Raw genomic sequence first — 57,671 nt, 5'->3', positions numbered from 1 at the left:
TAGGATGAGCCTGCTCTGGCGAACCGGACGTCCATCTCCTCGCTCAATGCACGCCGGGTTCGCGGATCCTCGATCGAGTAGCCACCGGCCTCGAGCGGGGTCGGTGGATCTGGTGTTTCACAGTGGTCGATGAACTGGCTACGACGATTTCGCTCCTGGCCGCAGTTCCGGCAGCGCCAGTACCGCGTGCGGTACTCACAACCATCGGTGAGGTCGATCTCGTACGGTGTTGGTTCCGTGTCTGGCAGCCACTCGTCGATGGCGACGAGTTCGTGTCCGTTCAGTCGGGCAACGTCGCCAGAATAGTATCGTTCTCGGTCACTGGTGTCGTTGCAGTCATGGTGTCCCTTGTGTTGCTCGCGATGGATCGGTCGATCTGTACTCATGGTACTCTCGAGGCACACATCGTCGCGCCTCACCCATCAGGCGCGAAAAAACAGCTTCGAGAGCGGGTTGTCGGTGGAGGAGAGCAGCTTCTGACTAGAACGAGCGGTCTCCGTTCCGTTAAATTCGCTCTTGAGCGATCCGGTCCAGACGGGAAGCCCTTTGTCGAGGACTCGAGTGGGGGTACCCCAGGTGGTAACGATCGACGCGACGGAAGCGGCCGGCCTCGAATCGAGGACGTATCTCATCCAGAATTGGCAGCTGTCGTTCGCCGGCTCCTAGGACGATCGCTGGCGTATCGAACTTGCAGAAGAGTAGCTACCCGATCTTAGAGGGATATGAATGGGTCAGTAGGGCGATTCCAACACACTTGGAATCGGAGCGGGGTTGATATAGGACAGGACGAACATATTCACTGTCGCGTTCCCACCGCGCGACACGATCCAATCAGCACCCAACCCCACTGGACCTGGTCCCTATTCCGCTCGGCGGCCATCCCCCTGTGCCTATCCGGGCGGCATTTTGAGGTCTTCTCGAGGCGATCAAACACCGAGCGGTAGCTATCCAATCTCAAGTGCGTTGACGACCTCGGCTGGCTCAACATCATAGTCGACGAAGCGATCGGTGCTAGGGGTGCTCCGCGAGTTCGGGACCAGCTTGCTCGTAGTGGACGCTAAATTCGGTCAGTGCAATGGCGATCAAGAGATCATTGCGTCTATCGGTGAGAATATATCGCGGCATTGACCGCGGCTTCCCGTATAAACTCCTGCATCGCAGAAACGCCGGCCAGAGGCCAGCATTGATCCCATCCGATGTCAATGGATATCGACTTGGGTGGGTTCGAAATTGGATTTGACAATATGGCTATTGACTTCACGTCCGAACGTGATTTGATCTCGGAAGACGAGAGACCGTATGTCTCGTGTCGGACGAATCCTGTCTGGCAACGACTGAACCCATTCTCCCTCGTCATCATCATCTCGAGTCCGTTTTCGAATAACCTTCTCGGCTGGATAAGTTAGTGTAGTTTCGTGTGGCGGAGGAAGCAGTAATACCATTACGATTGAATGGGTGGTGCCTGATCGTAAATTGTGGAAAATAAGTCGATAAGGGTGCGTTCTCTGAGGGATGCTTCAGGAACAAATCGATAGAGGTCCGTCTTCTCGTCTCCCTCCAATGGTTCATATTGTGTATCAGGTGTATTCAATCGAGGTAATTAACCAACATACGCTGAGAAAAACATCTCGTGTTGGTTAACAATAGCTGGTAATTCTATGGATTCGTTTATAATTAGCGGCTGAAACCAGTGCAGACAAACGATAGGATTCCAGTGGAGACAATCACAGTGTGGGTTACCCCACAAAATGCAATTCTATGTAAGGTAACTCAGAACTCACCAAGAGACACCACTGTTTCCAGTATTTCTACTGTTAGCACCTCGAGACAAATTCACTTCTACCGAGTAGTTCAAATAGGTGTTAGCTTCGATCACCGACGTTGTGATTTTGCATCTCGAATCTCTGCTCCGTCTCGAAGCTTATCGGGACACTGTGGACAGACTCGAGGTTCATCAACGCCATCTGGCGTGAACACACGAGTATATTGTTCAGTGACATGCGACCCACAATTCTGACATTCAGGCATTTCCTTTCATTACCAGCTTTCGTGGTCTGTCGGTTGTATCGATTAATAGTGTTTGTTGCATAATGGTGTTTCTTAGATATAATATTATTTGAATATCTATTGGAGTCCTATCTTATAGGTATTTTTCTTTCCATGAGTTACTGGGGAATCGATCTGAACGCTAATTCGATAGAGAGTACTATTCTACGAGACCCTCAGCACAGCCACATCGGATGGTGAAACCAGTACACGGAACTCTCCAACCGAGAATTGAACCTCGAGATCGGTGTGTGGACTCGTCGAGTCCACGAGTTGTTCGAGTGCCTCAACATCGATCACCTGCTGTAGTTGGTACTCGTCACGAGGGAGTCCCTTCTCTTCGAGCGCGTTAACGATCTCGAGCAGAATCTCACTGTCACTCATTGTTTCTCACCTCGTTGACGGCGTCGATAATCTCCTGAGCGGCCAAACTGATCCGCTCGAGACGTTCGAAGATTGCTTCTGGCTCATCGCCTTGCCAGGCAGCCAGATAAAACGCTGAACCGCTTGTCTCCAGTCCGAAGTATCGCCCGACGATGTAACCGACTGCTTCAGCCTCGAGTTCGCGTTTCGAGCGTTCAGTCTCGTCGTTGACGTCATCGTGCAAGCGTGCGTGGGCGTATTCGTGGACGACCGTCACAGCGAGACCGGCGGTGTTCTCACGATCCCGGACCTCAATTAGTGGTTGTTCCACAGGAGTGCGATACTGACAGACACCTTTGGCGTCGCCGTGAGGCCACTCCAGTTGGGAAACGACTTCCACATCCACCTCGAGCGATGAAGCCGCCTCGAGAAGTGCTGGCAGGAGTTCGTCAGCGTCCCCCGTCGCTTCGGTCTCAAGTTCGGGCAGTGGTTTCCCCTCGGTTTGTGAAATATCGAAGACTGGCGCTGGTTGAAAGCCAATAAGTCCTTTCGACCAGTCTTCGGGTGATGTCTCGTCGTACTCACAGTCGCTTCGATCGTGGTACGATGGTGAGTTCTCACACTCGGGGCACTGCTTTGCGATAATCGGCGCCCAGATCCAGATCGCGCTCTCGCCTTCCGTCACGTGCCGATCGAACTCGGTTTGCCAAGTCCGATAGCCGGCAACGCGAGTTGCGTGCGGACACTGGCGTGTGATCAGCAGCGTGTTTCGGTAGGAGTAATCGTGAAAGCAGCTCTGGACATCGAGCCACTCCTGAAATTTCTCACTCGAGACTGCGTCATCAACTTCGTTGACGAGGTCGTCGACCCAGGTTTCCATCGTACTGTGCATCTCGTCACGTCTAGTGTCCGAATCATCGAAGGACACCTGCGAACAGTCGCTCGTAGTCATCGTTCTTGATGACGGACGCTCTCCTTTCTGGAACGCCCCTCACCCCTTTGGGGGAAGAAAAACACTCACTCGAGGGAGCGCTCGAGCGGCTCCACTACACCCGTCTCATCTGGTTTGCGACGATCAGGCTCAGGTATCGATCTCGAGTAATTCGTCTCGCCGACTACGGAGCGTATTCGGTGATGTTCCTGCGATATCGGCGATTCGCTGCTGGGAGAAACAGAATCCGGCTCGCTGGGCAGCGAGATAGAGACAGCCCGCTGCGACGCCACTCGGTCGGCAGCCGATCGTCATTCCGCGTTCGCGTGCCGTCTGTGCGAGCTCGAGCGCTCGTCGACGCACGTGGTCCGGAACCTCGAGTTCTGTCGCAAGTCTCGGAATGCGATCTACTGCTGCAATCGGCTGTGTCGGTAACTCGAGTTCGACGTTCATCGCGTTGTAGGCGTTTGTGAGTCTCTGCTGATCACAGCGCGCACAGGCTGTGACTTCTGCCCGTGATCGTCCGAGTCCGTTACACCGAGCTATTGCGTAGACACTGGCTGCAGCCACCGCCTCGAGCGATCGGCCGCGACAGAGCTGTTCGGACTGTGCAGTTCGGAACAGCGAACACGCCTGATCCCGGATACTCTGTGCGAGGTCGAGGCTTGCGACGATCCGCCGGATTTCACCAAGTCCATAGGCGAGGTTCCGTTCAGCTTTCGACTGCCACTGGGCACGGGACTGTTCGCGACGCAACCGGTTCAATTGTCGACGCTTCGTACTTGAGAGGGCGTTTCTATGTCCGTCTTGCTTATACCCGATCTCGGTGGAGAGGCCTCGATCGTGGCGTGTCGGTGTCAGCGGGGCTCCGGTCCGTCTCTTGGATCCCTGCTCGTCATGTTGACCCCAGTCTGGCCCTCGGTCTAGTTTGGTGTCCTCGAGGATACGTCCACAGTTCTCACAGACCGTCTCGTGGTCAATCGTTCGAACGCTGCCGCCACAGTCTGGACAGGTAGTTGTAGTCGTCTGAACGCCTTCGTCAAACGTCGTCGTGTAGATGTCTCTCGTTGCCATCGGTAACTCCGAAGAGGACAACTGATCAGCCCCTTCATCGCTTCTGGGGCGATAAACAGCGCTAGTCGATCAGATAGATCCCTCTCACAGCGAAGTTAGAGCGGCTTGCTTGAGCTCAGAACTTAGTAAAAAAGCTCTGAGATATTGATCGGAAGCAAACCCGTTAACGTTGAGTCGGCGAATTGTGACTCATGGCGCCAAGAAACTCGCTGCTGGAAGTACGGTAAGAGGGGCCGTATCAGAAGCAGAAGGTGCATACAGATATTAGGCAACCATTCGATTGGGAGTAACCGAGTTCACTCTGGAATCGTTTCCTCGAGTTTTGGAGGAAGTCGCTGAAGACAGGTTTCCAGAAAGCTTAGCGGCGCTTCTGCCTCGAGATGCCCTGGTTCGTGGGTTAATCCCTCATTGGTCTCGATCTGGAAATGGGTTATCCCAAGTTCTTCATGGTCATCGTCTTTGTGCCATCCCAAGCTGACTACGTCATCAGCCCACTGAACACGCTGAACATCAATGTCGGCACGTGGCCGCCATGTGACCTCGAAGGTGGCCTGCTGCCGTGGGAATTCTTCGCCTAAGAATATCTCAGTCTCGACGTCAGCAACGACAGATCGAGGGCGAAGTCGAGATGGTCGATACCGAACATCAGAAAACCCCGGTTCTTTTTCGAGTCGTTCTTTGAGGCGACGAAGTCCTTCGCGCCGAGTGAATCCTCGGCCTCCAGCAAGAAAGAGTACCATCGTCTCCTCTTAGCCCTCTTGGGGAAGCGTGTCTGAACCACGAATTGCGAGACGCGGATCTGCATCGAGTCGCGTTAGTGAACTCTGAAGGCTGATCGCAAGCTGAAGAGCTTCACGCACCTGAATGTTGTATTCCCATTCTTCGATCACTTCGAGGCGTTCGCGTCGATCGTCAGCTGATAGATCCTCACGTCCAATGCTCTGTCGAAGTTTTTCGAGAGATTCAACATTATACGTTGACTTCCACGAGTCGATTTCCTCACCAATCGCACGCAGTTCATTAGTGAGTTCGTCTACTGACTGCTCTTCAGCAAGGGACCGAACTTCACGGAGGAATTGCGTGATTTCGTCGGGCTTGTAGCATGTGCCGTCGGCTGTTTCAATGGCCTCGAGCTCTCCTTGATCAGCCATTCGATCAAGGTATTTAACAGCCGTATCTCTCGAGACATCCGCCTCTTCGGCGATCCAGCCAGCATTCCGTGGTGTCGTTCGCGTTAAGGCGACATGCCTGATACGGTCTGCACTATCCATCTCTTCCGGCCATACCTGTGATCGGTCGCTCATTGCTCGCTTTATGATCTCTGTGAACTAATAGTTTAGTATCGGTCAGAATTATTTTGTATCCTAATGCCGGAAGCACAGTCAAGTCGAAGATACTAGGTGATGCGTACTGGAGTCAGTGACCTACGTCCAACAACAGGCTGGAGTACCGACGGCTGGTGACTACCTCTTGCTGGTCCGTCGACCTGTTCGTAGTTCCCGCGTTGGCTTCACCCTGAACGTATCGAGTTTCTCAATAGGAACAGCATAACTCTGATTCGTCGTCAGTGACGCAGGTCGTGCGAGCCGGTTGATCAGTTCATCACGGACGTCCTGCCGAGATATCGTCTGTTCGTGCCAGCCGAGCCGTTCGTCGTAATGGCGCTTCTTGAATCTCTCGCCAACCGTATTGGCAGCGATGTACTGTGTCAGTTTAATTCCCCAGACGTTCGACGACCGATACTCAGCACCGACGTCTGCATGCGTGAGTTCGACGAGAACACACTCGACGAATGAAATGAGTGACTCTCGACTCCGATCGTTCGGAACGCGCAACTCGAGGCCGGACCAGGGTGGTTCAATGGGCTGTCGGTGGGCTGGTGCTCGATCGATACCACGGTCTCGTGGGTGCTTTCGCTCAGAAGTCATTCGCTATCTCGAGGCAGTTCGATCGCCCCGCACTCATCCGGGGCGAGAAAACACTCCGATGAGACGGTTTAGGATGTGTGCAACCCTGACTGTACCGAACGCTACGAATCTCTCTGAGAGCCGTCCCTGCACTAGTCAGTCAGCGTTCCGGCTCCAGTCGCTCAATATGTGTAATTCGGTCGTCTATCGGGGGATGTGTAGACAATATGCGTGTCCAGCAATGGCGGATTCGGTGTATAGCTCTCTCGTATAGCCTTCCTGGGGATTGTTCATCAGCCATCTCTGTCATCCGAATGTCTCTGAGTGCGCGTAACCCATTGGCAACTTGGTGTGGATCCTCGAGAAGCTTGGCTGCGTATCTGTCTGCCCGATACTCTAACTGTCGACGAGCTCGCGCAAAGACAACTCGTCCAATGAGCACTGCGCTACCGACAATCAGAAACAGCATCCAGTGGTGCCGCACAAAATACCGAAACGAGAGGAGAGATAGAGCTATCAGCACTACCGTCCCAATCAGGGAGACAACTGCATGGTTTTCGTCGACGTGCCCCAGCTCATGAGCTGCAATCATGGCGATGTATTCGTCGTCAAGTCTCACTTTGCGAGATGGGAGCCAAACAGAGAGAGCATCAGAGCTATTCCTTTCTTCTGCCGATGAACCGTTTTGCACGGATCCAGATCGAATCGTGATCGGGAGACGAATCAATGTCTGTCTTGCGTTCTGAACGCTGATCGTGCTGCACAAGTCGTTCCCCACAAGTTGCCAGTCGATCGCGAAGCGTTCGATTGGTCGCTTCGAGTTCATCGATACGCTTGTTCTTTTGCTCGAGCGTCGCCTCGAGTTCAGACACACGCTCACTCAATAACTGGTTTTTCTCGGCTAGATACGCTGCTCGCGTCCCTTCAGTCCCACCAATGGTCTGCTCAGTTGCCGATGACTGTCCATCTTGAGCGGATCCCTGTATAGTCGTCTGCCCTTGCTTCCCGGTCTGCTTCACACGCGACGCCTCGCTGCTCGATGGATCATAGACATCGTCTGTGTTCGCGATTGCTCGGTCGATGGTCTTCTCGCCGTATGTCGATCCATCCGCGTAATGGACCTCATCCCATTTGTCTCGAAGCAGTCCCGACTGCCGGAAAAGCTGGTCGACTCGAGCAGCGTCACCACCGGTCCAGAACGCCAGCAAACAACACAGCGCCATATCTGCTTCCGACTGACTCTCGTAGCCGGCAGTCGAGCCACGCCATAACCGCTTAAACTTCTCACTGTTCGATGCGCTCCGCGCTCGCTCAAGCAATTCTTCATCCTCAAGCGTCACACTCTGGCTGGTTTCATGCGTAGAATCCTGCTGGGTTCCCATTTCGATCTCGCCGTGAGACGGCTCTGTCTCGGCGATATACTCGGTGTACACGCTCTCGAGTGCAGTATGTCGCTCTGTTACCTGCAGTGGTGTTGTCTCAACATGGTCACCAGTCACAGTGAAGAACCGTGCTGTCTCATACATCTCGACGGATCCACGTCGACTCCGGTCTCCAGGGAGAGACCCCTGGACGATAACGTGATAGCCTGTTCCCGACGGTGACACCTCTGTAAACGACTCGAGTTCGAGGATGATTTCTCGAGCATCTGTCCCCGGTGATCCCGTCTCTGGATCACGACAGTCATCGAGGTCAATTCCGACAAATGGATCATCGTCTGTGAAGACGAATCCGACCCCAGCCGCATCGCCACACTCGAAATACTCGAGTGCCTCATTGAATGGGTGCCATGTTTCTGGGTCAGTTGCTGAGGCATACTCGCCAGTCCCAGGAACAATTGGAACCTTCGTGTCTTTCCCATCACGATCCTTGACACGCCAGCAGATCCACTGGTCGTACTCCTGTAGAGTCTCAGGAATGCCGCTCGTGTCGATTGAATGTGTCTGCTTGTCTTTCATATATTTCAACACCGCCGTAGCGCCGTGCTACTGTGCTGCCAGCACATTATCAGCGGCACGATAGAATCACAATAGCTCTCCCACCCTGCTTTGCCACTGTTTGCGGCGGCAACCCTCTCTATACTAGTTGGTTTTTGACCCTCATTTACCCTGGACAGTAACGCCGTCCTGTGGTTTTTACCTTGGACACCGAGATGAGCACGTATCCTGAACAGAGATTTACCCTGGACAGCTTGATCCAAACTGAAAGGAGAGCGTGTCAAAGGCGGTTTTTTGGAGGTATTCTGATTCGGAAATACCCTGGACACGAGCTGATCCTGAAACACATACCTACCAGTCATCATTCTGATTGGTTCACCTCCTCAAGAAGACGGGCACCAGCATCGGATAGTTCAATTCCAGTATGAACAGTGATACGTTCTCCATCTTTCCGCCGCCGGTCGCTACCGATCTCGAGATGGCCACTCAGTTTTCGTCCAAACCAGACATCGTTGGTGTAGTCGAGGTCATGTCTCTCCGCCCACGCCACATAGGCCTGATAGAGATCTTTCTTCGGGACCGTGCCCTCGGTATCGGCAACAAGGAACTGATCGACGAAGACAGCAACACCATCTCCATCAGGGTCCAACTCAGGAGTGTCATCAGCCGTCTGCTGATCTTGGTCAGTTGCTTGCGTGGTGTCCGTATCCTCTTGTAGAGACTCTTGACCAGCATCCAATAGTCTCTCAATATTGTCTGACAAGGGTGCTGCTTCACCTTCCACATAGAGTTGTGGCGGTGCGTCTTCTGGCAGGATCACCACGCCATAGCTGTCTCGGCCGTATTCTGGATCTGGTAGATCAGTCTCAGGAACAAAGGGTCGCTTGATTGGCGTCCAACCTGCCTCGAACACATCTGACGTGTCATAGACGTGGGTTTCACCCTCCTCATAGACCGTGTACTGGTCAGTCTCACGGTCGTAGCTATAGTATGCTGGAACAGTATCCTTCGAGAGTGCAACCGACGATGCCGTTCGAATGAATTCTGTGTCGCCGTCCGAAAGGACACGCTCACCGCCATCACGTTTCCATACCGTTCGTGCTGACTCACCAATAGCTGGTCGAACAGCCGTCACCCCACCATGGGCTGTCGCTCCACCGCCAAACGTGACGTGTTCGTCCATATTGTAGAGTTTCTTGGTGCCGTCTGCCATTTCCCTGACTGGCGACGCAAGGATACTCTCAAGCCGGACTGCCACGTGGGTAAAGTTCTCTTCTCCCGGCCGCACGGCAAACAAGGGAATCCGGTCGTCGTCTTGAGCACGTTTGAGGTTCTGCAGGACCTTCGCTGGCCGATCCGGTGTCGTTGTTTCAGCTTCGAGAGCAAACTCGCTATCGTACTCAGAATGTATGGCCGTCCCATCAGGCTGTTCACTCCCATCCTGTTCATAGATATCAACAGTGAAGCCGAGCTTCGTCAGCGCTGCCTCGAGATCGAAGAGAAGGGCATCGTGTTTGGAGCCACCTGCAGAGCGTACATCTCCAGTCTCAGGTGTAGCAACGTCTTCGCCCTCGTCAGTCAGCCGAACGACGACCGTCTCATTGTTGACACTGAGATCGACATCAATCAACGGCGACTCCTGACGCACATCAAGGAGCTCCTCGGTTACAGTATCTGGAGTGAGGGTCTCAGTGGTCTCACTCTCGAGACGATCAATCACCTCTGCGTCGACGTCGGTCACGGGAACCCAGCCGTTCTGGTCGCGAACATCCTCACGTAACTGGACGGCACGAACTGCCTCGGCCATCAGCCGGTCAACAGTGAGTGCATCAGGACTTGCCGCTTCATTGTACTCGCGATAGATGAGATTGCGGAGGATCTCGCTATCTGTCAGCGGATCAGTCCCATACCGGTCGAGGCTCTGTTCGATGATGTCATCGACATCGTCTGTCCCACGGAGGGGTGGATACGGCGGAAACGTCCGAATCAAGACGGGTTCGGAGTATCGCCCTCCAGAGAGGGGAAGCCGCGTCCACACTTTGAACTGGTCGGTCGTGATGAGATCTTCTGCTGTATAGTCGCGGAACCGTTTCATCAATAACTTGGCGTCATTACTGTCGTTGACCGAGAACGTGAGGAGGTTGTCGCAGTTGTTCTGCATCGCTTTCAACGTATCTTCGTCAAACTGCGAGGGATACTGCGAAGCAAGGGTCACGGAGAGTCGCATCGACCGGGCTCGAGCCAACATTGACTCGATGTCGAGATTATCGCTGGCGATATCATCGAACTCGTCACAGAGGACGAAGTAGGGATCCGGCGTCGTATCTATCTCGTACGACCGCCGCTGGATAGCGCTCCAGAGATTGCGCATCACGCCAAGCGTGACCATCTTCTTGATGTCCGTGTTCTCGACGGGCGTTCGGACGATGACAATCCGGTCGTTGTCGATGATGTCTCGGAAATCGATCGTACTCTCACGATGGGCGATGATCCGACGAATCACCGAATTCTCGACCCACGACTTGATCCGTTTCAGGAGCGGGCGGATCGTCTCCTCTTCCATATTCGCAATCTCGAGGCAGAACTCCCTGATATAGGGGTCCTCCACGTCGAGAGCGAAGTCTTCGCGCCGCTCGGCGTTGAGCAACGTGAAATACATATCGATGATCGAGAACGACTTCTCCGATTTCATCATCGCTCGCGCCATCGATTCGGTGATCGCCTCCATGTTGATGCCCCAGTAGTCGGAGGTATCGAAGACCGCTTTCAGATTTTCGACCCGGTTTTCGATCTCGTTTTCGAGTTCCTCCGTCGTCTCACACTCGGGCACCTCGAGGAAGTTCATCCCGATCGTCTTCTCGTGGGTGGTGGAGCCAGGTTCAATCCAAACCACATCCTTGAGACGATGTTTGGGGAGCATCCGGAGTAGCTCTCGAGAGTCACGACCCTTCGGGTCGAAATACGTGAAGCCGTAGCCGGAGTAGGCCCACTGGACCATCATATTCAGGAGTTCGGTCGTCTTTCCGTAGCCGGTCGTTCCAGCGATCCAGGTGTGGCGAAAGAGCGACTCGAAACGGAGTGGTGCCTCACGGAAGCCAGTCTGAGGATCCTCTGAGTAGCCGATCCAGAGTGGGGCTGGTGCATTGTACATTCCAGCTTCGAACATTTCTCGAACGAACGGGCCTGCAACTGTTCCCTCGTCAACGGTTTCCGTGATGACCGGCTTTCCGCCAATCCGTGTCGTGTTCTGTTCTATGATATCGTATTGTTCACCCTCATCGAGATTGGGTTGCTGATGAGTGGACGATTCTGTGATCGTGTTCTCTTCCGTCTGTTCATCGCCTCCAGCAACTTGCTCATCATGTCGGTCATCGCTGGAAGCCTCGTCACCGGATCGGAAGAAGCGATCAAGCACCATCGAATCCCTCCTGCTCTTGAGTGGACTCTTCAAAGCTGACTGCTGGCTCATTCGGAACGCCGGGGGTCTGCCCATCTACCGGTGATTCATCAGCTGCGTATCGGCTCCCATCTGCTGGTAACCGATCACCACGCTGTGTATACCGCCAGTCAATCTTTGGTGTCTCAATCTCCGCATTAGGGATGTGTGCGACGCCGGCGAGTTCGTCGACGGTCATAATCATGTGCCGATTGATCCACTTGCGGTTACGCATTCGCTTGACAAACTGCCGAAGCCGCGTTGCGCGCTTGCTCTCTCGGCGATGCCAGACTGGGTTGTCGTCGAGGCCCTGTTCAGTGATCGCGTTGTAGTACTTCCTGAACATCCCCGCAACGCCACGGGCACGGGCCTCGGCTTCGTCCTGTTCGCTTGAGGCAGCGAGGACGCGAATGTTCACGTGGAACGCCTGTTGGCCACGTTGCTGTTCGATGGTTTTCGCGGCCTGTTTGTCCTTCTCGCTTGGCGGTCGCGTACGTGGATTGAGCCAGCCGACGGACGTCCCCTGGCGAAGCGCGTGAGCGAGTTCGTCGACGCTATTGTGCTTGAACCGATCGCCGTCGGTCCACGACTGTTTTGTAGGTCGGAAGACGACCTGCGTAACGACGGTACTCTCATCGAGTGACAGCATCTCACTCGTAATCTCGCCGTAGGGATCCGTCTCGAACCCCTCGCTATTGTGATGGCGAATCGGGTAGTAGGGGATCTTCTCCATCTCGAGCCACGCACCAGCGACGTACTCGTCAGCATCGATAATGGGGAACGCATAGCCCTCTTCAACCGGGAAAACCTCGCTGTTGGCGTAGTTGTTCCCGACACGACGACGGAACTTATCGGCAGCTGCCTCAGTGGCAGCGTGCATGTAGAACTTGATCTTCCCTTCGTCGAACCAGACCTCAAACGAGTGGTGGTCGCTCGTATTTTTTCCGCGGAAGTTCGTCGTCACATCGTGGACTGACTGGAGAACCCCAGCCCCGTCCGCTATACCGTTGTTCTCTTTGTAGGGGCGGATCCGCAGCAGGGTACCTGGCGTATCCGCTTGCTGTTGGACGAACGAATCGTGTTCGCCGAAGTCGAGTTGTGTTGCCTCGTACTGTGGCGACGAATCCAAGATCCTCTTGATTCGCTTGAGCCTAGTCATGGTCTTGGGTGTCACACGTAGTTTCAGTCGTCTCCTCTGCAGGAGCTGACTCTCCTGATTCTCCACCATCAGGCCGGACAGCCGACTTCTCATTGTCTGTCCCGAGGGAATGCTCGACGACCGCATCGAGCACCTCCTCTTTCGTCAGATCCACCTCGAGAAGCCGGCTGACCGTATCTGCGCTGAGATCGAGACGCGTTGCAAGCGCGTTACGCTGGGCTTCATTCTCGACGAACTCTTCGAAGGCGAGCAACTCCGCTGGCTCGTCACGAATTGCCTGCTCGATGAAGGCCTGGTCCTCTGGGTCGTAGTTGATGACGCGCTTCTCGAAGTCGCCGGCGACAATATGCAGCGGATACGTTCCGTGTTCTTCGACGCGAACAAGCGATTGACTGTATCCGAGATCCTCCTTGCCTGCATCAGCCCGTCGAACGTACCGACGTTGTTCCTCCGTGAGGCCGATTTTGTCGGCTGTCTCGTCGTCTAGGTCGGGCAGTTTGTGAAAGACCTTGATTGGACACATCCCGATGATCTTCTCGGCCTGCTCGGTCTCATAGAATTCCTGGGCAGTCTGAGAGAGGAGGACCATTCGAAGGCCAGCGTGGCGCTGGTGACGGAACGCCGTCTCGAGAAAGTCGAGGTTGGCCTGATCTTCGAAGAGGTAGTGCGCTTCGTCGATCGCGAGTTCGACGTTCCGTTGGGTGTTCTTCGCCTGCTGGTAGATCGTCGAGAGCAGGAGCTGCATCAGGAACGTCTGGCGGTCGATTCCTGATGCGCTGCCCTCGATCTGACCGAGATCGATGTAGACGACCTTGTTATCGCCCTCGAGGATATTGATCTCCGAGCGGTGTGAGAGATTATCGTAGGCACCGCCCTCTCGGAAGGGCTGAAACGCGATCGCGAGTTCGTCTGCGTATTGTGCGGCACGCTCGCGAGCGGATTCGGATGCCGCAATATTGTGCTCATCTGGATTTTCGGCTATATCACAGAGAATCCGATGGACGTCTTGCATCGTCGGTGAGTTCTTCGGGGTATGCGTCGAGACATCATCCTCGACGATCCCTGCTTGTCGGTAGGCCTCGTCAATGACGTACGAGAGGACACCCGTCTCGGCTCCGAGTTCGATATCACGAGCGTCGAGGAAGTTCTCGAGAATGGCGTAGACCTCGTCTTTCTTCGCCGAAAGGGGAGAGATACCATCGTTGGACTCGAGGGCGTGCTGTGGCGTCTCTCGGATCTCGAGCGGGTTCAGCTTCGTGTCGCCGCCAACGGTGATCGTCTTCGCGTTCAAAGCGTCCGCGATGCCACGGAAGCCGCCGACTGGATCGACGAGAACGAGCATCGTGTCGTTGCGCCGCTTCATCATCCGCAGGTGGCGCATGATATCTCCGAACGTTTTCCCAGCACCCGGCATCCCGACGACGAGTTCGCTATGTCCCGTCTCGAGTTCCCACGGGTTGATTCGGATGGGGGAGCCGTTGTGACCGTGATAGCCGTATTCGATGCCGTCGTCCATCATCTGGTAGTTCGACGAGAACGGGAACATCGCGCCGATCGCCTGATTCGTCAGTGTGGACATCCGATCGCGACCGAGTTCGTTCGTCCCGAGCGGTGACACTGTTGCGAGGCCACGTTCCTGCCACCGGCTCGCAACCTTGAGCGTACAGTTCGCCGGGGCATCCTTGACGATCGACCGCAAGCGAGTCGTCTGATTGTCGAGCGCTTGCTCGCTGTCAGCAGCGAGGCGAATGAACACGCCACCGCGGTAGAACGACGCTTTGTTCGCACGAACGAGCGACCGCATGTATTTCGCCTGATCGATATCGTCCTGAAGATCCTCGGATTGGAGGCTATTCGAGTCGTGCTGATTAATCTTCAAATCCGAGATCCAGTCCGCCATCATGTCTTGGGCCGACTGGCTGTCAAACGGGTCGAGGTTGATGCTGATATCCGTCTGAAGGTCGGTCTCGAGCAACAGGCGCTCGAGGAGGCCATCCGAGGGTTCTTCAGGGAACTGTTCGATCCAGAACGTACGGACGTACGTCTCGTCGTTGATCACGGCGTAGGTCGTCTCCCAATCGACCGTCGTCGGGGCGATAGCCGACTGGTGCATCGTCGACGTATCTGGCAATCGATCGTCGGCGGAAATCGAGAGATCCTCGTCAATATTGTCTTCAATACGATCATCCGAGACCGATTCCGGCGTAGTGGTCTGTTCGTCCATTGCATTGAGGACGTCATCGGGATCGGGCGTTGCTGGAACACCATCACTCATCCCGTGAGAGACGACTGGGAACGTACCGAGTGCATCCGTGATATCAGCGTATTCCTCGGGCTGACACGACCAGTACTCCTTCGTGATCCGAGCGAGATCGTATGCGTCGACCGGACTAACTGAACACCGGTAGAGCGACGAGCCGCCACGTCGGAGCTGTGTGAGTCGTGACTCGAGTTGCTCTTCTTTGAGTCGCTCACGCTCGGGATCGGTCAGCTCATCGGTCTGGAACCGGTCGAAGAATCGACCTAACATAGGCATCTCTGCGAGATAGGCGAGAACGCTGTCACCCGTCTTGTCGAACTGTTCGACATCGTCATCGTTCACTGCAGTGATGAGGTAGTACTCGCGAATCGTTGTCGTCTCTGAGTCGATATCTCCGCTTTCGGTCGTGTTCGCGGTGACGTATTCCTCGAGAAGCCGCTTCAAGACCGGCCGTGACCGAACATCAGCGTCACGGAGTCGATCCTGGTGTGCACGGACGACATCATCATCGTCGACCTCTCGACTAGTGATATAGATCTTCACCGGGAAGTCCACAGTCGAGTTAACGAACTCAGAAAGTGACTGGACAGCCTTCGCCCATGCATCGTCATCCTCGAGGGCCATGTTCGCTGGCTCGACCTTCATCGCTCCGACGAGTGCACCATCCGTTCGTTCGACAGCGTGAGGGTACACCCGTTGTAAGCGAGTCAGATACCGAACCTCGCTGTTGTCCCCACCACCGTGGGTATACTCCTTGTTCTTGAGCGCCCAGCTGAAACGGGCAGCGAGCCACTCGGTGAGCCAGAGGTATCTGGGCTTCACCTTGTGGAGCAAGAACAGGAGGATCGTGAGCATGATTCCGAATCCCAATACCGGAATCGTCAGTGCAGCAGGGACGAACGTCGCTGCAACGACAGTGATGAACGCCACCGCGAGAAATAGCATGAGTTCGCCGATCGTGTACCCTCGGAAGAACGCCGTAGTACCCCCCAATGACTGATGGATCTTTCTCGTACTATACTCGCTATCAGCTGTATTCGTACTCATACGAGATCACCACCGTGAGACCTTCTGTTTCGTGTTCTTGAGCCCGCGCTTTGCTCGAGTCGATGTCTTCTGTGTGGCCTTACGAGCGTCATCGGCGGCTTTGTCTCGCATACGGCCCGTCTTCGACTTCCGCAGATTGTTGTACCGACCAGCGTGAGACTTCGTCGAGCGGGCCGATGCGCCGAGCTGATAGGCTTTCGAGTTGCCCCCTCCAAGCGTCGTCTGGCCACTCTTCGTTACTGCGCCAACCTGATTGTTCGCGTATCCCCGATGGACGTTTCGAGCACCCCGGACAGCCTTTCCAGAGGTGCGTTTTGCCTTCGCAGCTCCAGATGCAGCTGCTGCAGGATTCGTTGCCGAGACGCCCTTCTGTGCAACGGTTCGTATTGCTGGGCTGCTCCAGTACACTGTCATGATCATCGTGATAATCGCTGCAGGAATTAGCGTCAACCCGATGAACAACGAAAAGAGGCCCTTAACAGATGTTTCGAGACCTCCAACCTCCCAGCCAATTCGGAAGAGAATAGCTGGCGGAATCCCAGCGAGCACTAAGCCTGGATAGATCCCTGAAGCTCGGCGTGCCATGTTTGCCGCGGGACTAAACGGCCAGACTTCCATCGACCAGAGGACGCCTAGTAGCGGCATGATCGGCGTCAAGACGCAGAGTGCAATCCATCGGAGAGCGACGACAAACCCTGCGATAACTAAGAAGAAATTGGATATGACGACCATTGCAAGAATGGTGAATACGCCCCCAAGCGAGGATTGGATGAGGCCACCGAGTCCTGCCGACATCTCGTCGATTGGGGCAATCGTCATACCTACTGCGTCGATGAACTGCAACGGAATCGATACAAGTGGAAACCAAACAAAAGTCCCCATAAATACGAGACCAAGTCGTCGCAGGAGCTGTTTTCGTCGGTACTCACTCATCGAACCTGCCCGGAGTCCAACAAACGCAAAGGCGATAACCGACAGCATGATCGCCAGCGGCATGATGTATGAGAGGTATACGTCTTGGTATAGACTCTCCCATGGCGCATTGTCTGGGGTTCCGACAACCATATACCCCGAATCCGATTTGGGGGTTGGAACGCCGACGATCGGAGCTAAGATTGCTTCATAAATGTCATTGACAAGGCCGAGAAGCGCATCGGTGAAATCCTCGATGACGTTCTCAATTGCAGTCTCAACTTCGTTTTGAAGCCATCCCATTCAACTCTCACCCTCGCTAGATGAACCTCCAGTAGAGTTGCTATCGAGGATGGTGAGACTACACGATTGATCGTCTCCATATTCAATATCCTGAGTATATGATGGATCTTGTCCGACTTGAACGACGGCCGTGACAGTCAACGGTTCCGTCTCGAGATCGCTACAGTTCAGCGAGTGAACTGCACCATCTGTAGCATAGACCGACCCCTTAGAATAAACAATAGTCTCCCCCGGCGGTAAGCGTGTCTCGTGGTAGTATGATTGCGATTCCTTCGATTGCAGTCGAGCAACCGGGGCTCCTGCCCACTCGAGTTCAGTGAGCAACGATGGAATCGTCCCCGTGTTCTCAATAACGATTGCCGCGTATGTCTCCCAATTAGGCGAGTTTTTGTCCCATTCCATGTCGGGATTCTCTGCTGCCCACAGGACATCTGTGATCGTACAGTTAGCCTCGAGCGTGAGCGTTGTTGCATCGACCTGATCGTCCCCATCGAGGGCAACTAGCTCGTATTTTCCAGTAGAGAAGTCATCTTCATATCGGCCAAGAATTTCGAACGATGTCTCGGTCTCGCCGTTCTCGAGACGCTGTTGATCGTACAGCTCTCCACTCGGATCAACGAGGTTGATGAACTCAACCGACGTCTCATCGGTAACTTCGATCTCGAGGCTCTCCTTCGCTATCTCGACGGACGTGAAGACATCACTGTCTCCAGCACTGATTCCATTCCCATCTGTACTATTGTTTGAGGGGTCTGACCCTGACGCACATCCAGCAAGAGTGGCTGTACTAACGCCGAGGGTAGCAAGGACTGACCTGCGAGCGATACGACTGCCATCCGTATTGGAATTTTCTGTCATTGTTGATCTGTAAGTCCGAGGAACGTGCCTCCGGACAGGTAGTCGAAACCGTAGACGGCCAGAGCGACCGGCAGAAACCAGAGCAGTGTTACGAGAATCAACTGAACGATCTTCTGGAAACCGGGATATTTCGGTGGTATACTTGCCCGGTCTTCCGCTGTGGAATATAGTTGATTCGCGCGCCACCACTCCGTTGGAATGTACTGCCCATCAACGACTACAGACGGCCGACTCTCGAGTTCGAGAACGGCCATTCCACTAGCGTTGACGGTAGCAGACTGATTCCCAACTTCAACCCGGCCGGTTGTGATCGGATCGCCGGTCGCCTTCTCCGTGACAGTTGCCTGAACGAGAGCTCCTGACAAGCTCGCCTCGAGGACTGTCAACTCAAGGTTCGTTTCGCGAACGGTTCCGTCGTCGTCGATCGAGATGGACTGCGACTGGCCACGGACAATGCCGTGAACGGTCACCTCGTCAAAAGTCGCTGCTGGAAGCGTCTCCGATTGGACGGCGACTGACGTTGCGTTCACATAGCGATCGACAGTCGCAATATCGATCTCGCTCGGGAGGGAGGGACCGTCTTGTTCACTCCCCCAGGCTTCTTCGATAACTAACGGCGGCTCAGCGGTATCCGTCGCCTCGCTTGGCATATCTGGCCGTTTCTGCGACGGTACGGCGTGAATTTGTGCTGGGCGGACGGATGATTTCGTCCGGGTAGTCTCGCTTTCCGTTCGGGATACCATCGTGTGCCAGCCGTCTACTCCGACAGAGTAGAACCGCCAATTTCCACGAAGACGAGCGGTACTGTCAACATCGATTGCTGCCCACGTAGTTCCCGGATGCACGACGACACCGGTGCGATTCTCGTTGCTTTCGAACGTCACGCGCTTCCCGTCACTATTGTCGATCCGAGTAACGGCCGTCTGACGGGATTCGGTTGCTGTTACCCGTTCGCTCACATTCTCCGTTTCAGTCTCCCACGGCTCATCACAGGAATCTGTCTCACTGTCGTAATCATCGCACGTCCGTATTTCATGGCGAAGGCGAACGGAGATGGCAACGTTCACGGAGAGGTTCTGTGTCCCCGATAGCCCACTGTACTCGAGAGAGGAGCGATGATCGTCACCGGAGTCGAGTACTCGACCGTCTATCCGTAGTTCGACACTCTCAATATCTGTCTCAGCAATCGACCACTGATCGCGGACCGAGCCAGTGGTATCGTCATCTGGAACACGGACTCGGTAATCGGATATCGCGAGGACCTCACCGTCTGGAGCGATATACTGTGTCGAGTTGTTTCCTGAATGCAACACCGTCGACGGCTGGACCGCGAAGATGCTCGCGTACGCATCTCTGATGTAGCGTCCGTCCTCGAGTTGTGCTCCCTCAGGATGAACTGACGTCTTCTCATTCCCAGGGGTGAAATCCTGGACGTCACCGCTGTTCCAGGTTTCGACGGCTTCAACTGGTTCTTCGAACGGGACATCCGTCGACCCTGCGAGCCGAGCGGAAAATTCCGCGTCAGAAGAAACGGTATCCGTGAACTCCTCACTTGAGCGGTCCCCCTTATCGATGTCTTCTGACCACAACAGTGGGAACCGCGTTTCGTTTACACCGTAATCAGGTCCGTCCGCAGGAATCGCCGTGCTCGAGTTTGGGTCAGCCGCAGCGACACCTGCAGTCAGACTCGCAACGCCTCCGCTTACGGCGAGGAACGCGACGGCGATGACGATCATACGTGACGTGGTCATTGGATTTCGGTGAACCGGTTTGTCTGCCGTATTAGAACGGTTTCACGCAGTCAGAGAAGCCGAATCCCATCTGACCGCCGACTTTGTCGATAAGTTCCGGTGAAATGAGAGCGAGGACGATAATGCCGAATCCGATACCCGACATTACGAGCTTCTCTTTGGCTTGGTTCTTCTTTTCAGGGTTCCCGCCAGCACGCATATACGAGAGGCCAGCTCGACCGACATAGAAACCAGTTGCAGGGAGCCCGAGACCAGCAACAGCGCCAAAAACAATACCGATACCAGTCTCGACACCGGTGCCGCAGTAAACGTCTCCAACATCGCTTTGAGCCGTAGCTGGACCTACTGCAACAATTAACAAGAGGAGTCCAGTCGCGAGTGAGACAATCTGTGGTGGAACAGAAGTGAAAAGCAACTGCACTCGCAGTCTCGTTTTACGAGACGTAGAGGACTCCTCGTTGGTAGTGGGGTGTTCACTAGACGATTCAGTCGCTGTGGGGGATAAATGATTACTCATGGGAAATTGAGTTGGCGTTTGGTGTGTCGAGGATGTTTTCGAGGTCCGCGAGGCACGACGTCTGGTCGATCAGGTCATCGAGGTCACGATCGTCGTCGCGGAGCGCTTCCTCAATAAGTGCGACGAGCCTATCTCTCTCGATGTCACGGTACGCCATCTGCTCGGCAAGTGCCTCGCGGAATAGCCCCGATGCGTTGATACCGGTCGCCCAGCTGAGGAACAGGGCGTCAGCGGGCATAACCGAAATAGTCGTCGTGGTAGTTCGTTTCACCATTCTTTTACTCACAGATCACTCGCTGACTGCGCAAACTCGAGAGAAGGTACTTCTCGAGCGAGTCGGTTCTGAATTAACTCCATTGGATGTTTCACCACTGGTTCTCACCAGGCGAAATATCGAGGAGAACAACTATATTCTCACTGGCGTTTACACCGTAAATATGTATGTAATCCGTACTGTTATTCAATTCTCAAATGACTCTCTGTCGCCCACGGATAATCAATAGGCAGGCGTTTGATGAATTCTAAGTCTCCTTTGGTTCCAGTTCAGAGGCAGGTCGAGCTTGCGCGCGATAGGACTCGTATAAGTTGATCCCCCATTCGACAAGTCGTTCGTTAGAGGTGACAATCATCACAATATGCTTTCCACTACCGGATTCATTGTATGCTCCAATAGCGACCTTACGAGTATCGTAGATACCGATACCGAGCGTATGCGCACGATCGAGGACCAGGGGCTGGTAGTTGTTATACGTCGAGCTGTGGACCACATACTGGGTTTGAGGGTTTTCAGCGGCTTCGACATAGGTTGGCAAATCAAGGATAGCCTCGCCTTCAATACCGAGTTCAAGCAATCCTCGATAGGCGTGGAACAGAACTGGATTAAAAACCGAGCAAAACCCCCGAAAGCGGCTTGTTTGTCGGTCATAGAGCTTGAGAGCTGTCCAAAGTACTGAAGAGGGGCGAGTAGGGGTGGAAATGATTAATTCAGCGTCGGCCAATTCCGGAATTGGAAAGGTCGCATCTTCTATCGGGAGGCGCTGTAGCCATGGCGCTTTCTCTATGAGTTGCTCAACTGCCGTCGCCAAATCAACATAGGCATTTAGAGCTCGTGTTCCGGCAGGTGTGATCTGCTGTTGTCCCCCGTCATCTTGGCTCCAGCCATACTTTGCGAAGGCCTTGAGGATACGCCCAATTGTAGGCCGTGACGGGGAACTGCTCACTGTTGATTCTAGCTCACTCGGACGGTATGATTGTCCCTCAAGTGTTCTTAATACCCCTATCGGATGGTCGGAGCGAGTCAGGAATGATAGTCCCTCAACTGAGACCGTCTGAAGACAGCTCTCAATAACATCCAGGAGTAAGAGGCCACCAGCAGTTAGCTCAATCCCTGTGTTATGATTGTTGACGAATCCACGGTCTCGGAGAACCGCGAGATGATTAGAGGCAGCCTGCCGGGAGATATCGGCCTGTCGGGCAACATCAGTCTGTGCCACGGGGCTCGAGAGGTCTCCCATAGCTCGTAAAACGTTGAGACGCGCCGAGTCGACTGTCTCATTGATAACGTTCCGGACAACGAGTTTTTCGCCTGTAAGGGGGTTCTTTGCTTGGCGTATATTTCCAGTCACAGTTGTGTCCCCCATATTGGGTTTCCTATCTGTCTCTTTGATCTAATAGTTATTCAATCTTATTGGCTATCGATATCACCAACCACAATACAAAAGTTACATTATACGAATATATTTAACAGTTGTGCGTAGATCTACAGTGGATTTATTTGTGTTCTATATGGATGAATTACTATGGATCCGAACGCTCCTCTCCCTCCCGCGCCCTCAGGGGACCCAGTGATCGGGCATACACTCGACTTTGCTCGAAGTCCGTTTGAGTTTGTTGACCGCGCGACGAACGAGTGTGGAGACCTCTATCGGATGGAACTTCCTAGCGTCGACGTCTACGTCCTCGCACATCCGGAGTATTTCAAACAAGCGCTGGTGACTGACATCGATGCATTCGGAAAGACCGCGGACTTTCAGCGGGTGTTTGGCAATGGATTGCTGTCGACAGAGGGAGAGCAATGGAGTCGCCAACGAGGAATCCTCCAACCTGAACTCGGCTAGGTCGATTCATTATGCATAGTCCTATGTGGAATTTAGATCATCAATTGATTCCGATATCCATCATGCATGAGAAAACCACCTGCCTGCCTTCAGCTCTTCTGGAGTGCGCTCGTATTTTCGCTTTCGATGGGGGTGATCGCAGCGTACCCTGTCAACGTCCTCCTCATCAAGTGAGGTGTGAAAGAAGGGATGGCAAATCCGGCAAGCATGGCGTCATAAGAAGCCGATTTTCGCGCTGTTATAACCTTTAGGGCATATGTCCCGGCTGGGTGACGATCATCGCCCCTGCGACATCGCTTTGGTTCGGGTGGGCAACGATGACACAGCCCGCCCAGTCATCGCTGAGGCTTGACGAGCCACAGACGGGACAGGCTTGCACGCTCGCCTCGTGGAGACTGTGACACTCCCGGCAGGCCAGTCGATCCGTCATTAGACTGCTGCCTCCGTCTCGGTGTATTCTCGCTGTTCAGCCTGCTGACGCTTCCCTTCGACTTCGAGCAGCTCTTGATATCGATTCCGGATCGTGACGGTGCTGACGCCGACCACCTCGCTGACTTCGTCCTGCGTCAGTCCATCGTTCGTCAGGATACCAGCAGCGTACAGCGCAGCGCCGGCGAGGCCGACGGGACTCTTGCCGGAGTGTGCTCCTTCTTCCATCACCGTTTGAATGAGTTCACGAGCACGGCCTTCGGTCTCGTCGTTCACATCGAGGTCGGACGCGAACCGCGGCAGGTACTGGTCGGGAGCCGGCGGCCCGACTTCGAGGCTGAGTTCCTGATTGATGTAGCGGTAGGCGCGCTTGAACTCCATCTCGTCCACGCGCGACACCGCTCCGACCTCCTCGACGCTTCGGGGAAGTCCCATCTGGCGAATCGCGGCGTACAGCGCGGCGGTCGTGACGCCCTCGATGGAGCGCCCTGGCAGGAGATCCTCCGAGAGCGCCCGTCGGTAGATGACGCTCGCGGTCTCGCGGACATCCTCCGGGACGCCGAGCGCGCTCCCCATGCGCTCGATTTCGGCGAGCGCCTGTTTGAGATTGCGTTCCTTCGAGTTGCGAGTGCGAAAGCGCTCGTCCCACGTGCGGAGGCGACTCATCTGCTGGCGCTTGCGCGAACTCAGGGCGTTGCCGTAGGCGTCCTTGTTCTGCCAGCCGATCTGGCTCGACAGCCCCTTGTCGTGCATCAGCTTCGTGGTGGGTGCGCCGGTGCGTTTCTTTCGATCGCGTTCGGCCGAGTCGAACGCGCGCCACTCGGGGCCGTGATCGATCTCGTCCTCCTTGACAACGAGACCACACTCGGCGCAGGTGGTTTCGCCGTGCTCGGCGTCGTTCACGAGTCGGCCACCGCACTCGGGGCAGACGCGTTCGGTTTCGTCAGTGGTTTCTTCGCGTGTGTCTTCAGTGGTTTGTTCGTTCGATTCGTGCGTACGGATGCGGGTTGTGTTGCCTTCCAAGATGACGTACGAGTGAGCGCATGCTCACTGGGTTGATTGCGACGGCGATACAACGAATTGCTACATCAGTAGATAGGAACCGAAGCTATTTAAATCCTCGTCTGAAGTCGACGAAAATTGGCCTATAGATGCGTCATGCTCGTCGATTACGGGCGTTGTGGTGGAGCAGCTCGCGCTCCAGACCCCAATCGAAAGGAACCCATATCTCTAATACTCTGCATTGAGTAGCGGGATCATATGACAAACGAACAGGTGATAGAGCTGCTCCGAAGCGCCTACAACGACGAGATCGAGACCGTAATGAACTACCTGACGAACGCGACCGTCCTCGATGGGGTCAGCGCAGAAGAGGTCAAAGAGAGCCTCCGAGCCGACGCGAAGCAGGAAGAACTCATTCACGCTGAGCGAATCGGGAAGCGACTAAAGGAACTCGATGCCCAGCCCCCGGCTTCATTCGAATTTGAGCCGGAACAAGAGGCACTCCAACCACCGGAAGACACGGCCGACGTACTCTCGGTCATCGACGGGGTGATCGAATACGAAGAAGACGCAATCGATACGTACCGGTCGCTCATGGAAGCTGCCAGAGAGGCGGACGACCCGGTCACCGAAGACCTCGCTATTGATATCCTCAGCGACGAGGAATCCCATCGGAGCGAGTTTCGCAGCTTCCGGAAAGGCTACGATTAAACGACGTCTCTGTCACGCCTTCTGGGTCGTAACTGTGTACTTCTGTGGTCGAGCGGAGACGGTATCTCGGTCTGGTTCACGGGATCGGTCGAGAGCGTTCTATACTGTCGGACAGAGGTGATTGAATATCAGACGCCGGTGAATCACCGGACAGCAGATAGATATTCCATTCTAATCCGTACGCGACTCTGTCCGACAGTATAATCCGGAGAATAGGGCGTTTCAATGTTCTCACAGCAGTATTGCTTCGATGGCCGTCGTCACGCCGTGTTCGGTGAACAGGATTGGTTCGTTTGCAAAACCGAGTCACCTCGCCACCTTCGGCTTTATCCATACTACTGGTCCGTTGGCGACCGCATGTAGTGTCCGCCAAAGATTTCGTCGGCTCTATTTGCCCGCCGATCAACCAGGTGAGATGAAACTTGCTGAGGATGACGCCACCCGGATCTGTAAGCGAGTTGTTGATCACGGCGTGGACACTGCGGTGGTTGCTGAGCAGTTCGAGGTCAGTCGGCGGCGTGTGCAGCAACTCGCCAAAGCTACCGTGAAAGCGGTGAGATTCCACAGCTGGAGACGCCAGGACGCAGACCCTACGCAGAGTATCCCGACGATCTCGAAGACCGCGTACTCGACGTACGTCAGCGCCTCGGCGCTGGCGCAGTCGTCATCGTGCACGTACTCCGCGTCAGAGACGGTCTCTCGGTCGCCAACAAGCGCGTTCACGAGATCCTTCAGGAGCACGACCACGTGACCGAGAATCCTACCAAGCAGGGCCGCAAGCGGCCGTGGGTGCGCTTCGAACGCGAGCATGCGGCGGTGACGGTCCATCTGGACTGGTACCGCAATAACCGTGGCCAGCAGGTGCTGGCGGTCGAAGACGACGCCTCGCGGGGTGTCTTTAATACGATCGCGACCGACAGCAGTTCGGCGAGCCAAACTGTCCCGATCCAGGAGGTCATCACCGACCACGGATCGGAGTTCGTCAATCCTCGTCGAGATGATCGACCGTGTCTCGATCACGAGTTTGAACGCTTTCTCCACGATAATGACATCGACCACACGCTCTGCAAAGTCGGCCGACCGCAGTCGAATGGGAAGATCGAGCGGTTCTTCCAGACCTACGAGAAACACCGCGGACGGTTCGGAACTCTCTCCGAGTTCCTCACCTTCTATAACGAGGAGCGCCCGCACATGAGCCTCGACTGGGACAACTTAGAGACGCCAGCTGAGGCGTTCGAGCGGTTGGTGCCATCGCCAGCGACGGGCGGTGGCGACCTGCTCACGACCGAGGTGACTGTCGATGGATGACCGACGAAATCTTTACCGAACAGCACAACCGTCGATGGGTATGATACAGCCGCAAAACGAGGCATGGTTGAATAGCGAGGTCGGAACGTGCTCAACGGGGAGGAACGTCGACGCTCGAACCGACAGCCATGCCGAGACCGATCGCTCGCCTCGTGCGACAATCCGGACCTGCCTGGAATGTGACTCGACCGACGTTCGTCACGTCCCGACTCGCGGGGAGATCGTCTGTGCGTCCTGTGGGCTCGTCGTCGAAACTGACGAGGATCTCCCGCGCACGCTCGACGAACTCGCCGACGTCTCGCGGGTCGAGAAGAGCGAGATCGGGCATACCCACCAGTACCTCTCGGGAAAACTCGACCTCAATCTGGAACCCGTCGATCCTGCGAAGTACGTTCCGCGCTTTTGTTCGGCGCTTGGTCTCTCGGGGGAGATCCAACACCAGGCGAACAGGATCATCCGGGCGGGCGTCGAGGAGAGAGCGCTCTTGGGGAAGTCCCCCTCGGTGTTCGCTGCCGGTGCGATCTACTTCGTCTCGCGGCTCTGTATCGAAGGCGTGACCCAGCACGACATCGCCAGTGCTGTACAAGTCTCTACGGTCGCGGTTCCCAATCATTACCAGGCCCAGGTCGACGTGTTAGGACGCTTAGACGGGGACGTCTTCCAGGAGCGATGCGTCCCGCTTCGCCGTGAAGACGAGGAGGAGGCCACCTCGTGAGCACGATCGCGGGGATTACGGGACCGCTCGGACACGTCGGGGCAAGAGCGACGCCGTTTCTCCAGCTCGTACACGACGGAAGCGGACTCGGTGCTCTCCAGGAGGTGCTCCGAAGCGCTCTCACGAACCCGGCGTTTCTCGCCGTGTGGGGGGTGCTCGTTTGCGGATCGCTCGCCGTACTCGCCTGGGATCTCCGGACGAATAATTCGATGTTGGGGAGCTTGATGAAGTACGTCTGGGGCTTTACTGTGCTTTACTCCGGGCCGCTCGGGCTACTGGTATACTGGTACTCGGGCCGAGCACAGATCGCCCACGACTCGCTGTGGCGGCGGGGCTTTCGCTCGGTGAGCCACTGTTATTCCGGATGCGGTGCCGGCGAGATAACTGGCGTCGTCATCGCCGTGGGTCTGTTGTCCCTCGGCAAGCTCCCTGTTGCGCTGATAACGTTCACCTTCGCGTTCGTCTTCGGCTACACGATGACCGTCGGCCCGCTGCTCGAAGACGGTGTCGGATTTGGTGAGGCGCTGGCCGACGCCTTCTACTCGGAGACCGCCAGCATCGCGATGATGGAGGTCGTCGCGATCAGCACCGACCTCTGGTTGGCGGGCGAGGCGACGATGGGCGATGTTCTCTTCTGGAGTGTGCTCGTATTCTCGCTCACGATGGGATTGCTCGCGGCGTACCCGGTCAACGTCCTCCTCCTCAAACGGGGTGTCAAAGAGGGGATGATGAACCCCAGGGAGATGGCGTCGTGAGAACCCGAGAGGAGGATCGTGCTACCCGGCCACCGACCGAACGATGTCGTCGAAACGTTCGCCAGTCGGTCGACCAACGAAAAGAACAAGCCGTCGGTCGGAGTACGCCCGTTGATGCGTAACTTCACCGTGAGAACGGCTCTCCATCGACGACGGGAATCGACGCCCCGTCGCGTGCGACGATCGTCGTTGACCATCGGGATCGACGACTCCGTTGGAGGACCGGGATGAGTGACGAAGGGACCGATCAAGAAGGTCAGATCCATGAGCCGGACCGCGCCGCCTCAGGCGTGCCGGTCACCGGCTGGGCGATCGGCGACCGCTTCTCGACGAACGAGATCTTCCAGCGACTCCTTGCAAGCGCCGACGAGGAGGTCGCCACCGGTACGACGGAACTGCTCTTCAGTGGGATCGCTGCGGGCTTCGCGATCGTGTTGACGTTCGTCGGCCACGCGGTGGGCAGTGCAGTCTTCCCGAACAACGGGTTCTTGGCCGCGATTCTTTATCCGCTCGGGTTCGTCTACATCATCGTCGGTCGCTATCAGCTCTATACCGAGAACACCCTTCCTCCAGTAGCGCTTGTGTTGACCAGATTGGCCAGCCTCCCGTTGCTGTTGCGCGTCTGGGGGATCGTGCTGTTCGCGAACGTCGTCGGGGCGGGCCTCGGAGCGTTCATTCTCGCCAATAGCCACGTCCTCTCGACGGCAGCGATGCACGCCGGCGCGGAGTTCACCAGGAGTGGGCTCGAACACGCGTGGTGGGACGTGTTCTTGAAAGCTCTGTTCGCGGGCTGGCTCGTCGCCGGGGTAGTGTGGCTCGGTACTGCTGCGCAGGACACGATCGCCCGCCTGTTGCTCATCTACAGTGTCTTCTACATGATCGCTGCAGCGGAACTCTATCACGTCGTCACGGCGGCGGCGGACGCGCTCTTTTTCGTGTTTCTCGACGTCCCCAGCCCTGGGTTGCTCGTTGTTTTCTACGATTTCTGGCTACCGGTGTTGCTTGGGAACACCGTCGGCGGCGTGTTCTTAGTCGCGCTCGTGAACTACGGTCAGACCGAACAACGGCGCTTCCCGGAGGTCCGCGAGCTCTCCGCGCGCGAGGTGCTCTTCAGCTGGAAGGGCGGCCGATCGCACACCACGCCCCGCCCGTACGTCGAGGAGAACGAGCCCGGAACCGACTGATCGACGACCCGTCGCTCCGCCCTCAACGAACTCGTCGTCTTGGAAACCCCGCAGAGCGAGATTTCCGGTGGGGCCTTGTGGTATTCCTGTAACTGTTTCGGTTTTTGGAGAAATAAGTTACTGAGACCTGTCTCTTCCTGTTTTAGCCGGTAGATTTTGGCTTCGACTTCGAATCAGAATCAACGGCCGATAGCGTGGTGTGTCTCTTCGAAAGCCCATAGACGACACTGGCGCGGACGGCCAACAGGAGCACGAGCGCAACGAGGACAAGTTGGCCGACACCGAGGATTTGCTCGGAGGACACCTGGAGCCCGATGGCGATGAACAACACCGTGTTGAGCAGGAAGACGATCCATAGCTTCCTTCGTCAGTGGCTGGCGAAGTTCAGGGGCGTCTCGAAGCACCACCACCAGAAATACCTCGGATTCCTCGGACTGAAACTCAACTCACCGGACGACTGGTTCGAGAAACTGCTATGTTGCAATGTATCGGGATGAGCGTCTAGCATAAATGTTTATGTGAGTTGCACACACACGTACGGACTGGGTATGACCGACGCAAACGTCGCCCTCCTCGTTCGACTCCAAGCACAGTCCGGCAAAGAATCCGATGTCGAGGAATTCCTCCGTTCGGCACTGCCGATAGCCGAGGAAGAACCGGACACCACCACGTGGTTCGCGCTCCGCATGGACGATTCGACGTTCGGCATCTTCGACACCTTTCCGGATGAATCCGGTCGGGAAGCGCATCTCTCGGGCGAAATCGCTGCTGCCTTGGAGGAAAACGCGGACGAGCTGTTCGCAGAACCGCCGGAGATAGAAGAAATCGACGTACTGGAGGCCAAACTCCCCTAACATCTGAAATTGGACAGACAGAAGCAGCAAAGACGAATCTCACATCTCGTTCACGAACGCCGGACGTTGCGATGGACCCTTTCGTGCTACCGCGCCGTTAGTGGCGACCCTCCTCGAACTCCTCGATGATTTTATCACAGAAGGCATCCAAGTCGTCGGGCTTGCGGCTGGTCACCAGTCCCTCGTCGACGACGACTTCCTCGTTAACCCACTCGCCGCCCGCGTTGCGGATGTCGGTCTGTAAACTGGGGAAGGAAGTCAGCGTCCGACCCTCGACCACGTCGGCCTCGACCAGCATCCACGGGCCGTGGCAGATGACTCCTGCGGGCTTTCCTGCCTCGATGAACTCCCTGACGAGATCCACTGCGTCGCCGTCTGCGCGGAGTTGGTCCGCTCCGACGGAGCCACCCGGAACGACGAGCGCATCGTAATCTTCGGGGGAGACCTCGGAGAAGGTTTTCTCCACCTCGAACGTGTCACCCGGGTCGAGGTCGTTGTTGACGGTTTGGACCTCGCCGGTTTCGTCGAGGACCTCCGCGAGAAGGGCATCGACATCGACCTCGTGAACCAACCTATCGGGACCGTCGGGGAGGACGACTGGATGGCCGAGATGATGCTCAACATGATGATGGTGTTCGCCGATGCCGAGCGCAAGATGATTCGCTCGCGTGTCCAGGAGGGCATCGACGCCGCCATCGCCGACGGCAAGCGCGTTGGTCGCCCACCCTTCGGCTACACCGTCGAGGACGGCTTCCTCCAGCAGATTCCCGCCGAATACGTTCGTGCCCAGACGTTTATCCGCGAGGTGCGCAAGGGCCGCGAGAAACACGCCACCGCCGCCTTTTTCGAAATTCCCGAGTCAGCCGTCCAGAGCGTCCTCGCACGGGCCGAGGCGAACTACGACGTCCCGTTCGACAACGACCAGTGGCGACTCGAACGCGCAAAGGTCAGCGCTGGCGAGAAGGACCTCCCGCCGCTCGATGGCCAGAGCGAACACCCACCCGCACCGACGAGAAGACCAGAACAGTAACTGTTCGTGGGAGAGCAAGCGTTCGGAGTCATCAGTGCGCTTGAGCCAACCGACTCGATCATGAGCAGGTGACAAGGCGGTCGTCGTACTCGGCAGAAACCGATGGGACAACATTCACTGTACTACGGTAGCCGCGTGTACGCAGCGAGCCCTCCGTCCAGTGTTCGTCTGCCGGACGACTTGTGGGTACGGTTAGATATACGATATGGGTACGAAGTCAACGCCAGAGTCGGACTCAGCCGACACAGATGCACGTATCGACGCAAAATCATCCACCACAACCCCGCTGAACGACACGGCGGAGATGGTGGCAGCGGCTCTCGTCGCCGACGCCACCGGCTACAACGACCAGCCCCGGTTTTTCGAGGGCGAACCCGACGGGAGTGGTGATGGTCTCGACGGTTTCGTCGCGGATGTCACGACCATCGCACAGGCACAGTGCGAGCGGTGGAAGAGCTACGCCGATATCGAGACGCTGATCTGCCACCTCCCGATCGATCATCTCACGTTCGCCACACACGATTCGTTAGCGCCGTATTCGGGGCGATATCCGATGGCAGTCCACGTTCGAGCGGCTCTGCTCAAGGAACTCAACGGCTGGGACGAAACCGCACTCCACGACCACCTCCGAGCCCATCCCTCGCTCCGTCAAAAGCTCGGCTTTGAGTCGCTCCCGAATCAATCGACGTTCTGGCGTGCGTGGAACGAACGTTTCAGCGAACAACTTCGTGACGCCGTACAGGAGTGTGCCGATACGATTGTGAGGGCCGCACGCGCCTGTGAGGTGTCGCTTCCCGATCGGATCGAGACTCACGGACCGGCTGACTCCGACCCCGACAGCCGTCCCAAGCACCAGCTTGTCGCCGCAAAGACCGACGAGGTCTGGCAGCAGGCCAAACCGTTCGTGACCGACGCCTTCGCGCTCTCTCGCGGCCAGAACTGGCAGATTCACGAGAACGCCTTCTGGGAGCAACACGCCTACATGGGGATGCGCGAGGACATGTACGCGCGCAGCGGCCCCGCCTCGTTCTCGCTCGATACGACACGAGAGCGGATTCCCACGGGATCGACCCACCGCTATCAGATCGGGAAGCTCTCAGTCGGGGGGATTCGGGAGATGCTGCGCAACACCACGCGGATGTTGATCGCTCGCGCCCGCCAGAACGGCGAGCTCGGCGGGCCGGTCTTTGCGGCTATCGACGTGACCAAGGGATTCCCGTTCACTGGCGACGAAGAGGGCCACGAGGACGACATCCTCGGCTACAAGGACGGCAACGACTACTACCAGTGGGCCGTGCTCAAGATCGTTGGGATGGACGTCCCGCTCGTGCTCGACATTGTCCCGCGCGAACGAGGCCAATCGAAAGACGAGATCGTGGAGAAACTGCTGGAACACACGACCCAGATGGTGGATATCGACCTCGTGATGATGGACCGTGAGTTCGACAGCGACCCAGTGAAAGAGACCTGTGAAGAACACGGCCTCCACTACCTGAATCCGACGCGCATCTTCACGAACAGCGACGAGGCCGAGACCATCGAGTGGATGTACCGCAACGGCAAACGGTTCCACGTCACGGAGGAGAAAGCCGACGAGGGGACGCTCACGCGTAAGCAGGTCTACCTCCCGAAACGGTCGAACTCGGACAACGAGGATGAAGACGACGATCTCTCGGCAGTCTGGACGGAGATATGCGGCGAGTGGGGGTTCGAGGACGTGGAGGGCGAACCGAGCGAAGGGATGTCGTTCTCGCGGCTGCTCGCGGACATCCAACGCGAGGAAGACATCGAAGAGCGCAAGCAGAGAGCACAGAACGGAGACGTCGACACCAGCGAAACCGTCGTCTTCGAGACGAACCACCCCTACGTGACCACCCGCGACGCCGACGGTCAGCAGATGAACGGAAAGGAGTTCATTCACATGATCGAGCGGCTGATCCGGTGGTATCGGCACCGTTGGGGTATTGAGAACGGCTTCAAGAAGCAGAAACACTTCATGGTGCGAACCACCTCGACCGAACGCGACTATCGGTTCTTCAATTTCGCGTTCGCGTGCGTCCTCTATAACGTCTGGCGGCTGGTGGACCTGCTCGTGAAGATCGCCATCGACGGCGAGAACCGCACATACAAGCCCCGAGTGGATGCGAACCAGTTTCTGACCGTGGCGAAGCAGTACCACGGGCTCGATCCGCCTGACTGACGCCCGGCCATCCCTGCGACCGCCCGGTCGTGAGCGTCGGCTCTATCGGACGTTCGTTTGTTTCACGCTTTGAGGAACTGATTCTGAGATTGCGGCCCGATTCCGTCAGTGGGTTCTTTGCTACGGCAAGAAAACACCTGCAACGAATGTCCGTTCCGTGCATTCAGCGGCTACCTAGCCGACATCAGCTCCAACCATTATTTCATCGGGATCGAATCGGGGGATATAGCGAGTATATGGTCAACGCTACGCAACGACGACTCGCTACGTGGAAGCCAGGCGAGACTCGAAATATAGAATCGGAGATGCAGGATCTCACAATAGAGATCCTTTTTGCGACACTCTTTGGGCGCGAATTACCTCCGGGGGAAGGCGACGATCTCCGCGCAGCATCAGAAGGACTCAACAAATGGTTCGCGCCGACGTCCTGGCTCTTACCGAACTGGATTCCGACACCATCACGACGAGAGTTCGGCGACTCAGTAGAGCGTCTCCGAACGGAAGTTCGACAACTGCTTGCGGAGTACAGTGCAGATTCGGAACGAGTGGACAGCCCACAGCCGAACGACCTCCAGCAAGAGACGCTCTTATCGAAGCTCCACGAGGCACGCGGAGCAAGTGGTCAAGACCGTCTGAGCACGGAGGAAGTCGAAGACCAGATGCTCACGATGATCTTTGCTGGGTACGAGACCACTGCCGCGGCACTCGGATTCGCCTGGTACTCGCTGGCGATGAATCCTGAGATTCGGCAAGCGTTCCACGACGAACTCGATACTGTTCTGGGGGATGAACCACCGACACCGAAAGACATTGCAAGCCTCGATCTCACAAACCGAATCGTCACCGAGACCCTCCGACTGTATCCGCCCATCCATACGATCCCCCGGGAGACGACTCGAGATGTCCAGGTCGATGGCTACCAGATCCCGGCCGACGAGGAAGTACATCTGTCAATTATTTCGGCTCATCGTGATGAGCGGTTCTACGACGATCCCCTCTCATTTCGGCCCGACCGGTGGACAGATGATTTCGAAGCGGAACTCGCTGACCACGCGTTCATCCCGTTCGGAGGTGGTCGTCGGACGTGTATCGGTCGTGAGTTTGCTCGCCTCGAGGCGACGCTGGTGCTGGCGACAATCGGTCAACAGTGGACCCTCGAATGGGCTGGTGGGGATCCGACGATCACCATCGAACCAGAGATCACTATGCAGACAAAGAACGGTCTACCGATGCGGCTTCGACAGCGATAGGCAGCTGTGTTCAGATTAGTTGATTCAATGAGGGTGTCATAGAACTCTTGTCACACCGTGATGATCGTGCTTCCCGGATTGTCTCCGCGTTCATAGTTGGTGATTGCAACGACGAGGCGAAGGCACAGCGCGAGGAACACCTGTGCCCGTGCGTGGACGCGCCCTCGGGCGTGCGTTCGCCTGAGGCCGCAGTCCTTGACTGATTCGTTGGTTCGTTCGACGCCTGTCCGGCGGTTGTACGTCTCGTCTAGCATCGATTGCTTCAGTTGAACTTCCTCGCTGTGTTCCTCGATGCGGTCTTCGACCCTGTACTCGATGTCTTTTGGATCGTCGGTGTTTCGCGGGTTGTACGGGACGACTGGCACGACCCCTGCGGCCAGCAGGTGGTCGTGCCAGTCGAGTGTGTCGTACGCGCTGTCACCGAGCATCCACATCGGTTTCCCGACGGCGAGTGCGTCACATGTGACGCGCATCGCCGTCTCCTCTGGTGCTTGTTTGCTTTCAGTAAACTCCGCCGCGATCGGGATCTTTGACCCCGTCGAAATAATCGTGCAGCCGTAGCCGTAGTAGTACTCTTCAGCCGTTGGATCGTAACATTTCGACGCATCTTGGTCGGCGGGCATCGTCCTCACGTCTGTCGAATCAATCGAGTAGGTCAAGTCGAGCAGGCCCCGCAAGGCGGCCTGCTCGACGAATTGGTCGAAGACCCGGTCAACGACGAGTTCGAGGTCAGTGAGGAAGCGATCGACCGCGTCTCTCGACGGCGGTCGATCGAAACCACAGCTGAGCCAGACAACTGTGTTGTTCAGTTCTCGTGCAACCGGACGGATGCCGTAGATGTCCTTGTAATAGCAGTGCAGAAAGCCACACATCATCTCTGGTGGCTCGAAGTCTCGTGTTCGCCCCGTCTTCGCCGGGGCGAACACGTCGAACTCTCCGAGAAACTCGAAGGAGAGATGCTCGGATAACGCCAACGTCTCCGTTTCCACGGCATTCAAGAATGATTCTACCGAAGGATCATCTTGCAGGGTCGCTGAATTCATCCACCTCAGCGTTCACCCTGCTCTTTGGTATGCGAACTGTTCTATGACACCCTCTGATTCAATATGTATGTGTAGGTCTGGAGCTAAGTTTCGGCGATATTCGGTTCAGCGTTTCTGAAGCAATTTCTAAACTAGTAGGTTCATCGATTTACTTCTTGAATATGATGTTCGACAGCGTTTTGACTTTCGTATATCCCGTGTGAGATTGTATAAATTAAGTATAACTTTTAGATAGGGGCCCGAACGACGAGAAACATCGTATCGTCGATGTCACGTTTTTCAGTGGTTTCAGAGGAATAGATCGAAAAAGATCCTCGTTTCGCGTCGAAAACAGACTAAAATGGAGATGTTTGTTCGCTTTGGGGTGACAGAAGTGTACAGCCAGTAGCGCTGGTTGTCGAGGTGGATCATGGTCTCGTCAAGTGCAATGTCATCCAACTGGGCACCGTCTATCGGCTGTAAGTCAGCTTTTTGGATCCTGTTGTAAATGGTCGATCGCGCTTGTTTGACACCAATTGCTCTAAGTTACATACAGTATCTGAGAATGATGATAAATATAACTGGAGCCGGATGCTGAGTTCCATAAGCTTGTGCGCGGTGTTTGCTCGTGCTCCACAAAATCTAACTCAATCCCGATACTAGACCGTCGAGGCGGTCAAATTCTGGCATAGAACAACGAATTCCACCGCCTCACTCATTCAAACTCTAATGAACAACGCCCTGAATAGACTGAAGTTTTATGTGAACGATCGTGATAGAGTACGTGTATGCAAGAGATTGGAGGCGGTAATGTACTGCTAGGTATCGAAGACCACCGTGCAGATGTCGTTCTAAACCGACCGGAGCAACGCAACGCGATGAATCAGGCACTACTGCGCGACCTGCGCACGGCACTTGAGGAAGTCGAGGCACGCGACAACGTTCGGGCCATGGTGCTTCTCGGCGAGGGAGATGTCTTCTGTGCCGGGATGGACCTCGAGATGATGAAACAGCGTGGCGAGGACGACGCACCGAACCTCGAGATAGGTCTTGACGACATCACACACTTCATCGACAACATGAGCGTTCCTACCGTCGCGAGCATCAAGGGAGCCGCTATCGCTGGCGCGTTCGAACTCGTATTGCCGGTCGACTTCAGAATTATCAGCGAAGACGCCAAGTATGGCGTTATCGAGGTCAAGCTTGGGCTATTCCCCTCCGGCGGCGCGACGCAGCGTCTCCCACGACTAGTGGGCCTCTCGAAAGCGAAGGAACTTGTCCTCACTGGCGAGTACATCGATCCGCAGGAGGCCGAACAGTGCGGACTCGTCCACGAGGTCGTCGACGACCGATCGGCGACCGACGGGCGGGCTCGCGAGTGGGCAGATTCACTAACCGAAAACGCGCCGCTCGGCATGAAGTACGCTCGGCAAATGTTGAACGCCGCACTGGAGACCCCGCTTGAGCAAGGCCTCCAACGCGAGGGGGAACTCGGCGAGATGTTGACCGAGACCGACGACTACACTGAAGGGTTCACGGCCCGAATCGAGAGCCGCGATCCCGAATTCACGGGACAGTAGCGGTCAACTTCTCGTTCCGGATCTGCTGATCGGTCGCAGGAATCTTAGATTGAACATCACCGAGGAGTACGGCGGTGACATGGGCGGATTCGAGGCCATATTTTGTATCGAAGCCGTCAACTATATCGGTCCTGATACGGCCGAGTATCTCTACAGCCAGCAGATGGTTTCCCCTCGCGCTATCGAGATGTTCGACAGCGAGGAGATCAAAGACCGCTATCTCTTGGACATCCCGCTGGCGATGAGAGCATCACTATCGCCAACCCGTTCTCTGGGCCATGCCGTCCGTCAAACGTCCGTTTAGAAATTAAAACCGAACTAGCGGTCTAGCGGGAGGAATGGCGGATACCAATTAAAAGTGTACTAGCAACTCGGACAGAGTCTCAACAGCAGGTAGGTCAGAGAGAAGCTCAAGGCTCATTTCGGTCTCGTGGGAGTCCAATACACGGTTGCCGCACATGCAATACTTGTCCCGGAGTTCGTCAATGGTGAGCGGGTCGGCATGCGTCCCCGGGGGACGTTCTTGAATGCGTTCGTATTCCGCACCCGACGACATGGAGACCGAGATCCGCGCGGCGTTCGAATCGTAGTCGACGGTTGGATCCGTCTCGAACGAGACGCGCTTTCGAACGCGTTGTACACCGGGATCGTCGATGCGTTCTTCGTCGAACGCCGCTAAGGAGATATGGCCGTGAACGAGCGCACAGGCGACGACGTATTCCATGGAGAACTTGGCCTCGAGCCCCGTCGACGGGTCAGCGTGGTGGAGCGCGTCAGCCGCACCTCGCGACGCCGTCACGTGTACTGTCTCAATTGCCATCGGATCGACGTTCCGCTCTGCCGCAAGTTCTGCCGCGCCGTAGATCGCGGCGTGCGTGTAGTAACAGCACGGATATTTCTTAACATCGATGCCGTCGTCCAGCAGCGCCCAGTCGGAGCCGAGGTCGGGAAGTCGATCGAAGTCTGGATCAGTACTGCTGTAGAGGTCGTGAAAACCCCGATCACCGCTGAGAGCATTATCGTCGGCAGTGGTCCCCTCCGCGGCGAGTAGCGCTGCGGTCGTTCCCGATCGTGAAGCTTGGCCGACGTGAATCGGTTTCGTCATTGAGCCGAAGTTGCGTTTGAGACCCGCCGGCATCGAGGCGGCGATGTTCAATGCGTGAGCGATTTCCTCCTCGGTGAGGTTGAGCAGTCGTGCGACGGCTGCGGCGGTCCCGAAGGTCCCGACGGTCGATGTTGCGTGCCACCCGTCTTCATAATGCGTTGGGCTAATTGGCCGCGAAACGTATCGCTGTGTCTCGAACCCGGCGGCGTACGCGGTAATGAGTTCTCGTCCGCTTACCAAGTGTCGCTCTCCGACGGCCAGCAGTGGGGCGACCATCGGGACGCTCGGGTGGCCGTCCATCGCTGCCAACGCGACATCATCGAAGTCTAGACAGTGGCCGGCCGTCGCGTTCACGAAGATTGCATCGTGGAGCGGTAGTGACCTGTCCCTTCCTAATACAGTCGTCTCACCGCTACCGAAACCGACCGCTGCGGTGACTCGTTCTGCGGTGTCAGTAGCGGAGCCTGCGAGCGTAACACCGACCGTATCGAGAAACGCACGTTCGACGAGACGGACGGCGTCGTCGGGGATATCCTCAAAGGAAAGAGAGGAAACGAACACTGGTAGGTCCGAACACTTCTCACTAGCGGATTCTGTTGCCATGATATTATAGGCTCGGTACGGCCACATATAACTTCACCTCTCGAAGTGAGAGACATCCGCATAACCGATCGGAAAGCGGACGCAGTCCACCGAAAATAAAAATTTCGGCGGTATTGCGCCCGAAGAGACCGTCGTATGGGAAAGCACTATATAACTGTGAACGTACAGCACAGGTATGTCAGACACATACGACCAGACATGCCGAGAGTATAGCTGGGAGCGGGCGTGGCGAGAATTTGATGGGAGTGAGGACGGGAAATTTAACGCGGGGCACGAGGTTGTCGGGAAGCACGCGCAAAAGGAAACGCTCGCGGTCCGCATTGTTGATTTCGATTCCGGCGAGGTAACGGAACTCTCGTACGCCGAATTGCATGACGATGCGAGTAGATTTGCTAACTATCTGGAGTATATCGGCCTCTCGAACGGTGATATCGTCGCCGGTCTCCTGTCACCTACACGCGAAATGTATGCAACGATCACCGGGACTTGGCTCGGCGGGTTCGTATACATGCCTCTGTTCGAACTGTTTGGTCCCGAAGCGGTGAACTATCGACTGAAAGATGCGGGGGCGAGCGTTGTTGTAACGACGCCTACCCATCAAGAAAAGATTGATGAATCGATCGAGAGTCTTGAGGCTGTCCTCGTCGTCGGCGGGGGTGAGGATACAATAACGTTCGACGATGTCAGCAAATACGAGACGGGATACGAAGCCGCCGAAACGACCGTCGACGACGACGCAATAATTCAGTATTCAAGCGGTACCACCGGCGATCCAAAAGGTGTTCGAAAGACCCACAAGTTCCTGCCTGCCCAACATCCATATTCGGCGTATTCGGTCGATTTCCGTGATGACGACAACTACTTCGGGGGTGCGCCGCCCGCCTGGTCATACGGCTTAAACATGTGCACGTCGCGTCCACTGCACCTCGGAATCGGCACGACGACGTACCGGGGCGAATTTGATCCACAAGCGTTCGTCGATGTCCTTGAGGAGTACGAGATCACGAACCTATTCGCGCCGCCGACGGCGCTCCGGATGACGGCCGACGCCGATCTAGACCTCGAATCGCGCGAGTTCGTCGTTCGCGTAATCGCGACGGCAGGCGAATCGCTTGATTCGAACACGGTCGAATGGGGACGTGACGCCTTCGGCGTGGACATTCTCGACCACTACGGATTCACCGAGGGAGGAATGGTTGTCGTCAACTATCCGTTCGACGATTGGGAGGTGAAACCGGGGAGTATGGGGAAACCAACGCCTGGCTTCGACGTAGAAGTGCTCGAACCGGACGAGGAAACGTTGGTCGACACGGGCGAAGTCGGAGAACTCGCGATCAGAAACACCGACAAGCCGTCAGCGACGGTCGGCTATTTGAACTTGCCAGAACAATCCAATGAGATGTTCGAGGGGGATTGGATGCGGTCCGGTGACCTTGCACGGGTTGACGACGATGGCTACTTTTGGTACGAAGGGCGTGCCGACGATGTGATCATCAGTTCTGGCTACCGGATCGGTCCGACGGAGGTCGAAGACAGCCTCATGAAACATGACGCTGTCGCCGAGGCAGCCGTCGTCGGAATACCGGACGAGAAGCGCGGTGAAATCATCGCGGGATACGTCCAACTGGCCGACGAACAGGAACCCTCACAGGAGTTAGCAGACGATATCAAACAGCACGTCCGAACCCGTCTCTCCAAGCACGAGTATCCGCGACGGATCGAATTTGTGACCGAATTTCCCCGTACAGCATCCGGTAAAATCAAGCGGAACAGCATTTAGGACGACAGTGGGGAGCGCCCCGGTAAGCGTTCCTGTTGTGCTCGGACTCGTCCGTTTGGAACTACTGTGCCTCGAGTTCCAGACCGCCGTTTAGAAAGACGGATACTGACGGCGGGGGTGCCGGACGAATAGTACGACGCGGACAATAAACGGAGACTGCACCCTTACCTCCGAGGAATGGATGCGCGTTCCGACTCTCCTAAAGTGGGACGAAAACGGGAACCGCAGCGTCCACGTCTTTGATCGCTCTAAACCGGACTTCGACTCGAATACCGATCTCGACTTCCTCTGGTTCGCACTCAAGGTTCGTCATCATCCGCGGTCCGTCATCAAGTTCGACGTATGCGAGGATAAGCGGAAGATCTGTATCGGGCCAACCGTCCATCGACTGCGTCGCGGAGTACGAATAGACGGTCCCTTCCCCGGTCGCTTCTCGCCATTCGACATCATCGCTGAAACAGTCCGGACAGAGCGTTCGGGGATAATGATACACGAGACCGCACTCCGCACATTCACGTACGAGTAACTTGCCATCAGCGGCAGCCGACCAGTATCGCTCCGTCTCCGGGGTGATGTTTGGTGTCGGTCGCGGATTCCAAGTCATCAGCTTTCACCTCCCAGAACGATAGTTGCGGCCCCATGGCGGGTCCCGATACTACCGCCGGTACCGTGCGCGAGCGCGATATCCGCGTTAACCTGCACCTCATCGTTCGCGTCACCGCGGAGTTGGCGAACCGCTTCGATTACCTTGGTCATCCCACCCCGGTTCGCGGGGTGGTTCGAGCACAGCCCGCCCCCGTCAGTATTGAACGGGAGGTCCCCGTTCGGCGCTTTGAGCGCTCCATTCTCGACGAACTTTCCACCCTCACCCTTCTCGCAGAAGCCGAGGTCCTCAATGGCTTCGAGGACGGTGATCGTGAACGAATCGTAGATCGACGCGTAATCGACATCTACTGGCTCGAGGCCCGCTTCGTCGAACGCCCGAGTACCGGATTGCTCCGCAGCGGTTCGCGTGAGATCAATCCGACCCGCTCGGTGGTGACCAACTGATTCTCCGTGACCAAGCACTTCGACGCACTCGCGCTCGAGCCGTGATCGAACGTCTTCTGACACGACAAGCAGCGCCCCACCCCCGTCGGAGATGATGCAACAGTCGAGCAAGTGCAGCGGGTCGGCAACGACGCGCGACGAAACAACATCTTCAACGGTCACCGGATCCTGGAACATCGCGTGTTCGTTGAACTGGGCGTGATGCGATGCGGCGGCGCGAATTTCAGCTAACTGCGCCGATGTCGTCCCGTACTCATGCATGTGGCGCTTGGCGGCCATGCCGTACATGTTGATGTTTGTCGCTCCGTAAATTCGCTCGAAGCTGTCCTGTACTGACCGAATGTCGCGGGTGCCGGAACCGGTCGCCTGTCCGCGCGACCGTGGCCGACCAGCGAGGGTGATCAGCGCCACGTCGCACTTGCCGTCGCGAATCGCGCTCACGGCATGACCGACGTGACTAATATATGAGGATCCGCCGAAGTCCGTCGTATCCGCGTGCGACAGGTCAAGGCCGAGGTAGTCGGCCATAATCAGCGGACTCAAACCGCTTTCGTACTCTGGGACGCCGGCCGTGAAGTACGCGTCGACGTCGTCCTTCTCAAGCCCGGCATCGTCGATGGCGCCGCGTGCGACCTCTGCGTGTAATTGCATCGTCGATTTGTCCGGCGCTTCTCGGGTTGGGTGTTCGTAGGCCCCTGCAATATAGGCTGACGGCTGTCCTGACATCGGTTATTTATTTTCTCACTCCTACCTAAGTGTTGTCGTCTAGCCCATTCTATCGGAGGGGCTCTATTGTTCGAGTTTGCGGAACAAACTGAAGTTGCGTAGCAACACGCCCGTTTCAGGGGGATTCCATCCCGTTGCGGAACGTCGATTCGTGATCGCTTTTTACACTTTCTATTTGCCTGTCTACCTCGCAAACGGCTTCTTACCCACTCTCACGATCTCTCCCGGAACTGGTATTCCTAGAGAACGAAATCTTGTGGAGGGAATAGTGCTGGATTCTAGTTCGGATTATTCGAATTTCCGGTCACTACTAGGCCGTACATGGACCAGGAGGTTTACATTCATATGAATGTAAATAGTGTGATTACCGCTAGACCATAGGCGGTCCGGGTGTTTTCCAAAGGTATGGGTGTAAACCTTCTCGGACACGGCTCCTAGGACGGAAGCTACGGTGGCTTCACCGCTCAGCCTGTACAAATTCAGCGCGGGACCGCTACGAGTACTGAATATTGAGTTCGAGTTCGTTAGCGGTGCCGAGGAGAAGATTCGGTAGGGTCTCGTTGAACAGCGTTCCCTGGAACCGATGCGTCGGTCCGGAGACGCTCAACGCGCCAAGCGGCTCACCGTTTTCGTATCGAACGGGCACACCGATCGCTCGCAGCCCGCTTGTGTTCTCTTGGTCATTGATGCTGTAGCCCTGATTGCGGATCTCCTCTAACTCTGTCCAGAGTGCCTCCTCGTCAGTAGTCGTGTGCTCAGTCAACGCCGGTAATCCCCGTTGTTCAATGATCTCATCGATGCGCTCGTCCGAAAGGCTGGCGAGGATGGATTTTCCCGCTGCAGTCGCATGGATCGGGATCCGTTTCCCGATCTCCGAGTCCGTGTGGACGGCGCGCTCGCCTGTTTCTCTGAAAATGTAGACTCCCTTGCCGTATTCCTCGACAATGAACTGTGATCGTTCCTCAGTCTCGGCTGCGAGGTCCGTTACTTTCTCCTCGGCCAACTGGTACGCGTCGGATCGCGTTCGCGTTTGTTCACCAATCTCAAGGAACCGTAGCCCGGTCCGATATATGCCGTCGTCCTTTGTTACGTACTCGAGCATCGTCAGGGTCGACAGGTGTCGGTGGACGGTGCTCTTGGCGAGGTCGAGTTCTCGAGCGAGCTCGGACAGTCGCATCCCGTCTTGGTCCATAAGCAGTTCGATGATCCGAAACGCGGTTTCGGTCGTTTTCACCCAGCCTCGGTCGTGGTTCTCGGTCATGAAACATACTATTCTACTCTTCACATTAAATGTTCCGGATGTTCGAACAATCTAGGGTCGCATTCCGCCGCCTTCTTTTAAAAGTATTAGCAAGATGGGCGGCCCCGTGTGCTGGAAGTCGTCTTTCTTGCATCGACCAGTGAGTTCGGGTTATTCGAACAGATGTAATCCGCTTTTCTCAGCCGGCCGGACGCTCAGTACAAACGCTACGTCCTGAACTCCATTCTATCGTCGTTCTACCTTTGACGCTTCCGCATGATTTATGCCCCCGCTCGGCCGTGGTCCGGTATGGTTCACTCATGGAGGGATAGCGTACCGCTATCCGACGAACAGATACTCGTCCGAGATAGCATCCGAGAAATTTGCCAAGAATTCGATGCGGCGTATTGGCGAAACCGAGACGAAACCGAGGAGTATCCGCAAGAATTCGTCAATACGCTCAGTGACCACGGCTGGCTGGGGATCCTAATTCCAGAGGAATACGGTGGTGCCGGCATGAGCACATCGGAAGTCGCGGTCATGATGGAGGAAATAGCCGCCAATGGTGGCGGATTCAGCGCCGCTCAGGCAGTTCACGGCGGTATCTACAACAGTACCCCCCTCGTCAAGTACGCTGACGAAGAGCTCAAATCGGAACTGCTGCCGAAAGTCGCTGGCGGGGAGGTCGCCATCCAGTCGTTCGGGCTCACAGAGCCGAACGCAGGTTCCGATTCGACATCGATCGAAACCAGCGCTGAACGGGACGGCGATGGTTACATCATCAACGGACAGAAAATCTGGATCTCCCGGGTTGATGCGACTGATTACCTCGTCCTGATGGCTCGAACGACGCCACGTGAGGATGTCGACAAACGAACGGAGGGAATCTCGATGTTTCTCGTCGACATTGAGGAGGCGTACAATCAAGATTCGCTCGAGATTCAAAAGATTCCGAAAACCGCCAGCGGCTTCGTGCACTCCTACGAGATGTGGTTTTCGGACCTTCGACTGCCGGCAGACCGGCTCATTGGCGAAGAGGGTCGTGGATTCTATCAGGTATTGGACGGACTCAACGAGGAGCGGCTGGCCATCGCAGCGGAGTGCATCGGCCTTGCGGAGGTCGCGCTCGAGCGCGGTATCGAGTACGCAAACGAGCGAGAAGTCTTTGGCAAAGCGATCGGCTCGAACCAGAGCATCCAGCACCCACTTGCGGAGGCCTACACTGAAACTCTGGCGGCGAAGCAACTTCTGTACGGTGCCGCCGAGACGATCGAGTCCGCCAGCCAGAAGGAGACCGGCGCGATGGCGAACGCCGCGAAGTACCGGGCGTCGGAAGCGGCCTTCGCCGCGGCTGACGCCGCCGTCCAGACTCACGGTGGGTTCGGCGTCGCTCGCGAATACGACGTCGAGCGCTACTTCCGTGAGGCCCGACTCACACGAATCGTCCCGATCACCCAGCAGCTCGTCCTCAACTACATCAGTGAAAATGTACTGGGGATGCCCCGCTCGTACTGATTGGCGACCACTCAGCGACCCACATCAATGACAAACAATACTGACGACTCCACCGAACCTGAGGAAACAACGGACAAACGACTCGTCGAAGGGTGGCATGGCCGCTACTACGAGGATTTTGAGGTTGGTGATATCTACAAGCATCCCTTCGGTCGCACCGTTACCGAGACGGACAACGTCTGGATGACGAACGTGACAATGAACCTCAATCCGATGCACTTCAACGAGGCCTACGCCGAGGAGACGGAGTTCGGCGAGCGCCTCGTCAACGGCCTAGTCGTCATCTCGACGGCCGTCGGGATGAGCGTCATCGACGTCTCGGTCAACGCGACCGCAAATCTCGGCTACGACGACATCCGCCACCACAACCCGGTCTTCCACGGCGATACTATCTTCGCTGAGAGCGAGGTCCTGAACAAGCGGGAACTCGAGTCCCGCGACCATGTCGGCATCGTCGAGACCGAACTTCGGGCATACAACCAGCACGATGATCTTGTCCTTTCGCTCAAACGCACACCGATGGTGCTAAAATACGAGCACGCGGAGCCCTCTGCAGCGAAACCGCCGGGCTGGGTCGAGGGAATTGGCACGCAACCGGACGGGACGACCGATAACGCCGCTGGTTCGGACGACTAGTGGCTGCTGCGTCTCCGTGTGGACGGGACGCGTTATTTTGACAACGGACAAATAACGGCACTATTGGACGATAGAAAGAACTAACTGCCCTAACGATTAGCTGGAACCATGGCGTCGCTTAACAATGAGCAGCAGATGCTGCTCGAGACGGCTTCGGATCTCGCGGAAAACGAGTTCGCCGATATGGCATATGAGTGGCAGGGCGAAACTCCCTGGGAGAACCTCGAAACCCTGGCGGAACACGGGTTCCTCGGTATCAACTTCGACGAGGAGTACGGCGGTGCAGGGATGTCCGAATTCGAGGCGATGCTGCTCAATGAAGCGATCGGGCGCGTCTGTCCGGACACGGCGTCGTTCCTGAATTCCCTGCACATGGTTGCTCCACGGGCGATTGACATGTTCGGGACCTCCGAAGCGAAAGAGAAGTACCTGCCGCCGCTGACGGAGGGAAAGGACTTCATCGCCATCTGCATCTCCGAGCCGGAGGCCGGCTCGGATGTCCACTCGATGAACACCACGGTCGAGGAACGTGACGGCGAGCTCGTTCTCAACGGCGAGAAAACCTGGGTCTCACGGTTTGAAGAAGCATCTGCAGGCGTCACGTGGGTTAGGTTCCCGGAAGGACTTGGCACCGTCATCGTCGACTTCGATGATCCCGGCGTCGAGGTGAGTAATCACTACACGAATATGGCCGGCCACGAGCAAACCCACTATTACATGGAGGACATCGTGATTCCGAGCGAAAACGTCCTCACGCGCGGAGAAGACGCATTCAAAGAGCAACTGAAAGCCCTCAACTGGGAGCGGCTCGCCGTTGCGTCAATCTCGAATACTTGGGCGCTCGCCGCCCTTGAGTACGCGCTCGAATACGCTCAAGATCGCGAGCAGTTCGGTCAGCCGATCGCCGATTTCCAGGGCCTCGAGTGGAAGCTATCCGAGATGGTGACACATCTCGAGGCGTCGCGGGCACTCACGTACCGCGCAGCCGATGACGCCGTCGATCAGGGACGGGTTCCGGATCCGTTACAGACTGGCGCCGCAAACCTCTTTTCGGGGCAGACCGCCGAAACCGTCATCAGCGAGGCACTCCAGATCTGTGGAGCAAATGGCTATCAGCAGGGCCACCCACTCGAGTATCTGTACCGGCTCCAGCGTGGCTGGCGCTTCGCCGGCGGAACCGACGAAATCCAGAAGAACACGATTGCCCAGTGGCTCAAACGCGACGGTGCGCCGTCGCTGCTAAACTGACGGGCGACTCGAACATGAACGACCACCGATTCAGCCGGCTGCGCTCCCGTACTAGTCAGTGTCGATAGAATTTCACGCTGACATTTTGATTCGGACTGAGTCAAAAGACTTAATGTAGTACCTGAGAGAGAGCGAATACGATGCCAAAGGATAACAAGAATCAAGGCCACCGGAACGGCCGTCCGACCACCCGACGACGGGTGCTCCAGACGGGCGCAGTCGTTTCAGGGCTCGCCGTCGCGGGCTGTATGGGGAGTAGCGGAGATACACTTCGATTCATCGACCTCGGTGGGACGACCCAAGAGGCCGAACGAGAGAAGTTCCGGGAATGGGGTGATGAGAACGATGTCACCATTGAGGATCAGTCAGCAAGCAGCAATACCGAAATGCTTCAGATCATCTCGAATAATCCAGGCTCGTTCGACTTCACGAATCTGGCGCATTTTGGGTTGGCGATGGAAGACATTCAGTACGATAACGAGTTGACCGCGTCGCTCGATATGGAAAAGCTCCCGAATTACCAGGAAAATGTTCAAGAACAGTGGCGAAACGGGCCCCCACTTGAAAGTCGAGACGACGGGTTGTTCTACTACATGTCGTCTCAAGGAGTCGCCTACAATCGGGACTACGTCGACGAGATTACATCGTGGGACGATCTCAAAGCCGACGAATTAGAGGGGAACGTCTCGTACTACAGTTCTGCGCCGACTCGCTTCGGAAGCTGTTGTGCTGCGCTCGGATACGACGTGGCTGAGACGATTAACGACGACGAGATGTTCGATGAAGTCTTCGCCGAAATGGAGGAGCAACATCAAAACGTCTACAATTACTGGGATGCCGGCGACCAGTTCATGCAGGGGTTGCGAGAGGAACAGATGTACGCCGGTGGGGCATGGGGAGGTCGTACACAGATATTAAACGAGGAGGAGGGATTACCTGTCGAGTACGTCATCCCCGAGGAAGGCGCGGTCGGTCACACGAACTACTTGACGATTATGGAAGACAGTGACAACAAAGACCTCGTCTACGACCTCTTCAATTGGCTCTACGAACGAGAAAACGCCATTGAATTGAGTACTATGCATAAATATCCGTTCGGATTGACGGACCCGCCGGAGGAACTCACCTCGTTGTACGAATACGTCGAGGGGCCAGATTCCCTCACTTGGATGGACTGGGGCGCGACCATCTCGGAATTGGATACGATTCAACAACGGGTTACTGAAATCATGTCCAGTTGACGACTGTCCTGAGCCCTAGCGCGGGAGACGTATTCGCGTAACGATCATCCGTTTCAGATGGTGTAGATAACAATACACAATAGTTAATAAGGGTGCGTGGATATACCGAAATATGGGTACTGCTAAACAGCATCACTATTCCCCACACCGGCCTTTTTCTGAGCCGGAGTTAGGCGAAATAGGAGACACCATGAAACTGAACGTATCGAGTCAGTGGGCTACACGAAAACACCCATCGAAGGACTTGGCTGGCAGGAAAATCAGAACGCAGTATGGCAGTCATGAGACGGAACAGTGTCTGGACTCACACCGTGCTTCAACAACTGATGTGGAGCGACCGCCACAGCGTCGCCGATCTAATAACAAACAAGAGTAAAAATGTTAGAAGTCAAGAACCTAACGAAGTATTATGACGATTTGCTCGCAGTCGATGACGTATCGTTTCGGGTTGAAGAGGGAGAATTAGCAACGTTACTCGGACCGAGTGGCTGTGGAAAGAGCACGACGTTACACGCGATTGCGGGTCTCGTTGACGTGACCTCGGGATCAGTCCACCTCCGCGGTAAGGATGTTACAACTACGCCGCCATACGAACGGAATATCGGTCTGGTCTTCCAGCACTCGGCGTTGTTTCCACACATGACCGTCGAAGAAAACCTCAGATATGGGTTGAAGATGCATGACTTCGACGGTGACCACGATGCCCAGATCGAGAAGTACCTCGAGATGGTTCAGATGGTGGACCACGCCGATCACAAACCCGACGAACTCAGTGGAGGCCAACAGCGTCGCATCTCGTTCGCACGTGCATTGGTTTACGAACCAGATATCCTCTTGCTGGACGAGCCGTTGACGGGACTCGATCGAGTGTTGCGAGAGGATATGCGGAACGAGATCAGATCGATTCAACAGGAGGTCGACGTGACAACGTTACACGTCACTCACGATCAGTCTGAAGCCCTTTCGATATCAGACAGAGTCATCGTCATGAACGAGGGGGCAAAAGAGCAAGAAGGTCACCCGACCGAACTCTACGAGAGACCGGCGACTAATTTTGTCGCCGAATTCCTGGGCCAGTCCACGAGATTTGACGGACAGTTGGTCGGCACGGACGACCCGATCGTTGAATCCGACTCAACGGAAATCCACGTTGGTCCGGATGTCCCGTCTAGCGACGTCAATCCCGATAACGTGTCCGTTTACGTCCGACCCGAAACTGTAGACGTGAGTCAGACGGCGCGAGCGGATGGGGATACCAACGTGTTCAGCGGCACCGTTTCGTACGTTGAGTATCTCGGTCATCGGATCGAACTCGAGGTCGATCTCGATAACGGCACGACGGTTACCGCATTTAGCGGGACGTCGAAAGCGTTGTCCGTCGGCGACGACGTGTCGGTCCATTTCGACCCGAACGAGGTGCTCGTCTTATGAGATCCGGGAATGTCAAGCTTCCAGACGTCGAGACACCGTCAGTGTTGCGTAACCGGTCGACATCTAAGTTACTGATAGCGATAGGGCTTGGATGGCTGACAGTTTTCTACATCCTTCCGGTCATCGTGTTACTGTTTGAGAGCCTCAACTTCGGTGATGGAGCGTTGTTCGCTAACTATCGACAGGCACTGAGCGGGATATACGTGGAGACACTCGGCCGAACGTTGATATACGCCTTTGTAACGACGGCCGCCTGTCTGATTCTCGGCTACTGTACCGCCTACTACCTCGCCTTCAAGACCGAGCGACAGACGTTGCTACTCGGATTCGTTCTCTTGCCGCTGTGGATCGCGATTATTATCCGCTATTTCGGCGTTTCGTTGGTATTTCTCCCGACCGGTCCCATCCAACAGGTGTTCGGGACTGACTTCGATATTCTCTTTTCGACGAGTGGTGTCATAATCGGTCTCATGACGGCATTGCTCCCGTTTTCGATTCTGCCAATTTACAATTCGTTGCAGTCGGTTGATGAAGAACTTATTCATGCTTCTCAGGTACTCGGAGCGACTCCACTGCGCACATTCCGGACGGTGATTTTCCCGATGAGCCTGTCTGGTGTTGTCGCTAGCGCGCTGTTCGTGTATATTCTCGCTTCCGGATCGTTCCTTGCACCGGCGCTCCTCGGGGGTCCGCAGGATCTCATGATGGCAAACGTTATCGAAGAATCATTCATGTATAGCGTTCCACTCACAGCAGCACTGTCGGTCATCTTCAGCGTTGCTCTGCTGATCCTGATTGGGATCTTTAACCACTATGTGAATATCTCAGAGGTGCTCAGTAGCCTATGACTCGGTTCACCACACGACTGTTCTTCTACCCCGTTGTGGTACTCGTCTACTCGATACTGCTGATTCCGCTCGCAGTCATCGTGGCGACATCGCTGACCGTCCAGCCAGCACCCACACTTCCGACTGACGGCCTTACATTCGATTGGTACGTCTCGTTGTCCGAAAACCGACGGCTGATTAACGCGTTGACCGTCAGCACGATCGCCGCGTCTGCGACTGCTATTGTGGCAGGGGTTATCGGGACGATTACGGCGTTCGGTTTCGTTCGGAGCGAGATTCGGATGAAAGAGACGCTAGCGACGATCGTTTTATTGCCGTTGATGATCTCACCGGTGATTTACGGCGTTGGATTCCTCCGGTTCAGTGATTATCTCCTGATCCCGCGCGGATATCCACAGATCATCCTGGCACATTCGGTCCTCGCGCTTCCGTTCGTGTTCCTCCTCGTCCGATCCCGGTTACTCACGTTCGATGAGCGACTCGAGGAGGCATCGATGATCATGGGTGCGAACCCATTGGAGACGACCTTTAACGTGACAATCCCCGTTATCGCACCAGCGATGATTGCCGGGATGCTGATCGCGTTTGTCATCTCCTTTGGCGAGTTCACGGCGACGCAGTTTCTCGTCACACCCAGTACGACGACTGTCCCAATTATCATCTACAATCAAGTTCAAACGGGACTTAGCCCGGAGGTCAGCGCGCTTGCAACAACACTCATGGCAATCCTGATCATCGTTAGTGTCCTTGGAAATTGGATCAGCAGCTAAACTAACATATTTTGGTGCGATTTTTCCGGTCTGCAATCTGCGATCGGCGGTAGTTTCAAGTGGCTCGTGATACGCCTCTATTGTATCATGGATCGGGCTTATTTGCAGGACGCCAGCAATGACAACGCCGCCTCGCTGTACGACATCACAGCCGCCGAACGCGGCGAGAAACCGGCGATCAAGATGGACGATCGGACGATAACCCACGCCGAATTCCGGGATCGGTCCGTACGGTTCGCCGGCGGGTTGGCCGAGCGTGGAATCGAACCGGGCGATAGAGTATTACTGTATCTCCCCAATTGTCCCGAGTTCCTGATTGCCTTCTTCGGCGGCCTAAACGCCGGGACGTCAATTTCCCCCGCTAACCCGCAGTATCAGGCACGGGAACTCACTCATCAACTCACTGATACTAATGCACAAGTTGTCGTAACACATGAGCGGCTTCGCGATGTCATGGCAAACACGATCGATGGTGCCAGTGTCGATCCGCTCGTTATCACGGTTGGAGACGCTCAGTCCGACGACATCTCCTTCGAAGACGTGGATGGTGAGCCCCGATGTGTCGATCGAACTGACGACGACATTGCGACACAACTCTACACGAGCGGGACGACCGGAAAACCGAAGGGAGTCCTCTCTACCCACAAAAACTTGCGAACGCAAGCGTTCGCGGGATTCGATAGGGGTGTAACCGATCCCGACGTGGAACGTGTACTGGTGTGTTTGCCGTTGTATCATACGACCGGTGTCTACCACTGTATGTGGCAACCGCTGATCAAGGGCGGTTGCGTGTATCTCCGTGATCCTGCCGAGTGGGACCCAGCCGACGCGATGGCAGCGATCGAGGAACACGAGATCAGTTCATTCAGCGGTGTTACTACGATGTTTGTCGACATGGTTAACGACGAGTCATTTGGTGAGCATGATCTCTCGAGTCTCGAGTCGGTCGGAGAAGGTGGCGCGAAGATGTCCGTCACCGTTCAGGAGACGTTCGAGTCAGTAGCAGGGGTCGAGATGTACGAAGGGTACGGTCTAACGGAGACGAGCGGCGCCACGCATGCCGGTAATGGCTCTACCTTTGGTCCCCGCCTCGGAACCGTCGGCCAACCGTACCGGATGATCGACTGTAAAATCGTCGACGAGGACGGCAACGAGGTTCCGACGGGTGAAGAAGGGGAACTACTGATTCGGGGCCCGATCGTGATGAAGGGGTACCACAATCTGCCGGCGGAAACGGACGCGGCGTTCGACGACAGCGGTTATTTCCGGACAGGTGATATCGCTCGGTGTGACGAAGACAACTACTACGAAATTATCGGCCGCGAAAAGGATGTCATTATCACCGCAGGTTACAACGTGTATCCCAGCGAAGTCGAGGATCTGTTGCGAGAACACGACGCCGTGGCTGATGTCGCTGTCGTAGGCGTTCCGGACGAACGCCGAAACGAAATTCCGAAGGCATTCGTCGTCCCGGCCCCCGTTTCGAGTATCGACGACGATATCGACGCTGACGACATTAAGCAATTCGCACTCGATAATCTTGCGGCGTATAAACACCCGCGAAAGGTCGAGTTCCGCGAGGAGTTGCCCCGAACGGCGAGCGGGAAAGTACGAAAGGTCGAACTCGAATAGGCTCGTCAACGTGCCCTCGAACTGCAATGACCGACCCTCGGCGAAAACTCGAACGCTGTCTTCACGATTATTCGTTCCCAAGCGGAGTTCTTAGGCGATTGCTTCATCGTCCATCGGTCGAGTGATCTGTTCGTCGCTAAGCAGTCACCGGCTGTGTTGTGGCGAACAAGAAACCCAGAGATGGCATCGCAACGCGTCTACGTCCAGAGAAGAACAACGCGTATCCTCGAAGGTCGTATCGAGTCGGCTGGGAGAGAATCAAAGTTGACGTATTTACCGTAATCTGATGTCACGGCCTAAGGAGGTAACGCAGCTCATCGTCAACTATAGTAATAACTGATACGAGTAACATACCGCTCGCACAGGAGTCGTGCGATTGGATGTGCAGTAACTTTCAGTGGCTACTTCAGTGATTCACGAATGTAGTTGCTCGAACGAGAGATCGTCTCCTCGAGCTGACTCCCGAAGAACTCAGAACACTAGGCGCTGGAAAATGGGACTATACTATACGAGTACTGCTCGAGGAAAGTGCATTTATACCGTTAGGAGGAAGCGCTGGTATAGTTTTATTAGACTCGTCTACAATTACACGGTCGTATGACAGAGCGAGATGTATTTTTGCCGGTTGGAGCACAACCGTCACTTGATGCACTGGTCGACCAGGCTGTTACCGCCGAAGAGTTGGGCTATGATCGAGCCTGGTTTCCGGAATCTTGGGGCCGAGACGCTGTTACAACAATTACTACGGCCGCGGAACGAACTGACGAAATCGGCCTTGGGACAAGTATCGTTAACGTGTACTCACGCTCTCCCGCATTGTTAGGCCAAACCGCAGCGACGTTACAGGAGGCGTCTGACGGTCGATTCCGACTCGGTGTCGGCCCGAGCGGGCCGATCGTCATCGAAAATTGGCACGGGATGGACTTCGAGAATCCGCTTCGTAGAACGCGAGAAACAATTGATATCGTTAAACAAGTTTTGACCGGTGACCCCGTCGAGTACGACGGTAAGTACTTCGAACTCGACGGGTTCCGATTGCGTTGTGATGCACCCGATCAAGCACCACCAGTTGACGCCGCAGCGCTCGGTCCGAAAGCAGTCGAACTAGCCGGGCGCTTCGCTGATGGCTGGCACGCAGTCAACTACACCCGAGACGGAATGTCGGACCGACTCGAGGATCTCGAGCGGGGGGCCAAGCTCGGCGACCGTGACCCAGACGATCTCCGTGTCACTATGTCGGTTTGTTGCTGTGCTCTCGAGGACAAAGAGCGTGCGAACGACCTCGTTGCGCAACATATTGCCTTCTATATCGGTGGTATGGGGACGTTCTACCGGGACAACCTCGTGCGACAGGGATATGATGAACTTGCTAATGAGATTTACGACGCCTGGAATCGAGACGAGCGCGAGCACGCGATAGATCTCGTTCAATCGGAACTTCGAGGCCAGATGGGCGCTGCCGGTACCCCTGAAGAAGCCCGTGAGCAACTCGAACAGTTCGAAGAACTGGACAGTGTCGACGCCGTGTACGTCTCCTTCCCGCGTGGTGCTACCACGGATGAGATTGAAGAAACAATGACTGTCCTAGCCCCGTAGTTGCTGATCGATTCTCAGAACAGTCATCTCTAGATCAGTCATTAACAGTATTATAGCAGTAGTTTTCAATCACTTGCGACCGAGATGCGTCTCCGTACCGATCCCCTGGAATTGCTGTTACCTCAGAAGGGTGAGATGAGTTTCGGCAGATAATCTGGAAGTTTCTCCTCTCCAATCGTCATTGAACAGTCGGATACTGATGTGGTCGAATATCGCCTTTCGGTTCCTGGTCGGTGGTTAACTGGGTAATTACTCTGGAATTGGGCCACGGATAGCTATTTTTCGATCAGTTCTGAGGAGTAGAGTGTGGGGCTTTCGGCCTGTTTTACTCAACTCCGACCTCAAACCCTGGGTGATGAGAACGTTTAACACTCTAACGATACATGTGAGATGCACGAATGATCGATGACAGCGATATTGAACCGCAGTTGGATGCGTATCGATTTTACCGCGAAGAGTGGGACAATTACGACGAACTGTACGAATCTTTCGAGTGGGAGATTCCCCAAGCGTTCAATATGGCGACGTATCTCTGCGAACGATGGGCCACTGGGGCAGACCGGACTGCACTCATCGAAGCCTCGACCAACGACGAGGAGGCGATCAGCTATAGCTTCGATCAACTAAACAAGTACGCAAATCGGCTTGCGAATGGGTTAGCCGAACGCGGAGTCGAACGCGGTGATCGTATCGCGGTCAGCGGCGCACAGCGAGTTGAAATCCTCACCACGCATCTCGCAGCATGGAAACTTGGAGCAGTCTCTGTTCCCTTGAGTGTCCTTCTCGGTCCAGACGCACTACGATTTCGACTCGAGGACTGTCAGGCGACGGCGTTTGTCGTCGACAATGACAGTCTCAATTCACTCCAAACAGTCATGCCTGGACTCGATGCACTTGAGACGACCCTCGTCGTCGGCGACGAATCGGCTGACGAAACAGAGACCGGGTTCTGGGACGCACTGGAGGACCAGCCAACAACGTTTAAGACCGTCTCGACGATGTCCGATGATCCAGCGATGATGATATACACGAGTGGAACGACGGGCGAGCCAAAGGGTGTCCTCCATCCTCACCGCAGTTTATTGGGCGCACTTCCAGCGGTCCTACTCGGACACTATAATCTCGACGTGCGGGCGGATGACGTTAACCGTACGGTCGTTGAGTGGTCGTGGATGGGATCGCTTTATCTCAGCCTGTTCCCGTCACTGTACTACGGGACGCCCACGGTTATCGACGCAGATGGCCAGTTCGATCCAGAGCGAGAATTCGAACTGATCGAACAGCACGATATAACGCTCACTGGCGGTCCTGCAACGGCGCTGCGAATGATGATCCAATCCGATATTGTAGATAAGTTCGACCTTTCTAGTGTCCGGGTTATCGTCCAAGGCGGTGAATCTCTCGATCGAGATACGGCCACGCGACTCACGGACATATTCGATCACGCCGTGGTCCACGAGGTCTACGGTCAAACTGAGGCGTTACAGTTCGTTTCGGACTGTATGGCACTTGGAATCGACCATCAATTCGGGAAGATGGGAAGGGTCGTCCCGGGACACCGAGTTCGGATCCAAGATCCCGAGACCGGAGCGCCACTTGAGCAGGGAAAGGTCGGCGAAATCGCGCTCGAGTACACGGGGAATCCAATGTGTTTTCAAGAGTACTGGAACCGTCCCGAGGCAACCGCCGAGAAAGTACAGGATGGGTGGTTACGAACCGAGGATCTCGGTATGGTATCCGAGGGTGGCTACCTCTCATTTCGGAGTCGAAGAGACGACGTTATCATCAGTTCCGGTTACAAGATGGGGCCGGCCGAAATCGAGGAGTGTCTCGCTGACCACAACGCGGTTGCGGCGTCAGGTGTGATCGGTATCCCCCACAACACACGCGGAAAAGTCCCAAAGGCTTTCGTCGCGTTGACCGATGATTTCACTGCCTCAGACTCGATCAAAGCGGACTTACAAGAGCACGTTAAATCGAATCTAGCGAAGTACCAGTATCCGCGTGAAATCGAGTTTGTCGCCTCGTTGCCGAAGACGACGACCGGGAAGGTCCGCCGCCGTGACCTCCGAGAGCGAGAGGACATCAACCTCTCCTGAGCGACAGTGAGTACCTCTTTCACGCACCTAAACGCGACCGCGTGGCAGGTCCGATTGAGTGTGAAGGAAGCGCGACCGAGATGGGCCAGTCCAGAACGGGGCGGCGACGAATCGCGCTAGAAGCGTGAACGCGGCGACTCCGTAATCGTCGATCAACCGACTGAATGCCGATCTCGTTTCCTCACAGATGCATTGTTCCTGAGTTCCCGGAATTGCTACGACAGCCGTCACTCTTTGACCGGCGCTCCGTTGGAATCGGTCTCTTTCCCATACGCAGCGGCGGGCACCGTCGCGGTTTCGTTCCCTTGCGTCACCCACAACGGGTGTTCTCTACACCGGTAAGTCAAGCCGATGGGTGTTAAGCGATAATCGGAAAGGGAAATACCGTCAGTCGGACTGCTTGAAAATAATCCCCTCGGTCGCCGACTCGAGCACGACTTCGCCGTCTTCGTTCTCGAACACGATCTCAGTCGTGAACTCGTATCGGTCGTCCTGTTCGGTGACGGTGTCATAGGTTGACGTACAGGTGATAGGTTCACCGGTATAGACCGGCCGAATGAAATCGAACTCCATTCGTCGCCCCAGGACATCGTTGTCGCCCCCAAACTTCGTGGGCATCGTCGCAGTCAGTAGACCGGGTACCATCACTTCGCCATCGTCGTTTTGCTCCATGTGCCGGGGCTGGGTGTCCCCCGCTAGTTCGGCGAATTCCTGTACCTCATCGATTGTAAACGCTCGTTCGAACGTTCTTGTGTCTCCTTCGGCTGGTGGGTTCATAGACTTCCCAGTTCATACACTGACTTCAATATACTAAATTCATAGGGATCAATCACCCGCGACAGATCCCAAAAACGACGCTCAGTGCTACCCATATAGCCCCATCCGGGCATCACGCACCGAGTTGACTGAGAATGTCACTTACGACCCGAAGTCATAGGCTCCGAAACGGTTCATTCAAGATTCGACAGCCTCGAGCGCTATCGTCGCATTCGACACTCTCGAACGCCACATAGGACACGAGAATGAAACACGTTGGGCACCGGTGGTTCCGGAGGACGGCCGCGTCGGCGATCAGTAGAACGTTTCGCCAGTCTTTGCCTTCTCGACGAGCAGGTCACACGGCAGCGTTTCGGCGAGCTTGTTCGTGTTCTCGTGGCGGCTGGCCACCTCGGTCAGCTTCTTGACGATGACGTCGGCACCGACTTCGTCTGCCTTTTCGAGCGGTCCGACAGGCCAGTTACCACCGAGCCGGGCACCAGTGTCGATATCCTCAACGCTGGCGACATCGTTCTGGACCATCTTGGCGGCCTCGTTGACGATCGGTGCCCACACCAGTAGCGTGTCGAAGCCCTGCCCGATGTCGACGGCGATTCGGGGTTCGTCGCGCTCGTCGTAGTCGTAGTAGCCAGCGTCGGACTTTCGGCCGTACCGTCCCTTCTCGTAGAGCTGGCGGAGGATCGGACAGACCTCCGTATCGTAGGACATCGGCCGAT

Annotated in this window: 51 protein-coding genes and 4 pseudogenes (2 of these 55 running past the window's edge); 25 read left to right on the top strand and 30 right to left on the bottom strand. The window is 55.8% G+C overall.

Annotated elements, in window-relative coordinates:
- The 7 genes and pseudogenes from AC0QDI_RS23645 to AC0QDI_RS23615 all read right to left on the bottom strand — a co-directional run.
- Positions 1-386, bottom strand: partial view of a hypothetical protein gene (locus AC0QDI_RS23645; protein ID WP_474672393.1) — the 5' portion only. It extends 175 nt beyond the left edge of the window; the window shows 386 of its 561 coding nt (coding positions 1-386); its start codon is at positions 384-386; the stop codon falls past the left edge of the window.
- A gap of 558 nt (positions 387-944) precedes the next feature.
- A pseudogene (locus AC0QDI_RS23640) lies at positions 945-1,125 on the bottom strand (hypothetical protein).
- Between the two features lie 747 nt (positions 1,126-1,872).
- Complete coding sequence (locus AC0QDI_RS23635) at positions 1,873-2,028, bottom strand: DUF7563 family protein (RefSeq protein WP_474672391.1); 156 nt, start codon at positions 2,026-2,028, stop codon at positions 1,873-1,875.
- Between the two features lie 183 nt (positions 2,029-2,211).
- The gene (locus AC0QDI_RS23630; protein ID WP_474672389.1) at positions 2,212-2,430 is read right to left on the bottom strand and encodes a HalOD1 output domain-containing protein; all 219 of its coding nucleotides are present in this window, start codon (positions 2,428-2,430) and stop codon (positions 2,212-2,214) included.
- Complete coding sequence (locus AC0QDI_RS23625) at positions 2,423-3,361, bottom strand: DUF955 domain-containing protein (RefSeq protein ID WP_474672387.1); 939 nt, start codon at positions 3,359-3,361, stop codon at positions 2,423-2,425. The genes AC0QDI_RS23630 and AC0QDI_RS23625 overlap by 8 nt, the downstream gene beginning before the upstream one ends.
- A gap of 129 nt (positions 3,362-3,490) precedes the next feature.
- On the bottom strand, positions 3,491-3,793 hold the full coding sequence (locus AC0QDI_RS23620; RefSeq protein ID WP_474672427.1) for a transcription initiation factor IIB family protein: 303 nt from the start codon (positions 3,791-3,793) through the stop codon (positions 3,491-3,493).
- 9 nt (positions 3,794-3,802) lie between these two features.
- A pseudogene (locus AC0QDI_RS23615) lies at positions 3,803-4,414 on the bottom strand (transcription initiation factor IIB); the annotation flags it as partial.
- Between the two features lie 425 nt (positions 4,415-4,839).
- Between AC0QDI_RS23615 and AC0QDI_RS23610 the strand changes: the two are divergent.
- On the top strand, positions 4,840-4,992 hold the full coding sequence (locus AC0QDI_RS23610) for a hypothetical protein (protein WP_474672385.1): 153 nt from the start codon (positions 4,840-4,842) through the stop codon (positions 4,990-4,992).
- Between the two features lie 171 nt (positions 4,993-5,163).
- Here the strand turns inward: AC0QDI_RS23610 and AC0QDI_RS23605 are convergent, their stop codons facing one another.
- The 13 genes from AC0QDI_RS23605 to AC0QDI_RS23545 form a co-directional block, all read right to left on the bottom strand.
- A complete protein-coding gene (locus AC0QDI_RS23605; RefSeq protein WP_474672384.1) occupies positions 5,164-5,718 on the bottom strand; it encodes a DUF7342 family protein in 555 nt (184 codons plus the stop codon).
- A gap of 159 nt (positions 5,719-5,877) precedes the next feature.
- A complete protein-coding gene (locus tag AC0QDI_RS23600; RefSeq protein ID WP_474672382.1) occupies positions 5,878-6,342 on the bottom strand; it encodes a DUF8030 family protein in 465 nt (154 codons plus the stop codon).
- 139 nt (positions 6,343-6,481) lie between these two features.
- Positions 6,482-6,940, bottom strand: coding sequence for a M48 family metallopeptidase (locus AC0QDI_RS23595; RefSeq protein WP_474672380.1), 459 nt, complete (start codon positions 6,938-6,940; stop codon positions 6,482-6,484).
- 37 nt (positions 6,941-6,977) lie between these two features.
- Complete coding sequence (locus tag AC0QDI_RS23590; protein WP_474672378.1) at positions 6,978-8,279, bottom strand: phage NrS-1 polymerase family protein; 1,302 nt, start codon at positions 8,277-8,279, stop codon at positions 6,978-6,980.
- Between the two features lie 340 nt (positions 8,280-8,619).
- Entirely contained in the window at positions 8,620-11,676 is a 3,057-nt protein-coding gene (locus tag AC0QDI_RS23585) for a type IV secretory system conjugative DNA transfer family protein (protein WP_474672376.1), read from the bottom strand.
- Complete coding sequence (locus tag AC0QDI_RS23580) at positions 11,666-12,853, bottom strand: DUF8128 domain-containing protein (RefSeq protein ID WP_474672374.1); 1,188 nt, start codon at positions 12,851-12,853, stop codon at positions 11,666-11,668. The genes AC0QDI_RS23585 and AC0QDI_RS23580 overlap by 11 nt, the downstream gene beginning before the upstream one ends.
- Positions 12,846-16,160 (bottom strand): VirB4 family type IV secretion system protein, encoded by a 3,315-nt coding sequence (locus AC0QDI_RS23575; RefSeq protein ID WP_474672372.1) that lies wholly within the window; start codon positions 16,158-16,160, stop codon positions 12,846-12,848. Before AC0QDI_RS23575 ends, AC0QDI_RS23580 begins: the two co-directional genes overlap by 8 nt.
- 6 nt (positions 16,161-16,166) lie before the next feature.
- Entirely contained in the window at positions 16,167-17,375 is a 1,209-nt protein-coding gene (locus AC0QDI_RS23570; protein WP_474672370.1) for a TrbL/VirB6 family protein, read from the bottom strand.
- Positions 17,376-18,233, bottom strand: a complete 858-nt coding sequence (locus tag AC0QDI_RS23565; protein WP_474672368.1) for a hypothetical protein — start codon at positions 18,231-18,233, stop codon at positions 17,376-17,378.
- Positions 18,230-19,969: a DUF8186 domain-containing protein gene (locus AC0QDI_RS23560; protein WP_474672366.1), complete on the bottom strand. Its 1,740-nt coding sequence runs from the start codon at positions 19,967-19,969 to the stop codon at positions 18,230-18,232. Before AC0QDI_RS23560 ends, AC0QDI_RS23565 begins: the two co-directional genes overlap by 4 nt.
- Positions 19,970-20,015: 46 nt before the next feature.
- Positions 20,016-20,501 carry a pilin gene (locus AC0QDI_RS23555; RefSeq protein WP_474672364.1) on the bottom strand — a complete coding sequence of 162 codons (486 nt, stop codon included), beginning with the start codon at positions 20,499-20,501 and terminating at the stop codon, positions 20,016-20,018.
- Positions 20,494-20,739: a hypothetical protein gene (locus AC0QDI_RS23550; protein WP_474672363.1), complete on the bottom strand. Its 246-nt coding sequence runs from the start codon at positions 20,737-20,739 to the stop codon at positions 20,494-20,496. The genes AC0QDI_RS23555 and AC0QDI_RS23550 overlap by 8 nt, the downstream gene beginning before the upstream one ends.
- Before the next feature lie 283 nt (positions 20,740-21,022).
- Complete coding sequence (locus tag AC0QDI_RS23545; RefSeq protein ID WP_474672361.1) at positions 21,023-21,994, bottom strand: helix-turn-helix transcriptional regulator; 972 nt, start codon at positions 21,992-21,994, stop codon at positions 21,023-21,025.
- Between the two features lie 306 nt (positions 21,995-22,300).
- Between AC0QDI_RS23545 and AC0QDI_RS23540 the strand changes: the two genes are divergently transcribed.
- Positions 22,301-22,618 carry a cytochrome P450 gene (locus AC0QDI_RS23540; RefSeq protein ID WP_474672359.1) on the top strand — a complete coding sequence of 106 codons (318 nt, stop codon included), beginning with the start codon at positions 22,301-22,303 and terminating at the stop codon, positions 22,616-22,618.
- 242 nt (positions 22,619-22,860) lie between these two features.
- Here the strand turns inward: AC0QDI_RS23540 and spt4 are convergent.
- Positions 22,861-23,048, bottom strand: a pseudogene (gene spt4 / locus AC0QDI_RS23535) (transcription elongation factor subunit Spt4); the annotation flags it as partial.
- Entirely contained in the window at positions 23,048-24,070 is a 1,023-nt protein-coding gene (locus tag AC0QDI_RS23530; protein WP_474672357.1) for a transcription initiation factor IIB, read from the bottom strand. The gene AC0QDI_RS23530 and the pseudogene spt4, both read right to left, overlap by 1 nt.
- A 237-nt stretch (positions 24,071-24,307) precedes the next feature.
- Between AC0QDI_RS23530 and AC0QDI_RS23525 the strand changes: the two genes are divergently transcribed.
- From AC0QDI_RS23525 to AC0QDI_RS23495, 7 genes and pseudogenes are all read left to right on the top strand, one after another.
- Positions 24,308-24,760 carry a ferritin-like domain-containing protein gene (locus tag AC0QDI_RS23525; RefSeq protein WP_008415522.1) on the top strand — a complete coding sequence of 151 codons (453 nt, stop codon included), beginning with the start codon at positions 24,308-24,310 and terminating at the stop codon, positions 24,758-24,760.
- Between the two features lie 669 nt (positions 24,761-25,429).
- Positions 25,430-26,068: an IS481 family transposase gene (locus tag AC0QDI_RS23520; protein WP_238532957.1), complete on the top strand. Its 639-nt coding sequence runs from the start codon at positions 25,430-25,432 to the stop codon at positions 26,066-26,068.
- A 40-nt stretch (positions 26,069-26,108) separates the two neighbouring features.
- Entirely contained in the window at positions 26,109-26,783 is a 675-nt protein-coding gene (locus AC0QDI_RS23515; RefSeq protein WP_008415518.1) for a transcription factor TFIIB cyclin-related protein, read from the top strand.
- Entirely contained in the window at positions 26,780-27,538 is a 759-nt protein-coding gene (locus tag AC0QDI_RS23510; RefSeq protein ID WP_008415517.1) for a DUF4396 domain-containing protein, read from the top strand. The genes AC0QDI_RS23515 and AC0QDI_RS23510 overlap by 4 nt, the downstream gene beginning before the upstream one ends.
- Positions 27,539-27,765: 227 nt before the next feature.
- Complete coding sequence (locus tag AC0QDI_RS23505) at positions 27,766-28,722, top strand: formate/nitrite transporter family protein (protein ID WP_008415516.1); 957 nt, start codon at positions 27,766-27,768, stop codon at positions 28,720-28,722.
- Between the two features lie 353 nt (positions 28,723-29,075).
- Positions 29,076-29,219 (top strand): annotated as a pseudogene (locus AC0QDI_RS23500) (IS1595 family transposase); the annotation flags it as partial.
- Between the two features lie 51 nt (positions 29,220-29,270).
- A complete protein-coding gene (locus AC0QDI_RS23495) occupies positions 29,271-29,576 on the top strand; it encodes a putative quinol monooxygenase (protein ID WP_248898341.1) in 306 nt (101 codons plus the stop codon).
- A gap of 97 nt (positions 29,577-29,673) precedes the next feature.
- Here AC0QDI_RS23495 and AC0QDI_RS23490 read toward each other — a convergent pair whose 3' ends face one another.
- Positions 29,674-30,219 (bottom strand): type 1 glutamine amidotransferase domain-containing protein, encoded by a 546-nt coding sequence (locus tag AC0QDI_RS23490; RefSeq protein WP_460921050.1) that lies wholly within the window; start codon positions 30,217-30,219, stop codon positions 29,674-29,676.
- Between AC0QDI_RS23490 and AC0QDI_RS23485 the strand changes: the two genes are divergently transcribed.
- The 3 genes from AC0QDI_RS23485 to AC0QDI_RS23475 all read left to right on the top strand — a co-directional run bounded on the left by AC0QDI_RS23485 (position 30,139) and on the right by AC0QDI_RS23475 (position 34,056).
- On the top strand, positions 30,139-30,606 hold the full coding sequence (locus AC0QDI_RS23485; RefSeq protein WP_323174758.1) for a recombinase family protein: 468 nt from the start codon (positions 30,139-30,141) through the stop codon (positions 30,604-30,606). The two genes, AC0QDI_RS23490 and AC0QDI_RS23485, sit on opposite strands and share 81 nt — an antisense overlap.
- A 304-nt stretch (positions 30,607-30,910) precedes the next feature.
- On the top strand, positions 30,911-32,806 hold the full coding sequence (locus AC0QDI_RS23480; protein ID WP_323174757.1) for a transposase: 1,896 nt from the start codon (positions 30,911-30,913) through the stop codon (positions 32,804-32,806).
- Between the two features lie 146 nt (positions 32,807-32,952).
- Positions 32,953-34,056: a cytochrome P450 gene (locus AC0QDI_RS23475; RefSeq protein ID WP_474672354.1), complete on the top strand. Its 1,104-nt coding sequence runs from the start codon at positions 32,953-32,955 to the stop codon at positions 34,054-34,056.
- Between the two features lie 50 nt (positions 34,057-34,106).
- Here the strand turns inward: AC0QDI_RS23475 and AC0QDI_RS23470 are convergent, their stop codons facing one another.
- Positions 34,107-35,099 (bottom strand): transposase, encoded by a 993-nt coding sequence (locus AC0QDI_RS23470; RefSeq protein WP_474672353.1) that lies wholly within the window; start codon positions 35,097-35,099, stop codon positions 34,107-34,109.
- A gap of 767 nt (positions 35,100-35,866) precedes the next feature.
- Here AC0QDI_RS23470 and AC0QDI_RS23465 point away from each other — a divergent pair.
- Together AC0QDI_RS23465 and AC0QDI_RS23460 are read left to right on the top strand one after the other, a co-directional pair.
- Positions 35,867-36,658: an enoyl-CoA hydratase/isomerase family protein gene (locus AC0QDI_RS23465; RefSeq protein ID WP_474672352.1), complete on the top strand. Its 792-nt coding sequence runs from the start codon at positions 35,867-35,869 to the stop codon at positions 36,656-36,658.
- A gap of 49 nt (positions 36,659-36,707) precedes the next feature.
- Entirely contained in the window at positions 36,708-36,962 is a 255-nt protein-coding gene (locus AC0QDI_RS23460; protein WP_474672351.1) for a hypothetical protein, read from the top strand.
- Between the two features lie 48 nt (positions 36,963-37,010).
- Here AC0QDI_RS23460 and AC0QDI_RS23455 read toward each other — a convergent pair whose 3' ends face one another.
- Entirely contained in the window at positions 37,011-38,366 is a 1,356-nt protein-coding gene (locus AC0QDI_RS23455) for an MmgE/PrpD family protein (RefSeq protein WP_474672349.1), read from the bottom strand.
- A 175-nt stretch (positions 38,367-38,541) separates the two neighbouring features.
- Here AC0QDI_RS23455 and AC0QDI_RS23450 point away from each other — a divergent pair, with 175 nt between their 5' ends.
- Positions 38,542-40,146 (top strand): acetate--CoA ligase, encoded by a 1,605-nt coding sequence (locus AC0QDI_RS23450; protein WP_474672347.1) that lies wholly within the window; start codon positions 38,542-38,544, stop codon positions 40,144-40,146.
- A 199-nt stretch (positions 40,147-40,345) separates the two neighbouring features.
- Here the strand turns inward: AC0QDI_RS23450 and AC0QDI_RS23445 are convergent, their stop codons facing one another.
- The 3 genes from AC0QDI_RS23445 to AC0QDI_RS23435 all read right to left on the bottom strand — a co-directional run bounded on the left by AC0QDI_RS23445 (position 40,346) and on the right by AC0QDI_RS23435 (position 43,183).
- Entirely contained in the window at positions 40,346-40,750 is a 405-nt protein-coding gene (locus AC0QDI_RS23445) for a Zn-ribbon domain-containing OB-fold protein (RefSeq protein ID WP_474672345.1), read from the bottom strand.
- Complete coding sequence (locus AC0QDI_RS23440; protein WP_474672343.1) at positions 40,750-41,922, bottom strand: thiolase domain-containing protein; 1,173 nt, start codon at positions 41,920-41,922, stop codon at positions 40,750-40,752. Before AC0QDI_RS23440 ends, AC0QDI_RS23445 begins: the two co-directional genes overlap by 1 nt.
- Before the next feature lie 493 nt (positions 41,923-42,415).
- Positions 42,416-43,183, bottom strand: coding sequence for an IclR family transcriptional regulator (locus AC0QDI_RS23435; RefSeq protein WP_474672341.1), 768 nt, complete (start codon positions 43,181-43,183; stop codon positions 42,416-42,418).
- A gap of 288 nt (positions 43,184-43,471) precedes the next feature.
- On the opposite strand from AC0QDI_RS23435, the gene AC0QDI_RS23430 reads away from it, so the two are divergent.
- From AC0QDI_RS23430 to AC0QDI_RS23385, 10 genes are all read left to right on the top strand, one after another.
- Complete coding sequence (locus AC0QDI_RS23430; RefSeq protein WP_474672339.1) at positions 43,472-44,677, top strand: acyl-CoA dehydrogenase family protein; 1,206 nt, start codon at positions 43,472-43,474, stop codon at positions 44,675-44,677.
- A gap of 27 nt (positions 44,678-44,704) precedes the next feature.
- Entirely contained in the window at positions 44,705-45,313 is a 609-nt protein-coding gene (locus AC0QDI_RS23425; RefSeq protein ID WP_474672337.1) for a MaoC family dehydratase, read from the top strand.
- 108 nt (positions 45,314-45,421) lie between these two features.
- Positions 45,422-46,561 carry an acyl-CoA dehydrogenase family protein gene (locus tag AC0QDI_RS23420; protein WP_474672335.1) on the top strand — a complete coding sequence of 380 codons (1,140 nt, stop codon included), beginning with the start codon at positions 45,422-45,424 and terminating at the stop codon, positions 46,559-46,561.
- Between the two features lie 140 nt (positions 46,562-46,701).
- Positions 46,702-47,802: an ABC transporter substrate-binding protein gene (locus tag AC0QDI_RS23415; RefSeq protein WP_474672334.1), complete on the top strand. Its 1,101-nt coding sequence runs from the start codon at positions 46,702-46,704 to the stop codon at positions 47,800-47,802.
- Positions 47,803-48,180: 378 nt separating this feature from the next.
- A complete protein-coding gene (locus AC0QDI_RS23410; RefSeq protein ID WP_474672332.1) occupies positions 48,181-49,233 on the top strand; it encodes an ABC transporter ATP-binding protein in 1,053 nt (350 codons plus the stop codon).
- Positions 49,230-50,081 (top strand): ABC transporter permease, encoded by an 852-nt coding sequence (locus tag AC0QDI_RS23405; protein WP_474672330.1) that lies wholly within the window; start codon positions 49,230-49,232, stop codon positions 50,079-50,081. The genes AC0QDI_RS23410 and AC0QDI_RS23405 overlap by 4 nt, the downstream gene beginning before the upstream one ends.
- Positions 50,078-50,851, top strand: a complete 774-nt coding sequence (locus tag AC0QDI_RS23400) for an ABC transporter permease (protein ID WP_474672329.1) — start codon at positions 50,078-50,080, stop codon at positions 50,849-50,851. Before AC0QDI_RS23405 ends, AC0QDI_RS23400 begins: the two co-directional genes overlap by 4 nt.
- Before the next feature lie 87 nt (positions 50,852-50,938).
- Positions 50,939-52,483: a class I adenylate-forming enzyme family protein gene (locus tag AC0QDI_RS23395; RefSeq protein WP_474672327.1), complete on the top strand. Its 1,545-nt coding sequence runs from the start codon at positions 50,939-50,941 to the stop codon at positions 52,481-52,483.
- Between the two features lie 597 nt (positions 52,484-53,080).
- Positions 53,081-54,079, top strand: coding sequence for a TIGR04024 family LLM class F420-dependent oxidoreductase (locus AC0QDI_RS23390; protein ID WP_474672325.1), 999 nt, complete (start codon positions 53,081-53,083; stop codon positions 54,077-54,079).
- 398 nt (positions 54,080-54,477) lie between these two features.
- On the top strand, positions 54,478-56,178 hold the full coding sequence (locus AC0QDI_RS23385) for an acetate--CoA ligase (protein ID WP_474672323.1): 1,701 nt from the start codon (positions 54,478-54,480) through the stop codon (positions 56,176-56,178).
- 387 nt (positions 56,179-56,565) lie between these two features.
- Here AC0QDI_RS23385 and AC0QDI_RS23380 read toward each other — a convergent pair whose 3' ends face one another.
- Both AC0QDI_RS23380 and AC0QDI_RS23375 read right to left on the bottom strand, forming a co-directional pair.
- Entirely contained in the window at positions 56,566-56,955 is a 390-nt protein-coding gene (locus AC0QDI_RS23380) for a hotdog family protein (protein ID WP_474672322.1), read from the bottom strand.
- 294 nt (positions 56,956-57,249) lie between these two features.
- On the bottom strand, positions 57,250-57,671 hold the final stretch of the coding sequence (locus AC0QDI_RS23375) for a 3-hydroxyacyl-CoA dehydrogenase (RefSeq protein WP_474672320.1). The gene runs 775 nt beyond the window's last position; 422 of the gene's 1,197 nt are visible here — the last part of the coding sequence; its start codon lies beyond the right edge, outside the window — the gene reads right to left on this strand; its stop codon occupies positions 57,250-57,252.

The organism is Natrinema sp. LJW11 (assembly GCF_056135975.1).
The sequence above is the reverse complement of the archived record's forward strand: the minus strand, read 5'-3'. Positions and strand labels throughout refer to the sequence as shown.

What these genes read in the sequence shown, in the direction of transcription:
- AC0QDI_RS23465 (WP_474672352.1), top strand. Translation starts at nt 35,867, where the DNA reads ATGCAAGAGATTGGAGGCGGTAATGTACTGCTAGGTATCGAAGACCAC.
- AC0QDI_RS23570 (WP_474672370.1), bottom strand. Translation starts at nt 17,375, where the DNA reads ATGGGATGGCTTCAAAACGAAGTTGAGACTGCAATTGAGAACGTCATC.
- AC0QDI_RS23395 (WP_474672327.1), top strand. Translation starts at nt 50,939, where the DNA reads ATGGATCGGGCTTATTTGCAGGACGCCAGCAATGACAACGCCGCCTCG.
- AC0QDI_RS23565 (WP_474672368.1), bottom strand. Translation starts at nt 18,233, where the DNA reads ATGACAGAAAATTCCAATACGGATGGCAGTCGTATCGCTCGCAGGTCA.
- AC0QDI_RS23515 (WP_008415518.1), top strand. Translation starts at nt 26,109, where the DNA reads ATGATACAGCCGCAAAACGAGGCATGGTTGAATAGCGAGGTCGGAACG.
- AC0QDI_RS23555 (WP_474672364.1), bottom strand. Translation starts at nt 20,501, where the DNA reads ATGAGTAATCATTTATCCCCCACAGCGACTGAATCGTCTAGTGAACAC.
- AC0QDI_RS23550 (WP_474672363.1), bottom strand. Translation starts at nt 20,739, where the DNA reads ATGCCCGCTGACGCCCTGTTCCTCAGCTGGGCGACCGGTATCAACGCA.
- AC0QDI_RS23600 (WP_474672382.1), bottom strand. Translation starts at nt 6,342, where the DNA reads ATGACTTCTGAGCGAAAGCACCCACGAGACCGTGGTATCGATCGAGCA.
- AC0QDI_RS23380 (WP_474672322.1), bottom strand. Translation starts at nt 56,955, where the DNA reads ATGAACCCACCAGCCGAAGGAGACACAAGAACGTTCGAACGAGCGTTT.
- AC0QDI_RS23450 (WP_474672347.1), top strand. Translation starts at nt 38,542, where the DNA reads ATGTCAGACACATACGACCAGACATGCCGAGAGTATAGCTGGGAGCGG.
- AC0QDI_RS23590 (WP_474672378.1), bottom strand. Translation starts at nt 8,279, where the DNA reads ATGAAAGACAAGCAGACACATTCAATCGACACGAGCGGCATTCCTGAG.
- AC0QDI_RS23415 (WP_474672334.1), top strand. Translation starts at nt 46,702, where the DNA reads ATGCCAAAGGATAACAAGAATCAAGGCCACCGGAACGGCCGTCCGACC.
- AC0QDI_RS23605 (WP_474672384.1), bottom strand. Translation starts at nt 5,718, where the DNA reads ATGAGCGACCGATCACAGGTATGGCCGGAAGAGATGGATAGTGCAGAC.
- AC0QDI_RS23435 (WP_474672341.1), bottom strand. Translation starts at nt 43,183, where the DNA reads ATGACCGAGAACCACGACCGAGGCTGGGTGAAAACGACCGAAACCGCG.
- AC0QDI_RS23425 (WP_474672337.1), top strand. Translation starts at nt 44,705, where the DNA reads ATGACAAACAATACTGACGACTCCACCGAACCTGAGGAAACAACGGAC.
- AC0QDI_RS23455 (WP_474672349.1), bottom strand. Translation starts at nt 38,366, where the DNA reads ATGGCAACAGAATCCGCTAGTGAGAAGTGTTCGGACCTACCAGTGTTC.
- AC0QDI_RS23580 (WP_474672374.1), bottom strand. Translation starts at nt 12,853, where the DNA reads ATGACTAGGCTCAAGCGAATCAAGAGGATCTTGGATTCGTCGCCACAG.
- AC0QDI_RS23480 (WP_323174757.1), top strand. Translation starts at nt 30,911, where the DNA reads ATGGTGGCAGCGGCTCTCGTCGCCGACGCCACCGGCTACAACGACCAG.
- AC0QDI_RS23470 (WP_474672353.1), bottom strand. Translation starts at nt 35,099, where the DNA reads ATGAATTCAGCGACCCTGCAAGATGATCCTTCGGTAGAATCATTCTTG.
- AC0QDI_RS23495 (WP_248898341.1), top strand. Translation starts at nt 29,271, where the DNA reads ATGACCGACGCAAACGTCGCCCTCCTCGTTCGACTCCAAGCACAGTCC.
- AC0QDI_RS23625 (WP_474672387.1), bottom strand. Translation starts at nt 3,361, where the DNA reads ATGACTACGAGCGACTGTTCGCAGGTGTCCTTCGATGATTCGGACACT.
- AC0QDI_RS23585 (WP_474672376.1), bottom strand. Translation starts at nt 11,676, where the DNA reads ATGGTGCTTGATCGCTTCTTCCGATCCGGTGACGAGGCTTCCAGCGAT.
- AC0QDI_RS23420 (WP_474672335.1), top strand. Translation starts at nt 45,422, where the DNA reads ATGGCGTCGCTTAACAATGAGCAGCAGATGCTGCTCGAGACGGCTTCG.
- AC0QDI_RS23405 (WP_474672330.1), top strand. Translation starts at nt 49,230, where the DNA reads ATGAGATCCGGGAATGTCAAGCTTCCAGACGTCGAGACACCGTCAGTG.
- AC0QDI_RS23475 (WP_474672354.1), top strand. Translation starts at nt 32,953, where the DNA reads ATGTCCGTTCCGTGCATTCAGCGGCTACCTAGCCGACATCAGCTCCAA.
- AC0QDI_RS23505 (WP_008415516.1), top strand. Translation starts at nt 27,766, where the DNA reads ATGAGTGACGAAGGGACCGATCAAGAAGGTCAGATCCATGAGCCGGAC.
- AC0QDI_RS23400 (WP_474672329.1), top strand. Translation starts at nt 50,078, where the DNA reads ATGACTCGGTTCACCACACGACTGTTCTTCTACCCCGTTGTGGTACTC.
- AC0QDI_RS23385 (WP_474672323.1), top strand. Translation starts at nt 54,478, where the DNA reads ATGATCGATGACAGCGATATTGAACCGCAGTTGGATGCGTATCGATTT.
- AC0QDI_RS23445 (WP_474672345.1), bottom strand. Translation starts at nt 40,750, where the DNA reads ATGACTTGGAATCCGCGACCGACACCAAACATCACCCCGGAGACGGAG.
- AC0QDI_RS23635 (WP_474672391.1), bottom strand. Translation starts at nt 2,028, where the DNA reads ATGCCTGAATGTCAGAATTGTGGGTCGCATGTCACTGAACAATATACT.
- AC0QDI_RS23440 (WP_474672343.1), bottom strand. Translation starts at nt 41,922, where the DNA reads ATGTCAGGACAGCCGTCAGCCTATATTGCAGGGGCCTACGAACACCCA.
- AC0QDI_RS23610 (WP_474672385.1), top strand. Translation starts at nt 4,840, where the DNA reads ATGGGTTATCCCAAGTTCTTCATGGTCATCGTCTTTGTGCCATCCCAA.
- AC0QDI_RS23620 (WP_474672427.1), bottom strand. Translation starts at nt 3,793, where the DNA reads ATGAACGTCGAACTCGAGTTACCGACACAGCCGATTGCAGCAGTAGAT.
- AC0QDI_RS23540 (WP_474672359.1), top strand. Translation starts at nt 22,301, where the DNA reads ATGGATCCGAACGCTCCTCTCCCTCCCGCGCCCTCAGGGGACCCAGTG.
- AC0QDI_RS23630 (WP_474672389.1), bottom strand. Translation starts at nt 2,430, where the DNA reads ATGAGTGACAGTGAGATTCTGCTCGAGATCGTTAACGCGCTCGAAGAG.
- AC0QDI_RS23525 (WP_008415522.1), top strand. Translation starts at nt 24,308, where the DNA reads ATGACAAACGAACAGGTGATAGAGCTGCTCCGAAGCGCCTACAACGAC.
- AC0QDI_RS23430 (WP_474672339.1), top strand. Translation starts at nt 43,472, where the DNA reads ATGGTTCACTCATGGAGGGATAGCGTACCGCTATCCGACGAACAGATA.
- AC0QDI_RS23410 (WP_474672332.1), top strand. Translation starts at nt 48,181, where the DNA reads ATGTTAGAAGTCAAGAACCTAACGAAGTATTATGACGATTTGCTCGCA.
- AC0QDI_RS23390 (WP_474672325.1), top strand. Translation starts at nt 53,081, where the DNA reads ATGACAGAGCGAGATGTATTTTTGCCGGTTGGAGCACAACCGTCACTT.
- AC0QDI_RS23560 (WP_474672366.1), bottom strand. Translation starts at nt 19,969, where the DNA reads ATGATCGTCATCGCCGTCGCGTTCCTCGCCGTAAGCGGAGGCGTTGCG.
- AC0QDI_RS23575 (WP_474672372.1), bottom strand. Translation starts at nt 16,160, where the DNA reads ATGAGTACGAATACAGCTGATAGCGAGTATAGTACGAGAAAGATCCAT.